The organism is Pseudomonas sp. NBRC 111143, from assembly GCF_001320965.1.
GTDB lineage: Bacteria > Pseudomonadota > Gammaproteobacteria > Pseudomonadales > Pseudomonadaceae > Aquipseudomonas > Aquipseudomonas machongensis.
The window spans coordinates 1-53252 of sequence record NZ_BCBT01000045.1; the positions used below are offsets into that span (position 1 = coordinate 1).

The window sequence follows — 53252 nt, forward strand, 5'->3', positions numbered from 1 at the left end:
GAACCGGGAACCTTCCCTTTTTGGCTAGGCGTGAAACAATGGTCATTTTCCCTATACCCAAAATGACCAGGAGGCCCGCATGAAAGTCGCACGCATCTACCTGCGCGTGATGTCATTTTCAGAAGACGACTGCACGGAATATCAGGAGTCGGCTGCACTGGTGGATTGCAGCGCGGTGTACAGGGCCGTCTTGCTCACCTTGAGCCGTGTAGCGGCCTCTCGGACATTAAGCCCGTTGGCGATGTGCTCCCGCGCTCGCTGCAACTTGTCGGCGGTGACAACCGGCTTTCGCCCGCCCTTCCTCCCACGAGCGGCGGCGGCAGTCAACCCGGCCTTGGTGCGCTCGCGGATCAAGTCGCGCTCGAACTGGCCCAGCGCGCCGAACACGTGGAAGATGAGCCGCCCGCCTGGCGTGGTGGTGTCGATGGCTTCCGTCAGAGAACGGAAGCCGACGCCTCGCGCTTCCAGCGCGCCTATCGTTTCGATTAGGTGCGGCATAGAGCGCCCGAGCCGATCCAGCCGCCAGACGGCCAGCACGTCGCCGTCGCGCAGGTAGGCCAGCGCATCAGCCAAGCCGGGGCGGTCGGCCTTGGCCCCGGAAGCCGTGTCCTCGAAAACGCGCTCGCAGCCTGCCTTGCGTAGCGCATCCGTCTGCAAGGCGGTGTCCTGTTCCGCCGTCGATACCCGCGCATAGCCGATCAGTGCCATTTGCCGCCTCTCTTGTCCGTCATTCCGTCCGCCTATCTTAATGTCCGACAACCCGTTGTGCAATAACTTTGCTGGACAGTGTCCGGCATGGCCGACTAATGATCGTTTGACGGACATTGACGGTAAGGCATTTTTGCATTACTATGTGAAGCATCAACCTTGATTGCGAGGGCAAACCACCATGACCACATTGACCGTTACCGCACGGGGACAAGTGACGTTTCGGAAGGACGTACTGCAACACCTCGGCATCAGGCCAGGCGACAAGATCGAGCTGGACTTGTTGCCAGACGGTCGGGGCGTGCTCAAGGCGGCACGGCCCGCAGGGACGATAGCCAGCTTTGTCGGCCTGCTCGCGGGCAAGACGCAGAAGGTTGCCACCATCGAAGAAATCAACGAGGCGGCGGCGCAAGGCTGGGCAGGTAAGCAATGAAGGTCGCAGTCGATACCAACGTCCTTGTGCGTGCGGTTGTGCGTGACGATCCCGCACAAGCGGACGTTGCCGCCGCAGTCTTGACCGACGCCGAGTTGATCGCGGTCGCGCTGCCGTGCCTATGCGAATTTGTTTGGGTGCTGCTGCGTGTCTACGGCTTCCAGCAAGCCGACGCGGCCAGCGCGATCCGGGCACTACTGGCCGCCGCGAATGTGGAAGTGAACCGGCCTGCCGTGGAGGCTGGCTTGCTGGTGCTCGACGCGGGCGGAGACTTTGCCGATGGCGTCATTGCCTACGAAGGCAACTGGCTTGGCGGGGAAACCTTCGTTTCCTTCGATAAGAAGGCGGTGGCACTTCTCACGGCGCAAGGGCAATCAACGCGCCTTTTGTGACGGACATGAGCATGAACGAATTCCGCCGACTGGCCGCGAAGATCGACCAACACATGCAGCAGCTTGCCGCCCAGGGTGTCAGCGAGGCCCATGCCATCATCAATCGCATGATGGGGTACGGGCCTGACCTGCACAGGATTTGGGTCGGCACATCCGATCAGCAGCTCATGGCGCTGTCCCGCGAGTTCCCAGGGTTCTACCGCTACGCCCGCATCATGGAAGAGGCATCCGAAGCCGAGCGCCGCAAGGCTTCGCGGCCCTATGACGGCATGGCCGAGTTCTCCGAACAGCACAAGCAAATGGGCGCGCAACTGCTGACCACGGCGGCCACGCTTGAGCGTGGCTACCAGGCGTTTCGTGCGAGCGGCAGTCTCCAAGACTTCCGGCCTCAGCTCGACGAGCTGGGCCGCCTGCATCGGCAATGGCTGTCCGACCTGGAAGCCTTCAAAGACTCGCTGCGCACGCAGGGCGCAGAACCCAAGGTGCTGGAATACGTGAACGAGGCTTTCGGCCGCCTGGCCGAGCGCATCAAGCAGCTTGCCGGTTGATCGCCGGAATTTTCGGCGGTTCCGGCTTTGTCGCGCCGTGCACAAGAGTTCTGAGCAATTCCGATCTCTCGCGGCGCTTCGTGCATAGAACTTCTGACCGTTCCCGGTCAGAAGTTCTATGCACACACGGCGGCCAGCCCAGTGAACTGGTGCAGTCGCCTTCTGAAAACGACACTAAATGCGCCTAGCCCAATTTCCCGGCCTCAATGAGCCTGCGGGGCCAGCAGACGCAAGACAATTTCAGCGTGCGCGTGATACTGATAACGTATATACTGCGTTAGTACCTCTACAAAGGAGCGCACCATGTCAAAAGAAGCTGTTTTCACGATGAAGCTGGAACCGGAGCTGCGCGCCGACTTCATGGCCGAAGCTGCCGGCGAAGATCGGCCGGCGTCCCAGGTCATGCGCGAGCTGATGCGCGGCTACATCGAGCAGCGCCGCCAGGCCCGCGAATATGACGACTACCTGCGGCGCAAGGTCGAAGCCGGCCGCGCCTCGATGCGTGCCGGCCTGGGCCGGTCGAATGATGAAGTTGAAGCCGCGTTCGCTGCCAGGCGCAACCAGGTAGCGGCAGGCCAGGCGTGATAGTTGTCTGGACGCCAGAAGCGGAACAAGACCGCGCCGACATTTGGGACTACATCGCGGCAGACAATCCCGGCGCAGCCGTTCGCATGGATGAGCTTTTCAGCGATGCGGCCGCCAGGCTGGCCGCGCATCCGAAGATGGGCCGGACGGGCAAGATTTCAGGCACCCGCGAGCTGATACCGCATGAAAGCTATAGGTTGGTGTATGAGATCGAGGGGGGCACGGTTTGGGTGTTGGCCCTGGTGCATACCGCCCGCCAGTGGCCGCCAGTCAAGAAAGGGGATAGGGCATGACCATCAAAACCATCAGCGCCGCCATTCCTGCGAACGTGAAGGCCGAAGCGGCCGCCGTCGCGGCAGCGCACGGCATGAGCCTGGCCGCGCTGCTGCGCGAGCTGCTGGCCCGCGTAGCCGCCCGTGACGCCGAAACGCTGGCCTGGCTCGATGAGGCCCGCCGATGAGCGACCCGAAGAACCTGGAAACCTGGCTGCATGAGAAGGCCGGCCCGGCCCATGACGCCCTGAAAGCCGACCCGGCCCGCGCCGTCTCGGCCGAACATCTGACCACGGCCGAGGCCGTGGCCGCGCTCCTTGCCGACGCCGAAGCCACCGGCGATGCGGCTTACATCGAGCACGCGCACCAGGTCGCAGCACGTGCGCGAACCATGCACGGCCTGGAATGGTAGGGATGGCCAACATCGCCAGTTCCGACGATGACAGCCGCCGCGGTGGATCTCATCGCCATTCCTGACGATGCAGGCCCGGACGTGAAAAGGGCGGCCAACTGGCCGCCCTTGTCGTTCCTGGTTGTGCCTTACCTGGTGGCGTTGAAGTCGGCCATCTTCAACTGCGCAAGGGCCGATTCCGCCTGTAGCTTGTCCAGCGCGGCCGCCTCGCGGGCGCGGGCTGCTGCAAGCAACACCGCCAGCAGCTCGCGGCGCTCGGCCGTCATGCCGCCGGGTTCGCGTAGCTCGGCCTCGATGCTGTCCATCGTGTTCTGCGTCCGGCTTGCCGTGGCCTGGTAGGCGTCATAGGCGGCCTGCACCGGGGCCATGATCGAAAAGCGGGCTGTCATTTTCAGAAGACGACTGCACCAGTTGATTGGGCGTAATGGCTGTTGTGCAGCCAGCTCCTGACAGTTCAATATCAGAAGTGATCTGCACCAATCTCGACTATGCTCAATACTCGTGTGCACCAAAGCGAGGTGAGCATGGCGACGGACACCCCACGGATTCCAGAACAAGGCGTGGCCACTCTGCCTGATGAGGCTTGGGAGCGTGCGCGCCGTCGTGCGGAGATCATCAGTCCGTTGGCGCAGTCGGAGACGGTCGGGCACGAAGCGGCCGATATGGCGGCTCAGGCGCTGGGCTTGTCTCGGCGCCAGGTATACGTTCTGATCCGGCGTGCCCGGCAAGGCAGCGGCCTCGTGACGGATCTGGTGCCCGGCCAGTCCGGTGGAGGTAAAGGTAAGGGGCGCTTGCCGGAACCGGTCGAGCGCGTCATCCACGAGCTACTGCAAAAGCGGTTCCTGACCAAGCAGAAGCGCAGCCTAGCGGCCTTTCACCGCGAAGTCACTCAGGTGTGCAAGGCTCAAAAACTGCGAGTGCCGGCGCGCAATACCGTGGCCTTACGGATCGCTAGCCTTGACCCGCGCAAGGTCATCCGCCGGCGGGAAGGCCAGGATGCCGCTCGTGACCTACAAGGTGTGGGCGGCGAGCCTCCTGCCGTGACCGCGCCGCTGGAGCAGGTGCAGATAGACCATACGGTCATCGACCTGATCGTGGTCGATGACCGCGACCGGCAACCTATTGGCCGCCCGTACCTGACCCTCGCCATCGACGTGTTCACCCGCTGCGTGCTCGGCATGGTCGTCACGCTGGAAGCGCCGTCTGCCGTTTCGGTTGGCCTGTGCCTCGTGCATGTCGCCTGCGACAAGCGCCCTTGGCTGGAAGGACTGAACGTGGAAATGGATTGGCAGATGAGCGGCAAGCCCTTGCTGCTCTACCTAGACAACGCGGCCGAGTTCAAGAGCGAGGCCCTGCGCCGGGGTTGCGAGCAGCATGGCATCCGGCTGGACTATCGCCCGCTGGGACAGCCGCACTATGGCGGCATCGTGGAACGGATCATCGGCACGGCGATGCAGATGATTCACGACGAACTGCCGGGAACGACCTTCTCCAACCCTGACCAGCGCGGCGACTACGATTCCGAAAACAAGGCCGCCCTGACGCTGCGCGAGCTAGAGCGCTGGCTCACATTGGCGGTCGGCACCTACCACGGTTCGGTGCACAACGGCCTGCTCCAACCGCCGGCCGCGCGCTGGGCCGAGGCCGTGGCGCGTGTCGGCGTACCGGCCGTCGTCACACGCGCTACTTCGTTCCTGGTCGATTTTCTGCCGATCCTCCGGCGCACGCTGACCCGCACCGGCTTTGTCATCGACCACATCCACTACTACGCCGATGCGCTCAAGCCGTGGATTGCGCGGCGTGAACGCTGGCCGTCCTTTCTGATCCGGCGCGATCCGCGCGACATCAGCCGTATCTGGGTCCTGGAACCGGAGGGACAGCATTACCTGGAAATTCCCTACCGTACCTTGTCGCATCCGGCTGTCACCCTCTGGGAACAACGGCAGGCGCTGGCGAAACTGCGGCAGCAAGGGCGCGAACAGGTGGATGAGTCGGCGCTGTTCCGCATGATCGGCCAGATGCGTGAGATTGTGACCAGCGCGCAGAAGGCCACACGCAAGGCGCGGCGTGACGCGGATCGCCGCCAGCACCTCAAGACATCAGCTCGGCCGGACAAGCCCGTTCCGCCGGATACGGATATTGCCGACCCGCAGGCAGACAACTTGCCACCCGCCAAACCGTTCGACCAGATTGAGGAGTGGTAGCCGTGGACGAATATCCCATCATCGACCTGTCCCACCTGCTGCCGGCGGCCCAGGGCTTGGCCCGTCTTCCGGCGGACGAGCGCATCCAGCGCCTTCGCGCCGACCGCTGGATCGGCTATCCGCGCGCAGTCGAGGCGCTGAACCGGCTGGAAGCCCTTTATGCGTGGCCAAACAAGCAACGCATGCCCAACCTGCTGCTGGTTGGCCCGACCAACAATGGCAAGTCGATGATCGTCGAGAAGTTCCGCCGCACCCACCCGGCCAGCTCCGACGCCGACCAGGAGCACATCCCGGTGTTGGTCGTGCAGATGCCGTCCGAGCCGTCCGTGATCCGCTTCTACGTCGCGCTGCTCGCCGCGATGGGCGCGCCGCTGCGCCCACGCCCACGGTTGCCGGAAATGGAGCAACTGGCTCTGGCACTGCTGCGCAAGGTCGGCGTGCGCATGCTGGTGATCGACGAGCTGCACAACGTGCTGGCCGGCAACAGCGTCAACCGCCGGGAATTCCTCAACCTGCTGCGCTTCCTCGGCAACGAACTGCGCATCCCGTTGGTTGGGGTAGGCACGCGCGACGCCTACCTAGCCATCCGCTCCGATGACCAGTTGGAAAATCGCTTCGAGCCGATGATGCTGCCGGTATGGGAGGCCAACGACGATTGCTGCTCACTGCTGGCCAGCTTCGCCGCTTCGCTCCCGCTGCGCCGGCCTTCCCCAATTGCCACGCTGGACATGGCTCGCTACCTGCTCACACGCAGCGAGGGCACCATAGGGGAACTGGCGCACTTGCTGATGGCGGCGGCCATCGTCGCCGTGGAGAGCGGCGAGGAAGCGATCAACCATCGCACACTCAGCATGGCCTGTCGACAACCTCTCGCGCAACCAAGACATCGCGGTCGGACTGCAAGTGATCTTGAAGCCACGGGCCCGTCCCACCCCGACATGGACCTCGATGCCCGAACGGACGTTAGATTTCGAGTTCTAGGCGTTCTGCGATGAAGGTTGGATCCCAGCCGGGATTGAAAGTGTCGACGTGGGTGAATCCGAGCCGCTCGTATAGGCCACGCAGGTTCGGGTGGCAGTCGAGCCGCAGCTTGGCGCACCCCTGCGTTCGCGCGGCATGGCGGCAAGCCTCGATCAGCGCGGAGCTGACACCCCGGCCCGCATGTGTCCGTCGCACCGCGAGCTTGTGCAGATATGCGGCCTCCCCCTTGAGGGCGTCGGGCCAGAACTCGGGATCCTCGGCCGACAAGGTGCAACAGCCGACGATGCCGTCGCTGCAACTCGCGACTAGGAGCTCGGATCTCAGGACGAAGGTCTCCGCGAATGTCCGGTCGATCCGCGCGACGTCCCAGGCGGGCGTTCCCTTGGCGGACATCCACGCCGCAGCGTCGTGCATCAGCCGCACAACCTCGTCGATATCACCCGAGCAGGCGACCCGAACGTTCGGAGGCTCCTCGCTGTCCATTCGCTCCCCTGGCGCGGTATGAACCGCCGCCTCATAGTGCAGTTTGATCCTGACGAGCCCAGCATGTCTGCGCCCACCTTCGCGGAACCTGACCAGGGTCCGCTAGCGGGCGGCCGGAAGGTGAATGCTAGGCATGATCTAACCCTCGGTCTCTGGCGTCGCGACTGCGAAATTTCGCGAGGGTTTCCGAGAAGGTGATTGCGCTTCGCAGATCTCCAGGCGCGTGGGTGCGGACGTAGTCAGCGCCATTGCCGATCGCGTGAAGTTCCGCCGCAAGGCTCGCTGGACCCAGATCCTTTACAGGAAGGCCAACGGTGGCGCCCAAGAAGGATTTCCGCGACACCGAGACCAATAGCGGAAGCCCCAACGCCGACTTCAGCTTTTGAAGGTTCGACAGCACGTGCAGCGATGTTTCCGGTGCGGGGCTCAAGAAAAATCCCATCCCCGGATCGAGGATGAGCCGGTCGGCAGCGACCCCGCTCCGTCGCAAGGCGGAAACCCGCGCCTCGAAGAACCGCACAATCTCGTCGAGCGCGTCTTCGGGTCGAAGGTGACCGGTGCGGGTGGCGATGCCATCCCGCTGCGCTGAGTGCATAACCACCAGCCTGCAGTCCGCCTCAGCAATATCGGGATAGAGCGCAGGGTCAGGAAATCCTTGGATATCGTTCAGGTAGCCCACGCCGCGCTTGAGCGCATAGCGCTGGGTTTCCGGTTGGAAGCTGTCGATTGAAACACGGTGCATCTGATCGGACAGGGCGTCTAAGAGCGGCGCAATACGTCTGATCTCATCGGCCGGCGATACAGGCCTCGCGTCCGGATGGCTGGCGGCCGGTCCGACATCCACGACGTCTGATCCGACTCGCAGCATTTCGATCGCCGCGGTGACAGCGCCGGCGGGGTCTAGCCGCCGGCTCTCATCGAAGAAGGAGTCCTCGGTGAGATTCAGAATGCCGAACACCGTCACCATGGCGTCGGCCTCCGCAGCGACTTCCACGATGGGGATCGGGCGAGCAAAAAGGCAGCAATTATGAGCCCCATACCTACAAAGCCCCACGCATCAAGCTTTTGCCCATGAAGCAACCAGGCAATGGCTGTAATTATGACGACGCCGAGTCCCGACCAGACTGCATAAGCAACACCGACAGGGATGGATTTCAGAACCAGAGAAAGAAAATAAAATGCGATGCCATAACCGATTATGACAACGGCGGAAGGGGCAAGCTTAGTAAAGCCCTCGCTAGATTTTAATGCGGATGTTGCGATTACTTCGCCAACTATTGCGATAACAAGAAAAAGCCAGCCTTTCATGATATATCTCCCAATTTGTGTAGGGCTTATTATGCACGCTTAAAAATAATAAAAGCAGACTTGACCTGATAGTTTGGCTGTGAGCAATTATGTGCTTAGTGCATCTAACGCTAAGTTCAGCGGCAGTTTGTAAGTTGCGCGTTGTGGAATACTTTGCGAAGCAAACCACAAAAGCGCAACTTACAAACTGTCCAGCCACGTAGTGGCGTGCTGCAACGACTTGTTAGAAATTTAGTTGCTTGGTTTTGATGGTTTTTTACTTTCGTTTAACCCTTTAACCGCCTGCTCTAATGTAAGTTTCAAGAGTGATGCGTCTCCAACTTCACTGTGACTTGGAACAACCAGTTTTGCCTTACCATATTTGGACTTTAATAATTTGGCGGACTTTGGCCAAGCTTCTATATTTGCGTCACCCAAATTGCCTAAACCGTACGGTTTAATAAAACAACCACCGAATAATATTTTCCTTTCAGGCAACCAAACCACTACGTTATCTGGAGTGTGTCCCGGGCCTGGATAAAAAACTTCAATTTTATTTTTAACTAGCCAATAGTTAACTCCGCTAAATGAATTTGTGGCTTGAACCTTACCGTCTTTTTTAAGCAGTTCATTTGTTAATTCAGATGCATACGTGGGGATAGATCGAGAATTAAGCCACTCTATTCCGCCCGTGCTGTCGCTATGAAAATGAGAGGAAATGCTGCCTTTTATTTTATAGCCACGCTCCACAAACCAAGTGACTAACTTTTCAGTATCTTTAGCCGTAAATGGAGTGTCAATTAGGTAAGCCTCAGCATTTACAAGAACCACCAAACCATGTTTAGGAAAAACGCCCCACCCGTTAACTTCTTCAAACGAAGTATGAACATAAACGCCTTCATCAAGCTTTTCAATTTTTAAATCTGGCAAAGACTCTGCTGCGGTAGCAATGCTGCAAAACAAAAATATAAAGAATACAGATAACTTGCTCATACTTTTCCTTTTCTAACTTTGTTTTAGGGCGACTGCCCTGCTGCGTAACATCGTTGCTGCTCCATAACATCAAACATCGACCCACGGCGTAACGCGCTTGCTGCTTGGATGCCCGAGGCATAGACTGTACAAAAAAACAGTCATAACAAGCCATGAAAACCGCCACTGCGCCGTTACCACCGCTGCGTTCGGTCAAGGTTCTGGACCAGTTGCGTGAGCGCATACGCTACTTGCATTACAGCTTACGAACCGAACAGGCTTATGTCCACTGGGTTCGTGCCTTCATCCGTTTCCACGGTGTGCGTCACCCGGCAACCTTGGGCAGCAGCGAAGTCGAGGCATTTCTGTCCTGGCTGGCGAACGAGCGCAAGGTTTCGGTCTCCACGCATCGTCAGGCATTGGCGGCCTTGCTGTTCTTCTACGGCAAGGTGCTGTGCACGGATCTGCCCTGGCTTCAGGAGATCGGAAGACCTCGGCCGTCGCGGCGCTTGCCGGTGGTGCTGACCCCGGATGAAGTGGTTCGCATCCTCGGTTTTCTGGAAGGCGAGCATCGTTTGTTCGCCCAGCTTCTGTATGGAACGGGCATGCGGATCAGTGAGGGTTTGCAACTGCGGGTCAAGGATCTGGATTTCGATCACGGCACGATCATCGTGCGGGAGGGCAAGGGCTCCAAGGATCGGGCCTTGATGTTACCCGAGAGCTTGGCACCCAGCCTGCGCGAGCAGCTGTCGCGTGCACGGGCATGGTGGCTGAAGGACCAGGCCGAGGGCCGCAGCGGCGTTGCGCTTCCCGACGCCCTTGAGCGGAAGTATCCGCGCGCCGGGCATTCCTGGCCGTGGTTCTGGGTTTTTGCGCAGCACACGCATTCGACCGATCCACGGAGCGGTGTCGTGCGTCGCCATCACATGTATGACCAGACCTTTCAGCGCGCCTTCAAACGTGCCGTAGAACAAGCAGGCATCACGAAGCCCGCCACACCGCACACCCTCCGCCACTCGTTCGCGACGGCCTTGCTCCGCAGCGGTTACGACATTCGAACCGTGCAGGATCTGCTCGGCCATTCCGACGTCTCTACGACGATGATTTACACGCATGTGCTGAAAGTTGGCGGTGCCGGAGTGCGCTCACCGCTTGATGCGCTGCCGCCCCTCACTAGTGAGAGGTAGGGCAGCGCAAGTCAATCCTGGCGGATTCACTACCCCTGCGCGAAGGCCATCGGTGCCGCATCGAACGGCCGGTTGCGGAAAGTCCTCCCTGCGTCCGCTGATGGCCGGCAGCAGCCCGTCGTTGCCTGATGGATCCAACCCCTCCGCTGCTATAGTGCAGTCGGCTTCTGACGTTCAGTGCAGCCGTCTTCTGAAAACGACATCTGGTGTTCCTCATTCTCTGGTGGCTGCGCGGCCCGGTGCGCTTTCTTCTCGGCTTGGCTTCGTTCGCCAGTCTCATCACCCTACCGATCATGTGGCTTGGGCTGGACTCGGCCAATAAGACCCACATCATGCTATCGGTCGCAGGCGTCGGCCTTGGTGCGTCGGCCCTCATGTGGTTTTATGACGCGCTTCTCATGAGGCTGGCACCAGAACCAATCCTATTCAGCACCTAAACGAAGGCCGGGCCACTCACCCGGCCTTTTTTGTACGCTCATAGGGCAGAACAAACCAACGTTTTATCTATACCGCAACAGGGTATTTAATTCCTATTTAATCTGCGCTAGAATGAGGCATGTTTAACCGAATCTGACGTTTTCCCTGCAAATGCCAAAATACTATGCCTATCTCCGGGTTTCGCGTGACGGCCAAGACCCGGAAAACCAAAAATACGGTTTGCTCGAATACGCGAACGCCAAAGGCTTCGCGCCGCTACAGATCGAGGAAGAAATTGCCAGCAGAGCAAAGGACTGGCGCAAGCGCAAGCTCGGAGCAATCATCGAAAAGGCCGAGCGTGGCGACGTGCTACTGACGCCGGAGATTACGCGCATTGCCGGTTCCGCCCTCGCCGCCTTGGAAATTCTCAAAGCGGCGAGCGAGCGCGGCCTAATCGTCCATGTGACCAAACAGAAGATCATCATGGACGGCAGCCTACAAAGCGACATCATGGCAACCGTGCTTGGCTTGGCTGCACAGATCGAGCGGCATTTCATTCAGGCACGTACCACCGAGGCGCTACAAGTCGCCAGAGAGCGCGGCAAGACGCTCGGGCGACCCAAGGGCAGCAAATCGAGCGCCTTGAAGCTGGACAGCCGTATTGATGAAGTACAGGCATACGTGAACCTTGGCTTGCCGCAAAGTCGCGCAGCCGAGTTGTTAGGCGTCAGCCCTCACACCTTGCGCCTGTTCATCAAACGCCGGAACATCAAACCCACAAACACTAGACCAACCATCACCATGCCGGGGAGGGAACAACATGCCTAAGAAGGAGTCGCCTCAGAAAACGGAAAATAAAGCACGCTAAGGCGTAGTTCCCTCGGGCTACACCGCGTCCGCACTGCGCGGTTCTTTCTTCCCTTGCAGTGACGCAATCAGCGGGCAGGAAACGTTCCCCTTCCGCGCATGGCAGGCGCACACCAAATCAGACAGCACGGCCTCCATGCGCGCCAGGTCAGCCATCCTCTCGCGCACGTCCTTGAGCTTGTGCTCGGCCAGGCTGCTGGCTTCCTCGCAATGGGTGCCATCCTCCAGCCGCAGCAGCTCGGCGATCTCATCCAGGCTGAAGCCCAACCGCTGGGCTGATTTCACGAAGCGCACCCGCGTTACATCCGTCTCGCCATAGCGGCGAATGCTGCCGTAAGGCTTGTCCGGTTCCGGGAGCAAGCCCTTGCGCTGATAGAACCGGATGGTCTCCACATTGACCCCGGCCGTCCTGGCGAAAACGCCAATGGTCAGGTTCTCCAAATTGTTTTCCATATCGCTTGACTCCGTACATAACTACGGAAGTAAGCTTAAGCTATCCAATTCAGATTCGAAAGGACAAACGTATGTCTGAACCTCAAAACGGGCGCGGCGCGCTCTTCACTGGCGGGCTGGCCGCCATCCTCGCCTCGGCTTGCTGCCTCGGGCCGCTGGTTCTGATCGCCTTGGGGTTCAGCGGCGCTTGGATCGGCAACTTGACGGTGTTGGAACCCTATCGCCCCATCTTTATCGGCGTGGCGCTGGTGGCGTTGTTCTTCGCCTGGCGGCGCATCTACCGGCCGTCAGCCGCCTGCAAACCGGGTGAGGTTTGCGCGATTCCCCAAGTGCGAGCTACTTACAAGCTCATTTTCTGGGGCGTGGCCGTGCTGGTTTTGGTCGCGCTCGGATTTCCCTACGTCGTGCCATTTTTCTATTGATCACAGGAGTTCACCATGAAAAAGCTGCTTTCCGCCCTTGCCCTCGCTGCCGTTGTTGCCCCCGTGTGGGCCGCCACCCAGACCGTTACGCTGTCCGTACCGGGCATGACCTGCTCGGCCTGTCCGATCACTGTCAAGAAGGCGATTTCCAAGGTCGATGGCGTCAGTAAAGTTGACGTGACCTTCGAGACGCGCGAAGCGGTGGTCACCTTCGATGATGCCAAGACCAGCGTGCAGAAACTGACCAAGGCTACCGAGGATGCGGGCTACCCATCATCAGTCAAGAACTGATCATGAAAGACCCGAAGACACTGCTGCGGGTCAGCATCATTGGCACAACCCTCGTGGCGCTGTGTTGCTTCACCCCTGTTCTGGTCATTTTGCTCGGTGTGGTCGGCTTGTCCGCGCTGACCGGCTATCTGGACTATGTGCTGCTGCCTGCGCTGGCGATTTTCATCGGCTTGACCATCTACGCCATCCAACGAAAACGCCAAGCCGATGCCTGCTGCACACCGAAATTCAATGGAGTAAAAAAATGACCGAAATCACCGTGAATGGCATGACCTGCACATCCTGCGCCACCCATGTCAAAGATGCTTTGGAAAAGATTCCCGGCGTGAATGCCGCTGTGGTGTCCTATCCAGAAAGCCGCGCGCAAGTCATGGCAGACACCGCCGTGAGCCACAACCAACTGCTGGCCGCCATCGCCGCATTGGGTTATCAAGGCTCGATCCGGGTTGGTGATTTCAAAGATGAACCAAAAATCCGTGATGCACTTGAGGGCGCCGGTTTGCATATCGCCATCATTGGCAGCGGCGGGGCCGCGATGGCGGCGGCGCTGAAGGCCGTCGAGCAAGGCGCGACGGTCACGCTGATCGAACGCGGCACCATCGGCGGCACCTGCGTCAATATCGGCTGTGTGCCGTCCAAGATCATGATCCGCGCTGCCCATATTGCCCATCTGCGCCGGGAAAGTCCGTTCGACGGCGGTATTGCGGCAACTGTGCCTGCGATTGACCGCAGCAAACTGCTGGCCCAGCAGCAGGCCCGTGTCGATGAACTGCGGCACGCCAAATACGAAGGCATCCTGGACGGCAATCCAGCCATCACCGTTTTGCACGGTGAAGCGCGTTTCAAGGACGACCAGAGCCTGGTCGTCCGTTTGAACGAGGGTGGCGAGCGCGAGGTAACGTTCGACCGCTGCCTGGTCGCCACCGGTGCCAGTCCGGCCGTGCCGCCGATTCCGGGCCTGAAAGAGTCACCCTACTGGACTTCCACCGAAGCGCTTGTCAGCGACACCATTCCCGCACGCCTGGCCGTGATCGGTTCGTCGGTGGTGGCGTTGGAACTGGCGCAAGCCTTTGCCCGGCTCGGCAGCCAGGTCACGATCCTGGCACGCAGCACCTTGTTCTTCCGGGAAGACCCGGCCATCGGCGAGGCCGTGACAGCCGCTTTCCGCGCCGAGGGCATCGAGGTGCTGGAGCACACGCAAGCCAGCCAGGTCGCCCATGTGAACGGCGAATTCGTGCTGACCACCGGACACGGTGAATTGCGCGCTGACAAGTTGCTGGTTGCCACCGGTCGGGCACCGAATACGCGCAGCCTCGCGCTGGACGCGGCGGGGGTCACTGTCAATGCGCAAGGGGCCATCGTTATCGACCAAGGCATGCGCACGAGCAACCCGAACATCTACGCGGCCGGCGACTGCACCGACCAGCCGCAGTTCGTCTACGTGGCAGCGGCCGCCGGCACCCGTGCCGCGATCAACATGACCGGCGGCGACGCAGCCCTCAATCTGACCGCGATGCCGGCAGTGGTGTTCACCGACCCGCAAGTCGCCACCGTGGGCTACAGCGAGGCGGAAGCGCACCACGATGGCATCGAGACCGACAGTCGCACGCTGACACTCGACAACGTTCCGCGAGCGCTTGCCAACTTCGACACACGCGGCTTCATCAAGCTGGTCATCGAGGAAGGTAGCGGACGGCTCATCGGCGTGCAGGCGGTGGCCCCGGAAGCGGGCGAACTGATCCAGACGGCGGTGCTCGCCATCCGCAACCGCATGACGGTGCAGGAACTGGCCGACCAGTTGTTCCCCTACCTGACAATGGTCGAGGGGTTGAAGCTTGCGGCGCAGACCTTCAACAAGGACGTGAAGCAGCTTTCCTGCTGCGCTGGATAAAAAAAGGAGGTTTTCAATGAGCGCCTACACCGTGTCCCGGCTGGCCCTTGATGCCGGGGTGAGCGTGCATATCGTGCGCGACTACCTGCTGCGCGGATTGCTGCGTCCGGTGGCGTGCACCCCGGGCGGCTATGGCCTGTTCGATGATGCCGCCTTGCAACGGCTGTGCTTCGTGCGGGCGGCCTTCGAGGCGGGCATCGGCCTGGACGCGCTGGCGCGGCTGTGCCGGGCGCTGGATGCTGCGGACGGCGATGAAGCGGCCGCGCAGCTTGCCGTTCTGCGCCAGTTCGTCGAGCGTCGGCGCGAAGCGTTGGCCGATCTGGAGGTGCAGTTGGCCACCATACCGACCGAGCCGGCACAGCACGCGGAGAGTCTGCCATGAACAGCCCCGAGCGCTTGCCGTCCGAGACGCACAAACCGATCACCGGCTACCTGTGGGGCGCGCTGGCCGTGCTCACCTGTCCCTGCCATTTGCCGATTCTCGCCATTGTGCTGGCCGGCACGACGGCCGGCGCGTTCATCGGAGAGTACTGGGGTATCGCAGCCCTCACGCTGACCGGTTTGTTCGTCCTGTCTGTGACACGACTGCTGCGGGCCTTCAAAGATCGATCATGAGCGCTTCCCATTGAGACAAACCACGCTGTCGCTACGTTGCCTCATGCCGGCATCAAATTCGGCTGAGTAGCTTCTCGCCATCTGGACGTAGCTCACCCTTGGGTGAAACATGCCGATACAGGGTCTGCCGCGTGACGCCAAGTTCCTGGCACAGGTCGCCGACCTTGGTCTCTGGCTGACCCATTGCCGCCATCGCCAGCCGCAGCTTGGCGGCGGTCATCTTGAACGGCCGGCCGCCTTTCCGCCCGCGCGCGCGGGCCGAGGCTAGGCCGGCAATCGTGCGCTCCGCGATCAACTCGCGCTCGAACTCGGCCAGGGCGGCGAAGATGCCAAAGACCAGCTTGCCGGCGGCGGTCGTGGTGTCGATGGCCGCGCCGTGCCCGGTTAATACCTTCAAGCCGATGCCGCGCCCAGTCAGGTCGTGCACGGTGTTGATGAGATGTCGCAGGTCGCGTCCGAGCCGATCCAGTTTCCACACGACCAGTGTGTCGCCAGTTCGCAACGCCTTCAGGCAGCTCGTCAAGCCGGGCCGATCCTCGCGCATGCCGGATGCCTGGTCCTCGTAAAGATGTACTGGATCGACCCCGGCGGCAATCAGCGCGTCGCGCTGCAAATCGGTAGCCTGGGAGCCGTCCGCCTTCGATACCCGCATGTAGCCTATCAGCATGTCGTACCTGTCACATATACGTTCGATTATGTGACAGTGTGAGCCAGAAAGTTCTCGCCGTCAAAAACTGTCACTTAACCCGTCATTTAGTCTAAGACCTGCAAACGGCCATTCAGGCTCGTAATGTGACAAAAACTCCGGCGGGATGCCCTCCTTGGTGAACGTGGTGCGCAAACGTTCCAGGGATTCGGGGTCGCGTCGCCCGTAGGACGCCAGTGTGAACAGCAAGCGGGCCGTCTCCGGGTTGTGTCGCGCTTCAATGATGGCCTCATCGATGGCCTGGGCTGCTCGTTGCCAGTGGTTGATGGGTTCCGGCTTCGGCACCTTCGCCGGCAGGCCGTTGGTGAAACCAGTGTGCGGCTCCGTCTGAAACAGCGCGGCCTGTTCCCCGCGCGGGATCAGCGCCTTTGACTCGATCAGCGTGATGGCGGTGGCCGCCGCCTCCAGCATCTGCCACTGCACCGCCGGGGCCAGAATCTCGTAGGGACGCCACAGACTCTGCCCGGCGCGCAGCGGATGGCCGCAGCGCTCCCAGACATGGCGGATGCTCGCCGAGCAACTGCCGCAGTGCGAGAGCGGCGTGTTCAGCTCATCAAGCAGGGTGCGCAGCAGCCGGAACCACAAGCCGGCGTGGACACGCCGACGCGGCAGCTCCACAAAACCCGTCGTCAGCGCCTGCCAGGTGCGCCGGTCCATGCAGGCGATTGCGTCATCGGCAGGGCGCGGCGCAGCATCGGCGATTTCCCACTGAAGATACCGGCCGGGCATGCCCCAGTAGGACTCCAGCCAGCAGCCATGCTGCGGGCAGCTCAGCATCAAGGGGAGCTGCCAGACGAGTAGCACAGCTTGATTCGTTGGATCGTTCAGACACTGCGGACACGCCCGGCGAATCGTCTGGCTCGGTAGCCAGGCACGCCAGCGAGTGATGGACCGCACCTTGCGGGTGCGCTTGGGCAGGAGCACCGCGCATTGGAATGTATAGGTTTCCAAGGCTGCTGGTACCGAATCGTCGAGACTGTCGAGCAGCCACGGCACCCAGCCTGCAAGACTCATGCTGCGCAACCGCTCCAGCTCGACGCCACTGCGCTGGCAGAGCGCCGTCAGCAACGACAAGGATGGTGCGGTATCCAGGTCATCAAGTTGGCTGTGACCAAGATCGTGGGCCAGCAGCTCGTGCACGTCCATCTGGTAGCAGGCGGCGACCCGGTTGAGCCATGAGGACAGGGCTTCGCCTTCCTTGGGTGCCGGATGCAGCGGCCAGCGCGGCGCGGACTTCACATCAGTTCCCGCTCGAACTGTCGCCGCCGCTCACTGGGGCCGATGTAGTCGGCCATGCTGAGCGTGCGGTGGTTGATCGCTTCCTCGCCACTCTCCACGGCGGCGACGGCCGCCGCCACCAGCAGATGTGCAAGCTCGCCGATGGTGCCTTCGCTCCGGGTGAGCAGGTAGCGGGCCATGTCCAGCGTGGCAATCGGGGATGGCCGCCGTAGCGGGAGTGACGCCGCGAAGCTGGCCAGCAGCGAGCAGCAGTCCTCATTGGCCTCCCACGGCGGCAGCAGCATCGGCTCGAAGCGGTTTTCCAACTGATCGTCCGAACGGATGGCCAGGTACGCCTCGCGCGTGCCGACCCCGACCAGGGGGATACGCAGCTCGTTGCCGAGGAAGCGCAGCAGGTTGAGGAACTCGCGCCGGTTAACGCTGTTGCCAGCCAGTACATTGTGCAGTTCGTCGATCACCAGCATGCGCACGCCGACCTTGCGCAGCAGGGCCAGCGCCAGTTGCTCCATTTCCGGCAGCCGTGGGCGCGGGCGCAGCGGCGCGCCCATCGCAGCCAGCAGCGCGACATAGAAGCGGATCACCGATGGCTCTGACGGCATCTGCACGACCAGCACCGGGATATGTTCTTGGTCAGCGTCGGTGCCGACCGGGTGCGCCCGCCGGAATTTCTCGACGATCATCGACTTGCCGTTGTTGGTGGGGCCGACCAGCAGCAGGTTTGGCATGCGTTGCTTGTTCGGCCACGCATACAGAGTTTCCAGCCGGTTCAGCGCCTCGACCGCGCGCGGGTAGCCGATCCAGCGGTCGGCGCGAATGCGCTGGATGCGCTCGTCTGCCGGCAGCCTGGCCAAACCCTGTGCCGCTGGCAGCAGGTGGGACAGGTCAATGACGGGATATTCGTCCACGGCTACCACTCCTCGATCTGATCGAACGGTTTGGCCGGCGGCAGGTTGTCTGCCTGCGGGTCAGCCATGTCCACATCCGGCGGTATGGGCTTGGCCGGTGGCTCCGACGTCTTGAGGTGCTGGCGGCGATCAGCGTCGCGCCGCGCCTTGCGCGTGGCCTTCTGGGCGGTGGTCACGATCTCGCGCATCTGCCCGATCATGCGGAACAGCGCCGACTCGTCCACCTGCTCGCGCCCGAGCTGACGCAATTTGGCCAGCGCCTGGCGTTGTTCCCAGAGGGTGACGGCCGGATGGGACAAGGTGCGGTAGTGGATCTCCAGATAGTGCTGACCTTCCGGTTCCAGTACCCAGATGCGGCTGATGTCGCGCGGATCGCGCCGGATCAGGAAGGCGGGCAAGCGCTCGCGCCGGGCAATCCACGGCTTGAGGGCGTCGGCGTAGTAGTGGATGTGGTCGATGACAAAGCCGGTGCGGGTCAGGGTGCGGCGGATCACCGGCAGGAAATCGACCAAAAACGCGGTGGGGCGGGTAACGACGGCCGGGACGCCAACGCGCTCCACGGCCTCGGCCCAGCGCGCGGCCGGCGGCTGGAGCAGGCCGTTGTGCACGGAGCCGTGATAGGTGCCTACCGCCAACGCGAGCCAGCGCTCCAGCTCGCGCAGCGTCAGGGTGGCCATCTTCTCGGAATCGTACTCGCCGCGCTGGCCGGGATTGGAGAAGGTCGTCCCCGGTAATTCGTCGTGGATCATCTGCATCGCCGTGCCGATGATCCGTTCCACGATGCCGCCGTAGTGCGGCTGGCCTGGTGGGCGATAGTCCAGCCGGATGCCATGCTGTTCGCAGCCACGGCGCAGCGCTTCGCTTTTGAACTCGGCCGCGTTGTCCAGATAGAGCAGCCTGGGCTTGCCGCTCATCGGCCAGTCCATTTCCACATTCAGCCCTTCCAGCCAGGGCCGCTTGTCGCAGGCGGCATGCGCGAGGCATAGGCCGACCGAGACGGCGGACGGCGCTTCCAGCGTGACCACCATGCCGAGTACGCAGCGCGTGAACACGTCGATGGCGAGGGTCAAATATGGGCGGCCAATCGGTTGCCGGTCGCGCTCGTCGACCACGATCAGGTCGATGACGGTGTGGTCGATCTGCACCTGTTCCAGCGGCATGGTGACTTCGGGCGGAATGCCACCCGCGCCTTGCAAGGGACGGGCAGCGTCCTGCCCGCCCCGGCTGCGGGCTATTTTCGCCGGGTGTAGTCCGGCAATCCGCTGGGCCACGGTGTTGCGCGCCGGCACCGGCAGCTTCTGGGTTTTGCACGCCTGCGCGACTTCGCGGTGGAACGCCGCCAGGCTGCGTTTCTGCTTGGTCAGGAAGCGCTTTTGCAGCAGCTCGCGGATGATGCGCTCGACCGGTTCCGGCAAGCGCCCCTTGCCTTTGCCGCCGCCGGATCGGCCGGGCGTCAGGTCTGTTACCAGGCCAGTACCCTGCCGGGCGCGACGGATCAGGACATATACCTGTCGCCGGGACAGGCCCAGCGCTTGGGCTGCCTCATCGGCGGCTTCATGCCCGACCACCTCAAGCGCTGCCAGTGGCCCGATGATTTCCGTCCGGTGCCGGGCTTGCGCCCATGCCTCGTCGGGCAGGGTGGCCACGCCTTGCGCGGCAATCGGTGGAGTGTCTGATGTCATGCCCAAACCTCGCTTTGGTGCACACGAGTATTGAGCATAGTCGAGATTGGTGCAGACGACTCCTGATATTGGGCTGTCAGGAGCCGTATGCACACCAAGCGTTACATCCAGTCAGATGGTGCGGTCGTCTTCTGAAAACGACACTTTCGTCCAGGGTCTTGTCTTTGGTGTTGAAAAAGCTGGCCAGGGTATGAGCGTCCATCCCCTCGTTTTTGAGTGCGGCAACTTGGTTCCCATACGGCGCCAATGCGAGGATTCGATAGCCGAGTTGATCCTCTGTCTTGCCGTAACTCATTGCCTCGTTGACGGATGTGAGCAGTTGCACGGCCCGCTCAACGGAGTAGGTTTTGCCCGTACCAGCATCACCCTGAATGCCGACAAACCGATTCTCCGTGCTGACGATGGTCTCGACGGCTTGCCGTTGGCCAGCGGTGAGGGTTGATCCTTCAAGTGCTTTAGCGACCTGCTCCTGGGACATGAGCGGCGTCACCTGGCCCCGGCCAGTGCGCTCAATGGCAAGGATGGCTTTCTCGCGCTTCAAGCCTTTCTGTGTGGTGTAGCGCTTCTCGGTTGGCACCAATGAACCGCGCTCGATGGCGGTGGCCACGTACTGTTTTGCCTGCTTGTCCGTCCAGCCTTTCAACTCCTGCAGGTGAGCTTGCCAACCTGCAGGCGACAACACGGGCGCGTTTTCCGTGGGCTGTGCCATTGAGTAGGCCGGTGCTGACTCTATGAGCGTACCTTGTTGTACCAGCCGGGCTATTTCGGCCCGTACCTGGTCAGGCCCGGCCAACCCTACCGAACGCTGGAGCGCCACGGTCAACAGGTCCAACTGGGTAACAACCTGTTCACGCTCGGTCAGGTGATTGATTGCGTATTGCACAACGGCTTGGGCCGGTGTCAGCCCTGCGGGTAGATTGGGATCAGATGGAACGCGGCCAGCGCCTGACGCTGGGCCTGATTCACCATACTCGCGGCCATCCAATCGGCTTTGTGGGCCGTAGTCGATCCCTAACTCGCGGCTTTTCGTCACCCAATACTGTTTCACCAGATCGTGGTCGCGCTCGTCTTTGTGCGGCCTGGTGGCCATTGAGATAACTTGTTTTTCCAGAGTGGTCGCGTCGGCCCGGGTTTTCCCGTCCTTGGCCAACGCTTCTTCAATGACTTTGCTGCGGCTGGAGAATGCTTCGATCTGTTCCCGTGAAATGTGATTCAGCTCGAAGTTGCCTTTGCCATCGAGTACGCGGATCTCGTAGCCCAGCTCGCGCAGCTCCAAGGCCAGTTGGCCCTTGTACATGGCGTCAACTTCATGCTGAACCTTGAAAATATCGTCGTTGAACAAGGCACGCCATTTACCATCGGCGCGCTGCGTCATGTTCATGATCACCGCATGGGTGTGCAGTTGGGGATCCTTGCCGCGACTCATTTCGTGGCGAAACTTGCCAATGACCATGTTCCCCGTGCGTTCGCGCAGGAACTTGCCCTGTACCTTGCGCCGTGCCTGGGCGAGCTTTTCGACGTGGTGCATGGCCTTGGCCACCGCCCGGTCGTGAGCCAGGGTGACATTTTTGTCGCCGGCGACGAGTGCTTGCATCGACACCGATTTCGGCGCCGAGAATGTCATGTCCAAGCCCATGCGCCGCTTGTTGGTTTCGGCATTGAACGTGGTGTGGATCCGCTCGCCGTTCGGCAACTTGCCATCAAGCAGTTTGGCCAGTTGCAGCTGATCGACGGGGCCGACCAGGCCGAGCCGTTCGGCACCTTCGCCTTGCCACTCGCCGGGTGTTTCCTTGGCGTAGTAGGGGTGCATAGAGAAAACGGAAAAAATCGTACGATAGGCCCTGTGACCCGCAAAGTTCGGGCATGTCTCTGTCAGAGTGTTTGCACTTGCTCGGTTTGCCTTTCATTTCTTGACTACAATCGTGGGAGCTGAAGGATCAGATCCCCTCAACAAAAGCCCCGTCAAGATGCCGGGGCTTTTGTTTTCAGTCCACACCGTTGAGCAGAGAACGACTAGATCATGGTGAGCTGATGCCGGTAGGTGTTGTCATAGAGGTTTGATAGTGCTCCATGTTCAGTCTTTCGCATTCAGCATCTGCTTCTATCTGTGTCGGGTAGGTGAACTGCAATCGCTGCTTATCTTGATTGTCATAAATATCAAACCCGCCAGGAACTGTAGTGGAGTGAAAGCGAGTTCCATTACGAATCGATCCTGTTTCGATGGGGATCGCAGGAACAACAACAAATCTCTGAATCATCGTCGCGTCCTTGTGTTGAGTGAATCTTAACTAATAGCGGCAGCCCGCCACTTCTTCAAGTTTTGATAAACCCAATGACAACCAAGCAGCCTGAAGCCGTGGCCTGTCAGGTTGAAGTCATAGAGGTTTGTAGGGAAACGTCAGGAAAAGCCGAAATAGCCCCTATCTTGACGTACTTCGGTCGTCCGGTCTGACGCCAGGTTGAGGCATACCCCATTCGGACACCGACTACACAACCTAAGGGCTTGCAGGCTGTCAGCAGGGCTTATCGTACGATTTTTTCCGTTTTCTCTATGCCCCCCAAATCGGCGTACGCCGACCGGCTCGATGGTTACCGCCGATACCTGGAAAATCGGGAAGGCAGCTTGCGCCAGATGGCCAGCCACTGCGGCGCGGAACTCGGTGCAGCGCACAAGCGCTGCAAGCGCGACCTGGTGTTTTCATTCCTGCAGGTGGAACGGCTGAACGGGCTGGACATAACTCCGACCCTGGCAGAAAACCTCTGCACCAAGCTGCTCGGGAGAGGGGTGGACGTACGGATTGCGCTGGAGAAATTCGCAACGGAAGGGCGCACAGCCGCCAACAAATCAAAGGTCGGTCCTGAGATCCTGGATCAGCTGGAGGCGACTCTGGAGCCGATGGTGCAAGCCCTGGTCATGGCCATGACAGAGATCCGGGTCCGCTACCGGGATGACTTCGATGACTGCGTAGCACATCGCCGGTTCAAGCCCTAACGCATATATGCGTTAGGGCATCCATTCGGAGGCCGGCGCGTTGGGCTTGCGGATCCAAGGGCGCAGCCCTTGGTCGCCGAAGGCCGCTCTTGCGCAGTCGCCCAGCCCACACACAAAAATCGTCCAGTGAGCGGGGCCCCAACAAGGGCCAGAGCGAACGGTGCAGTTGTCCACGGACCAGGTGCGCATCATCGCCTGGGCGGTGGGCAACTGCAGGGCGATTTCCCGAGCCATGCACTTGCTCCCCACGCGAGCTGCTGCAGCGCCCGGCCTGCTGGCCGGCTCGCCCTCGATCTTGATTACCAGGTGGGATGGGCCATCCCGGCCGTGAGGCCGGGTAAGGAGTTGCCCCCTCGGCCGTACGATACAAACGGCAAGCGGAGCGCGCAGGCCGAAGGCCGGAGGCGTGAGGATGGAAGCCCGAAGGGCCAAGACCCGGCGTGCTTTTGGCCGGGGCTTGGTTCACGACAGCCGCCCCCCGAAGGGGGCACGCACAAGAGGGAGAATCAAACGTCTTTCGGAGCCTGGCCAACTCGGGCGTCATGCCAACCTGGCCACTTTAGGAGGTTGTTCGGGCCGTTGCTGGCCAGCCATTTCTCAAGGTACGCCAGCTGCGAGGGATTCAACTCGGTGAGTTTGGGCAGGGTTTGAGTCGCTTCAACCTCGGCCTGCAGATCCAGCACAAAATCAGGCCCCAACTCGTCCAGCTTGGTCAGCACACCGTCAACGGCTTCCAGCAACTGGCGAGGATCACCGCCTCGATCAGCGTATTCGCCCAGCAGCTCCGACCATTCGTCCTGCTGTGCATCCCATTCCTCTGCTTCCTCGGCCTGCTGATTCATCTGGTCCGGGTCTATAGCTTTCATACCATGCGCCCGCTCCAGCCAGTGATCAGCCAGCATGCGTTCGTCGCTGCCGTTGCTGCCGAAGCGGTCAGCCCGGGGCCTGTTGCCAAAGTTCTGGATGCCGGCCAGGTCGCCAATAAAGCTTTCGAGCAGTTCCGCAGGTTTCATCTGATGCCGGCGTGCTTCCCATTCGAATTCAGGCGGAATGCGTACGGAAACAACTTCTGTTTCATCCGGCACGAACTCGCCTTTGGCACCAGGCACAAGCCCTGCCGGTGCGAGAAAGCCGGTAGGTCGACTGTCGCACCGCCAACCGCATGTCAAATGAGCGCGGTGGTGCGGCCACTTCCCATGGTTAAGCGGCACCATCTGAAATTCATCGTTCGTGGTGTCCAGCTCGTACACGCGGCGCAGGCTTTGATCCTGGTAGGCCCGGAAAATCATGGTGCCATTCCCTGCTGCCGACGACGCAAAATGCGCTGGCAGTACATAGCCCACTTTGCCTACGTCACTCTCATTCACGTAATGAGCGGCGCGCAACGTGTGCTGCTTTCCCTGGTACTCGATAACCAGGTCAGCCGTTTTCCCGTCCTCATTGATCTGGTTAGCAACCAGGGTGACGTTATGAATGGAAACTGAGTGAATCCGGTCAGCCTGGAAAATGAGTTCATCAGACGACATTTCGTCTCTCCTTGTGATTCTTCACTTCGATTTTTGGGCGGCAGGCTGGGGGAATGGCTTGGCCATTTCCCGCACCTGTTCGGCCAACTCGGGGGGCAGCCACACCAGGACGGGGACCAGCTCGCCGGCGCCCTGCTCTTCCAGGATTTTCCGCACACGCTTTACCGCTGCGTGCGCGGTCTGCTTGGTCATCCCCCTGGCCTCGGCTACGTCGGTGATGCGCTGGCCATCGACCAGAACGGCCTTGGCCACCTCGACGGTCGAGATGGCCAGGCGCTTGGAAGCAAACAGGGGCGCAACCTTCTTCCATTCTTCTTTGGTGTACATCGGCTGCATTCATCAGCTCCTAGTGTCGGTAGTCAATCAGCCGCGGCCCCCTGCTGGTGAATCCGCTGCCAGATCTCGCAATGCGTGATGGTCGGCAGCGCTAGGAACGTCCAGTAACGACCGCTTGAACGGGCGTACACGCGCACCAGGTCGCCAACCTCGGGGGCTTGCAGTATGAACGAATCGCCGGCCTCGCCGGCGTTGTAGTCGAGCACCTGAGCGCGGCTAAGCGCGAAGTCATACCGGGTTTCGGTGATGCGCGCCGGCTGGGTGCCGTGGGCGGCTTCCTGCGCTTGCAGAAAGCCTACTTCATCGCCCAGCACAGCGCCGGGGTGCCTTACCTGGATCTCTGGCAGCATCAGCCAGGTTGCGCGAGCGGCCCAAGCATTGGGGCCGATCTGGCGGGCATAGTCGATGATTGCGGTTTGGCCGGGTACATAGAAAACTTTTTGCATGGCTGCGATCTCCCTGCATGGTGCAGACCGGGCGCGCTGGGCGCCCGGCCTGGGGCTGTTAGGCGGCTTGGCGCAGGTGCTGGGCCAGTACCCACAGGGCGCGATTCAATTTCACGTCCTGGTCAATGCCGGAAACGGCACGGGTGCTGGTGCGGCGCCCTTGTTTGTTGCGGCCTCGCAGCCCTCCCTTGATGGTGTTTTCCTGTACGCGGTTGAAGGTCGACCAGAGGTCATTGGTGGCGTCTTCGCGGCGGCGTGGTGCCAGAAGCTGGCTAGCGGTCACCGGAGCCGGGCCGTCTGCCGGGTCGTAACGGTAGGCAAGTGCAGCCTCGGCAAAGGCGTGCTGCAGGTCGCCGCCCACTTGGATGCTTTTCATGGTTTCGCGCTGTTCTTCGATCAGCTGGAAGTGATTCAGGACTTCATAGGCGCCCTCGATCACCTCCCCGATGACATCCTGACGCCCACTGTGACGCACTTTTTGATCAAGCGCGGCATCGCCCAGCACCAGGCCATTGGCGCACACGAAACGGAAGCAACCGCCCATCATCTGGTAGCTGCTGGTGCCGTCGTGGCTGTTCAGCAGGATGATTTCGTTGGCTTCCTTGGCCACGATGGTATCGGCGTGGCGCAGGCGGATCATGTGCTTGGTGTGGTCGCGTTTGTCGGTGTTGCGCACGCGGGTTTGGCAGGCCATGAACGGCATGAACCCTTCGCTGCGCAGTGCTTCCAGTACGTCGACGGTGGGAATGTAGCGGTAACGATCGGAGCGGCTTTCGTGAGCTTCCTCGGCAAAGATCGAGGGCGCTACGCGGGCGATATCGTCATTGGTCAGTGGGCTGTCGCTGCGGACCATGCAAGGGTTACGGAAATTGCTGGATAGACGCATTTTTGAATCTCCTTCGCGATTTGCCTGGAGCGGTTGCCGCCGCTGGTTCCAGGCTGTCGAGGCGGAATTGCTTCGACAGGGTTAGTATCGCAAAGGCTCGAACCTAAGTCAACTATTGGTCAAATCTAATTTGACCGTTTGTCGCGCAGAAAAAAGCCCGACATTGCGCCGGGCCTGGTCTTGCGGGTGTTTACTGAAGCTGCCAGCTGAAACGGTACGGGTCCATGAACGGAATGTCGTCGTCAAAGCTGTCAAAGTCGGCTGCTGGCTGTGGTGCAGGTTGCGGCGCTTGCTGCTGAGCTGGCGGGCGCTGCTGTGGGCGCTGCTGCCGTGGCGCCTGCTGGCGGGGTGCTTGGTCGCCGCCGCCCTGGTTGTACGGATCGCCGCCCTGCTGCTGGTTCTGCGGGCGACCGCCTAGTAACTGCATGGTGCCGTTAATGTCGACAATGATTTCGGTGGTGTAACGCTTGATGCCGTCCTTCTCCCACTCGCGGGTTTGCAACTTGCCTTCGATGTAGCATTGGGAACCTTTGCGCAGGTACTCGCCGGCGATCTCGGCCACCTTGCCGAACAGCGAGACGCGGTGCCACTCGGTACGCTCGACCTTCTGCCCGGTTTGCTTGTCGGTCCACTGCTCGCTGGTGGCCAAGCTGAGGTTAGTTACCGCGTTGCCGTTTGGCAGGTAACGGACTTCGGGGTCCTGTCCGCAAGTCCCAACCAGGATCACTTTATTTACGCCACGGGCCATGATGAATCTCCTTTTCCGTCTGGATTAGTCGTTTTCGAAGCAACCGCAAGGGCAGGTCATGCTGTCCAGGCCGTGCCAGCAAAGGCCGTTGTCGGCGTCTTCCTGGCGTTGTGCTTCGTTTTCACTGGCAGACATATAGCCGTAAGCCTCGCGGGCATACGCAAAGATTTCTGCCACTCCCTCGGCCTGGTCATCGGCGCCGAACTCTGCGTCCATGCTCGCACAGAAGGCGTTATGCACCATCGTGTCATAGGTAGGGAAGCGTTCGCATGCTGCGCCGTACAGGTCATCAACCTTGCGCTCCATCGCCTCGCTATTCGACGCGACCGGCGCCCAAATCTTTTTGGCGAAGTTCAGAAAGTCGCCGGTAGTGAGCCAATTGTGGGCGCTGACTGCGGGGGCCTGAGCGGTGATATTCATGTGTGAAACTCCTTCGCGACTACCCTGGAGCGGTTGCCGCCGCTGGATTCCAGGCTATCGAAGCGGGATTGCTTCGACAGGTTTAGTATCGCAAAGGGCCTAACCAAAGTCAACTATTGGTCAAATCTAAATTGACCGCTTGTCGCACATTCTCGCGTGCGAGAAATCATGCTTTTTTCTGCGCCGTACGCTTGACGGCTCTACCGAGCTGCTTTAATGCCGAGCGTTTGGGCGCGGGAAACAAACGCTTTTCAAAGCAGCAGCCGCGAAGCGGATGCCGCCCTGCTCTTTGGGAATGGAAGCGCGCCACCGCTGGGTGGATCTGCTCGGCAGCCTTCGGTAGGACGCGGTAAGCCAGGACTATCCAGAGCCAGGCCGCGTGCAAGGGGACCGTGGAATACCGCAGGGAGCGCAGCGAGTGAGGATATGCCGCGAAAGCCCCTTGCAGGCAAGGCCTGGTGGCGGATAGGCCATTGGGGCGTCCGCTTCCTACCGATGGTTGCTGAGCTAGCCGCAGTGGTTGCCATGGAACGACCGGCAAGCGGAGCGCGCAGGCCGAAGGCCGGAGGCGTGAGGATGGAAGCCCGAAGGGCCAAGACCCGGCGTGCTTCTGGCCGGGGCTTGGTTCACGACAGCCGCCCCCCGGAGGGGGCACGCACAGGACTGCACCTTACTGGGTCCGTCCAGCCGGATGCAGCGCTTCATCAATGCGTTTCGGCGTCATGGAGGATGCAGCATCCGGCACCAATATTTCGATGCGAGTGGTGGTCGGTGGATGCTCCTGCAGATAACGCACTTTTTCCTGGTACTTCTGATCAAGCCGGCGTTGAAGCATATGCCGCGAAGCGAGCATTTCAACCGTCAAAAGACCTACACCGGCAATCGCACAGAGAACCACGGGTAGCCAGTTGCGCCGTTTGGTCTTGCGTTTCATGGCGAGCCTCGTCAGTTGTCCAGGCGCAGCCCGCCGCCTTTGAGGCTGGCCAGCTCGCTGAGCAGCAGCTCGCGCTGCGACGGTGTGATTTTGTTGAGGTACTGCAGCTTGGCCAATGTACCGAGTACAGCGCCGTAACCCATGAGGGGATAGGTCGGATCGGTTCGCCGCCGACGCAACGAATCCTCCAACTGATCCATGGACTGGGCCATCGCTGAGAACTTTTGGCGGATCTCATTGAGGGAGGTGGGCCGGTTTACCAGGTTCGGGAAGTAGTTGGCCAGGCCGGGCCGATCCGAGTCCATCAGGCACTGAATACCCAGCTCCAGATCCTCGCGGGCGGGAGCGGTGGCCACCGACAAAGCCCCCTCGATCTCGGCAACCGAAGCCGTCTCCAGCCACAGCAGCACATCGAGGTACGCGGTCAATTCCTGTTCCGTTCGTTCGTCCATGGCTCAATCCTCAAAATCCATTTCATCGCTGGCATCGACAACCAGGGAGCGGCACTGTTCGGCACGACGCATCAAACTGATGCCCTTACCTGGCCAGAGTGACGCGGCGGCTTCGTACAGCTCGGCGGCTGAATACCACTTCTTCCGATGCTCTGCCAAGCGCGCAGCGGTATGCAGGGCCTGGCTGGAACGTTGGGCTTTGCTCATGGTGAGATCGCGGAACATGGTGTATCTCCTTCGCGTGGTTTCCCGGGGACGGTTGCCGCCGTCTTGACCGGGAAGGTGAGGCGCCCCGGGCGGGGCGCCAGTCGTTATGCTGCCTTGTCGAGGTTGCTGGCCAGCGATAGGCCGACCGCAACAGGTCGTACCCACACCGGCATGTGGCTGAGCAAGAAGGTTTCGCCCTGCTTTGCCAGCAGGAGGGTTTGGGCCATGACGCCTGCAATAGCCTCGGCGGCTTTTGGCGGCACGGCATTACCGATCCGCTCGCGCCACGCCTGATCGCTCAAGCCGTCCAGCTCAAGCATTTCCTCCGGGTCGACCAGGCTTTGCAGCGCGGCCATTTCCAGGGTGGTGAATGGCCGGTGCCAGGTTCCGTCGAGGCTCTGAATCACGCAGGTCAACCGATCATTCGCGGCTGGCATACGCGGATCTGCCACGCTCCACCGGCCATTGTCCAAGCGCGCACTGGCGGAAACAGCGCCGGCCAGGCCCTCCCACGGCACCACGCCATAATGCCCCCCGGTGAGGTAGGCATCGCCTTTCACTCGCCGTAATCCTGGGCGTGGGTCTTGTACTGCAAAGGCGCCCTGCCCTGTCGTGCTGCCTGCAATGACCGTACGTGCGGCACCATCCCAGCGGGTCACGTTGTATTTGCCATGGCCACCAGCTGCACCACGCGGATCTGCCACGCTAAACGTGCCCTGCCCTGGCGACTTGATGCCGATGATTGCGCCGCTCGGGTCCTCCCAGCGCCGTACGCCATATTGTTGGTACTGCGCGGCACTGGCTGGGCTGCGCGGATCTGCGACGGAAAATGCGCCATTGGTGGGGCCAGTTTGACCGGCGACCGTGCCCACTGAATCACCCCAGCCGCGCACGCCGAGATAACCGGAGAATGCTTCCGGCACAATCACAAAGTCGCGCAGGTAGCCATCTTCGATGGCCAACTGATCGAGGCTGCGCCAGTCCTTACCGGCCTCGACCAGGGCAAGGCGTACCCACGTTTTCCATTGCAGTGCAGGAACGCGGTGCATCGGGCCGGCGCGCTCGATATCGCCCGGCAGCGGCATGCGGCCAAGAACAGCACCGACCGATTGCAGGGACTTTTTCTCCGGCTCATAGAGGAACGGCGGCACCTTCTCGACGTGCCGGGCCACCAACAGGAAGCGCTTGCGGCTTTGGGCCAACCCGCCCAGCTCCCCGCAGTCGTGGGTTGTCTCATTCACGGCATAGCCGAAGAAGTTCAGCACCTGGACGATCTGATCGAGCAGGTGGCGACCACGGGTGGCCAGGCGTGGCACATTCTCGAACACGATCAGGCTCACCGGGTTGTGCTGCCAGGCTTCGCACATGAGCCACACGCAGCGCAACGTCAGTTCATTGAGGGCCTGATATTTGGGGGTGAGGCTCAAAGCCTCGGACAACAAGCCAGAAGCCCCCTTGCAGGGGCTGCTGATGAACACCACATCGGGATCCTGGAAGCCCGCAGCGCGGCGTATGTCTGCCGGCGTAGCCTCTCGCCATTCGGCGGGCGGCTCCTTGCCATGAAAGGCGGTGTACTGCTCGCGGGTGAACAGGTCCATTTGTGTACCTGGTACGCCGGCCAAGCGGTCGAAGTCGCGCAGCGCGCCGGCGTCCACATCGACGCCGCCAATGCAGCGCCATTCTGCCTGCAGGTGGCCAACTACCTCTTTGTTCTGGTTGAAACCCTTGGCGCCGCCGCCAAGCCCGCAGCAGAAATGAAAGTGCTTGAGCACATACCTTGTAAGCATGTTCGTCATCCGTCACGAATGCCCGGACACCAGGTCCGGGCGGGGCTGTGGTCAGAGGGCGCGGGCAGTTGCCTCGGCCATATCGCGGAAGATCTCGGCGTGCAGTTCCAGCGGGAACTCCGCGATGACTTCGCGCTGGCCGATGCCGGAACGCTGAGCGACGACGGTGTACATGGTGACGGTGGCGGGGTCTTGCCCTGGGCGGGCCTGGTGGGATGGCTCGACGGTGAAGCCGGCGAACTCGCGCAGCTGCGCGGCTGAGCTGAAATAGAACAGGTGGGTTTCGATAGCCATTGGTGAATCTCCTTCGCTGTGTGCCCGGAGCGGTTGCCGCCGCTGGTTCCAGGCTGTCGAAGCAGGATTGCTTCGACGTACCCAGTATCGCAAAAGCAAAACCTACTGTCAACTATTGGTCAAATCTAATGTGACCGTAAGTTGATTACTGCCATAGCTCCATCTGCTCGGCGGTGATGTCGACCACGGGTATTCCTGGTGTGCGTGAGTCCAAGGCGTTGTCAGGATCTCGCAGGGTGTCGGATAGCTTGGCGAACCGTGCTCGATCAGTAGCGGTGCGCTTGACGTTGAAACCCTCGTCCACAACGTCGTTGACCCGTGCCCACTGATTCCAGGCGAAGCTACGGCCCAGCCCTACCGTGGTCGTCGTGCTGGGGAATCCATCGGCATTGCGCACCAGGTCTTCCCATGAGGCACCGAACTGCACCGCGTCGAAACGACTGTGCTTGCCGGTGAGCGCGTTGCGTTCCAGCAACAGGGCACGCTCCAGCAGATCCGGGTGATTCGCGGCAAGCCAATACAGCTCCCAGTGCTTGGAAGCTGGGCAGAAAAAGCAGGCCGATTTGATCGGCACCAGGTCCGCACCGAGGGCCTGGGTGATCGACCGTACGCAATCGCGCCGGGTCCAGCGGACCAGTTGCAAGGGATAGACATAATCGAAGTCGGCGTCGGCTGGTTTGATCGCCTTAGACCGGCGCAGGTCGGCTTTGCCGCAGTCATACCCGATCAGCTTGACGATGCGCTGCCCGGTTGCCTGGGCATGCTTCCAAAGTGGGTGGGGGGACCTGGCGTTGGGGCCGGAGCGAGCGCCCTTGAGAAACTGATCCTGGGGCACCTGCTTCCACTTCACCGAACAGGACTTCATGCCAAAGGCCAGGCTAGGCAACGTTTCGTTGGCCATGCAGTTGCCGTACAGATCCTGGTATTCAGTGGTCGGCTTGGGCTTTTTCCGGCACACGCTGACAGTCGGCCAGCCCCACGCCCGCAGTACGGAATCCATCGCCTCGATGTGGGCCAGCGTCTCGGGCTTCTCTGCGCCAGTGTCGGCAAAGGTGATGATATCCGGGCGCAACCCTGCCGCGTGCAGAGCTACCAGCATGGCCGTGGAGTCCACGCCAGATCCGAAACAGACGGCCAGCAGCCGCCCTGCCAACGCAGTGCGCAGGGCCTCGACCTGGGCCAGGGATAAAATGGGCTGAGCGCTGTCCAGTGGACAGCCGCGGCTGATCGCGTTCATGCGTGCTCCTTCGCAAGTGCCCGGAGCGGTTGCCGCCGCTGGATCCGGGCACTGTGGGGGTGATTACTCGGTGTCGTCGCCTATCAGGTCGCACAAGCTGGGGGCCAGATCGACTATGGCCGCCCTGTTGTTCGGTCCTGTCACCTCAAACACGCAGGCGCTGTCGGGATCACCATCTGCAATACGCGATTGGAAGTAGTGGCGGGCACACGCCTGTGCTGCCGCCCGGTGGTCGCCTTCAACGTCAACATCAACAGTCCATACAACTCGATAGCTAGGCATTGGGGTTTCTCCTTCGCAGTGCCGGAGCGGTTGCCGCCGCGTGTACCGGCTAGGGTTACTTGCCTTCGAAATAGGTGGGTCGCTGGGCCAGCTCGCGGGCAATCAATTCATCCGCGAACAATGGCGCTTGTTTCTCTATCCGCCGCTCAAGGTTCTTGCGCCGTACCTTGCCCTTGGCCTCGTCGCTCCAGCGCCTCACCGCTTGCGAGGCTGGGAAGTCCAGGCAGACGCCATAGCCTGCTGGGCGGGCCTCCCACGCCTTGCGCATTTCCTCGGGGAGCTTCTGCCCTGCCGGCGCCTCGATCACCAGCAACTCAAAGGCGCCAGGGCAAGGCAGGTGAGGCATACACCAGCGTAGGGAGTAGCGCCACATGGGCGGCGCTACCTGCTGGGTGGCCATCACGCAAAGTCCCACTGTGCCTGATCCCAACCCGGCAGCTTGCGCTGGGCCGCTTGGCGGATGCTGTGCAGGGTGCGGAATGCCTCGGTCGCGTAGTAGTCGCGATTTTGGTTCGACTGGTACTCCAGGCATTGAATGAGCTTGAGGGCTTCAAGGGGGGTGGGTTTGCGCACGGTTTCATCCAGCCCGAACAGTTCGGCCCTGAAGGTTTCGCCCGGATAGCGCGCACGAACCGAGCGCAGGTTTTCGTCCAGCAGTTGCTGGCCCTGGTCGGCCAGGATTTGGTAGGTCGTCGCATCGGGCTTGCCGGTGCAGCCGAACATGAGGATGGCGGAAATATGGAAACGGTCGACGATATAGGCGCTCATGGAAATCTCCTTCGCAACGTGCCCGGAGCGGTTGCCGCCGCTGGTTCCGGGCTGTTGAAGCGGTATTGCTTCGACCTGGTTAGTATCGCAAAGGGGCTTGCATAAGTCAACTATCAGTCAAATCTAATTTGACTGATAGTATATTCCACTTGCTACGCAGCCCGAGCGTCTGGAAGGACGTTGCCGGCATAGTATTCAGCTATCTGCTCGTTCACCTTATCCAGCAGATCCAGGCGCAGGAACTCCAGATGGAGCGTGCCTTTCTTGAAGGCTTTAGCCCGGTAGATCTCGTTCTCGAACACTTCCCCAGCCTGAAAGGCAGCATCCATAGCTGAGGTCAATGCGTGAGGCTGGAAGGGCTTGCCATCGAGCGTTTGAAATACCCTATCAAGGTCATTCAGCTTGTCTTTTGCCCACGAACCGTACCGGATGCAAAGACCACTTGTGAACGAAGATTCGACCATGCCTTCCATGATGACTTTCGGGCCGATGCGGAACGGCTCTTTAGCGTTTGTGCGGTAGTCGTCAGATAGATACCGGAACACATTGAAAACCCCACGCTGGAACATCGATTCGGCGTTTATGCGCAGGTCAATGAACGTCGCGCTAATTGTCGATGCGGTGAATTCAGGCGGGGATGGGCAAAGGCTTTTCTCAAACTCCGCGACGGCCTCCGCGTCCATGAGCTGTTTAAAGCCGGTCATATCGAACGCCCGGCGCCATAGGGAGGTGTCCAGTTCGCGGCGCACCCTGTCCTGGTCTTCCCTGATTTTCCCGGCGTGAGGCATCAGATAGCGACCATGAGGCGCTAGGACTTCCTCGGCCATCTCAAGTGTGCGGCGTGCATCTGCCATCAGGCGCAGCGCTTCCTCGCGGGCAGTTAGCAGATCGTCCAGCGTAGTAGGTAGCGCCAACTCTTTGAAAATAGACATTGTTCTGACTCCTTCGCAACGTGCCCGGAGCGGTTGCCGCCGCTGGTTCCAGGCTTGTCTAAGCGGGATTGCTTCGACGGATTCAGTATCCCAAAAGAAACTGCTTGCGTCAACTCTAGGTCAAATCTATATTTACCATAAATTGACTTTCTCGCATGCGAGAACCTTGTTCAATCGTGATTTATAAGCTACAATCAATCCCATGAAGACAATTAAACAAACCGCCACGTACAGGAACTGGGAACGCAAGCTGCGAGACAAGCAGGCCAAAGCCATCATCGCTGCGCGAGTCTTCCGCGTTGCGCATGGTCTGCTTGGAGACGTTCAACCAGTGGGCCAAGGGATCAGCGAACTGCGTATCCACCACGGCCCCGGCTACCGCGTGTATTTCCAGCAGCGCGGTAACCAGCTGGTCCTGTTGCTGTGTGGTGGGGACAAGAGCAGCCAAGCGCGGGATATCGAAACCGCCAAGTCCTTGGCCAGCCAGTGGAGTGACGATGAATGAAAGAACAATTTTACGACTACGATCCCGCTGATGCGCTGACCGATGCTGAGTCCATCGCAGTATTCATGGAGGACGCATTCGAAACAGGCGATGCGGCCTATATCGCAAAATGCCTGGGTGTCGTGGCCCGCGCCAAAGGGATGACCGCCCTTGCCAATGAATCTGGCCTTTCCCGCGAACACCTTTACCGGTCGTTCTCGGACAAGGGCAATCCGACCTTGAAAACCCTGCTGGCCGTGATGCGTGCCGTTGGCCTGGACCTGACAACACGCAAGCACGTTGAACCGGCACACTAACAACCCAAAAGGAGTCGCTATGAACACGGATCTGATCGTCAAAAGGATTTTGCTCACACCCGTGGCAGCTGGCTTTGGGTGGCTCGTTGCCACCATGATTGTGATCGGCCTTAACCTGGCCTTACCTACCGTTTCAGTCCCATGGATAGAGCGCGCTGGGCCTATCGGCGCCATTGTGGGCATCGCCATTTTTTACTGGATGACCTGGAAAGATGGTCGCTCGGCCACGCGGAAAGGTTAGGCCCATGCCGAGAATTAGCCTTAGCAACAGACTGCGTGACTGGTCGCGTCTATGGGTACTTTCTGGCGATGACATTTCCTGCCAGGAATGCGGAATGGCAACCCGAGCCAGTGAGCCGGACAGAATATTTGTGCATGGATACGGGTGCAGCCTTCAAACCCCAAACCATCAGTTTCCTTGGCGAGATCTGGCTGAGGCAATGGCCAAGCTACCTGGTAAAACCAAAGCTGCCCGTGCCCAAGACCCCTGCTATTACGTGAAATAGGCACCATCCACACAAGGAGTAATACGCACATGGAAAACATCGCTTGCATGACCAAAAGGCCGCGTTACGCCCTCGCTTGGGCGGTATGGGTGGGCGTCGCCGCGTGGGCATCGCTACATTCCCCCTACCCTGGATTCACTGGCTGGGACTATGTGTTATTCGCGTTCCTGGTCATGGTGCCCAAGGGCATAAATGGCGAGTTCCCCGCGTTGACGGATAGCCCTGATGATCTGACGCCGGAGAGAAAACGCCGCTACGTCTATACGCTGATCACGCTGGGGCTTTTTGCCTGCTTGCTGTCACGGCACGTCTCCATTCTCGACAGCCCCCTGGTGCGTGTATTCATCGGCTGAATCAACTGTCCAGAGCGCTTGACCGCAGGCGCTCTTGCAGATCTGCTTTAATGCCGAGCGTTTGGGCGCGGGAAACAAACGCTTTTCAAAGCAGCAGCCGCGAAGCGGATGCCGCCCTGCTCTTTGGGAATGGAAGCGCGCCACCGCTGGGTGGATCTGCTCGGCAGCCTTCGGTAGGACGCGGTAAGCCCGGACTATCCAGAGCCAGGCCGCGTGCAAGGGGACCGTGGAATACCGCAGGGAGCGCAGCGAGCGAGGATATGCCGCGAAAGCCCCTTGCAGGCAAGGCCTGGTGGCGGATAGGCCATTGGGGCGTCCGCTTCCTACCGATGGTTGCTGAGCTAGCCGCAGTGGTTGCCATGGAACGACCGGCAAGCGGAGCGCGCAGGCCGAAGGCCGGAGGCGTGAGGATGGAAGCCCGAAGGGCCAAGACCCGGCGTGCTTCTGGCCGGGGCTTGGTTCACGACAGCCGCCCCCCGGATGGGGGCACGCCCGTGGCGCGCTGGCTCGTTTCCCCCAGCGTTTACTGGTGGATTGCTCAAAAAATAGTTGCCATACCTGTCAACTCTTGCGACTATTAACCCAGTCAGATGATCTTTGCGAGACCTGGCAAAGCGGCTCCTAACCGCGATGCCGAAGAAAACCGCCCTCCTACGGCGGTTTTTTTTCGCCCAAAAAAAGCCTGGTCAGCCCCCTTTTGTGATGGCACAGCGACAGCGGAGCCGGTAATATCGCGGGCAGTCGTTTGTGGCATGTTTGTACCGGGTGGGGTGCCCCCGTTCTAAAGATTCAAAACACTGCTGGGGACGCGGGCCTAGGAATCCGCGCGGATTTGATCCCTGGTTAACATCAGCCCCGCCCGCGTCTCGCAGAGATCATCTGACTTGCTATCTCGTCGTCGGCCTGTGTTCCGGAAAAGCTGCGATAGAGACAGAGGCCCGCACCGTGAGGGTCCTTGGAATGCATAAATTCCTTAAAGATCTCACCATCCAGGTTGTTGCAAAGCTCCTGGTTGAGTGGATCCGCGATAGTTGGAACGGCTAACACCTGACTGACGGAGGAACCCGCTGCGGCCTGGCCAACGCGGGTTTTCTTTTGCCTGTGATCCGGCTCGCTCGCCGGCATCGGCCCCCCAGCGGGCAAAAAAAAGCCCCGCCATCGAGTAGCGGGGCCTACAGCTGTGTTACTAATCAATCAAGGTGGTCACGAATCCAGAGCCAGGCCCTGTACACGTTTGTCAGCTTGGCCAGGAAATCAGCCACGTTGACCACCTCTATGAGACGCTTTAGCGTTTTCATAGAACCCCCAAAAAGGTAGGTCCCTGGCCCGCCGCACTTACCGGACAGTGCAACGGTTTCACTGATCAGCCCCGTAAGGGTGTTGACGCTATCAGCGAACCAGAGTGTTCATCGGCCCTCTCCATTCCCGGCGCGTTGTCCAGACGCGGTGGAAAGGCCCCCCAAGGCAGCAAGCCGCCCGGTGCTCTACTTCATACCGCAAAAACCATGACCGAAAAAAGCCTTTTTACGCGTTTGTGAAGTTTATTTTTCCGAATGACGACGGGGGCTTGACGATGCCCAGCAATGCCGCTAGGTGGCGGCAACAGGCTGATAAACTGGGCATATTCGCTCAAACTCCCAAAAAAATTGCGTTAGCCAAAATGATGATCGCTTTACTCGGCGCTTCGGTGAATCTTCCGATGATCAATTTTGATCATTGCGCCGGTCGCTGTTCGGCTATTGCGCAACCAGTACCACTGTATTTACTATCGGCCTTGTTGACGCTATCAGCGAACCGCGAAACGAACGTCCATTCGATTCGCACAAACGAACCGCCCGTCCAGGCGGTTTTTTTGTGCCCGAAATTCGCCGCCGACTTCGCCGGTGAATTCGGCGTTCGGTGCGTAGCAGCGCCTATCATAGGCAGTTCGTTACCAGGTTTGCACGAACACCATGACCGAGAACGACTATACCTTCGCTGGTGCGGGCTGAGCCTTTTATACCAGCGGCTCTAGCCGCATCGCTCGACCTGAATTACTGTATATGGATACAGTAATTCACGGTGCCTTATGAACGCGCTTACTCCCCTCCCCCTCGCGGCTTCCGATCAGCTGCTGCAGGTGCTTGCCGGCTGTGCTGCAGGCGGCTTTCCGAGTCCAGCAGCTGACTATTACGAGCCACCACTTTCCCTGGATGAACTGATGAACATCCGCGCCCCGCATGTCTGGATCGTCCAGGTAGAAGGCGACAGCATGCGCGATGCCGGCATCTTCGACGGGAGCCGCCTGGTGGTCGACCGCTCGATCACGCCCAGCGCTGGGCATATCGTGCTGGCCTACGTCGACAACCAGCCGCTGGTGAAGCGGCTGGCCAGGTCGCCGGCAGGCTGGATTCTTGAATCGGCTAACCCCGCGTACAAGAGCATCGCGCCCAGCGAGTACGGCACCATCGAGGTGTTCGGGGTCGTGACTTGGGATCTCACGCAGCATGCACAGTGAACCTCGGCCCGTCTTCGGCCTGGTGGATGTGAACTCGTTCTACTGCAGCTGTGAGCGCATTTTCAGACCGGAGCTGCGGCAACGCCCAGTCGTTGTTTTGAGCAACTCGGACGGTTGCATCGTGGCTCGTACGAACGAGGCGAAAGCCCTTGGGTTGAAGATGGGGGACCCCTACTTCAAGGTGCGCGTCTTCTTGGAGCAGAACGGCGTCGCCGTTTTCAGCAGCAATTACACCTTGTATGGCGAGCTGAGTCATCGCGTGGGTGTGGCCATCGAATCCCTGGTACCGGACTGGGAACGGTATTCGATTGACGAACTGTTCGTGCGACTCGACGGGCTACCTGAGCCGATCATTGATGTAGGCCGGGCGATTCAAGCCCGAGTGCTGCAGTGGACTGCCCTACCGGTAGGAGTAGGCATCGGCCACACGAAGACCCTGGCAAAGGCGGCGCAGCACGCCTCGAAAGTGTGGCGAGAGAAAACAGGCGGCGTGGTCGACCTGCGCAAGCCCGAGGCGGTCGAATGGCTGCTCCGGCGAATGCCGGTTGATGAAGTGTGGGGGATCGGTCGCCGTATGCGTGACAACCTGGCCCGCGACGGAATAAGCACGGCCTGGGAGCTGTCGCAGGCCGAAGCGCGAGCGATGGGCCGCAAGTACAGCGTTGTGCTTGAACGGACCATCAGGGAGCTGCAGGGCGAATCCTGCATGGACCTTGAACAGTCCACGCCTGCCAAGCAATCGATCTGCTCAAGCAGGATGTTTGGCCAGCGTGTGCATACGCTCCAGGGCCTGCAGGAGGCGCTGGCGACCTACATTCACCGCGCCGCGGAGAAGCTGCGCCGGCAGCGCTCGCTGTGCGGTGCCCTGCGCATCGGCATCCAGACTTCATTCCATGGCGACGGGCCGAAGTACGCCAACGCGGCCTCCTGCATACCCGCATACCCAACGGATGACGTTCGGCAGCTGACCAAATACGCGCTGCAGGCGGTAGGGGAGATCTATCGGCCCGGCTTTGCTTACAGCAAGGCCGAGGTGCTGCTGATGGATCTGCGCAAGCGGGGGGAGTACACGCAGGACCTGTTCAGCCCGAGCCAACCCGAGCGCTCGGACGCTCTGATGGCTACCATGGACAAGATCAACCGCCGATGGGGCCACGACTGTTTGCGGACTGCCGCTGTCCCGCTGACGCCGGATTGGGGCATGCGGCGAGCATTGCTAAGCCCCAGTTACATGACCAGCTGGGACCAGCTGTGGAAGGTACAATGCCGGTAATTCTCGCGTGCGAGAATCAGCTTTTGCGGCTGGCCAGCCGCTTGCGGCGTACGCCAATGCTCGCACGGGATACTCCGGCAAGCTTGGCCACCAACGCATCTGGCACCTTCCCTAACAGGTGGTCGTAGCGGGACGCTACAGACACACGCTTATAGGGTTGAATACCCAAGAAAGCGCAGCGCTGCACAATCACTGGGTACGGCACGCCAACCTGCCGGCAAATTTCAGTCGGGGTCATGGTCGCCAACAGTGACTCATAACCCAACCAGGGGCCGTGGTAGTCGGGAATGGGAGTAGGGGGGCTGTCACCAGGTATTGGTTGCACAGGTTCAAAGCCCAGTCCTTCGCGGACTTCCTGAACCATGGCCAGATCGACGCTGGCCAACCGGGCAATCTCCTGGTCACTGACATAGCCAAAGAGCGATTTGTAGGGCCGCAGGTCATGACTGAGCGGCAACACCTGTTTGCGGGGTGCGGGCCGGAACACCGGCAGAATGCCCAGCGACTCGCGGTAGGCTTTGACACTTTTGTTGGTGACGCCACAACGCGCAGCGATTGCACTGTCGGGGGCAAATCCCAGCAGATTCTTGTAGGGTTCTATCATCTGGCCGACCGACCAGGGCGCAATCCCAAGTTGCTCACGGCGGCGCCGGATCCTGTGCGGGGTGGACCCGATCAAACGGGCAAGCTCAACATCCTTGAGCTTGCCCAGTTTGCAGTCGTACCACCGGGCTTGCCCCACAAGCTCCCAGTCGACGGTCGCCATGCTACGGATGCCGAGCTGGTGGGAAGGCTGGAATGTTCAGGCCACGCGGGTCTGAACTGGCATCCCAAGACCACCACCCGGTCGGCCCGTAGTGCTGGGCGTAGTAGGCGCACTTGACCTGCTTGCGGGCCAGGTACTTCGGATCCTGACGGCCATACACTTCCATCGGCACCTCTCTGCCGGCGCCGACGTCCATCAGCCAGAAATCGGGAAAGACCTGCTCCTGCCCAGCATCGAAACGCATGGGCTTGATGAACCGGCGCCCTTGCTCGCGCAACAGCGCCTCGATCACACCCTCGTAGCCAGATTCAATGGGGATCCATTCATCACTGACGACCATCAGGGCGACGTTGAGCGCTTGGGCTTTGCTGGCTGAGGTGGGCTGATCGGTCTGAACAATAGCGATGACGCGCCGCCCTTCACGCCAACCGCGCAACGCAGCCTCGTAGCTCCGGGCGGTTCTCTGCCAAAGATCGCCGTCAGTGAACAGACGCGGAATGCCGTTGAAGCCGGTGATGGTGATGTACCGGTCCATGGTCTGCTCGCGTTCCTCGGAGTAGCCGGCCAGCGGGGCAATGACGACCAAGCGGCGGCTGTTCCTCATTGCGCTGGCCACCTTGAGGCTGTTGGCGTCGGCCTGCTGGCCAGCTGAGTTCGTCGCAATGACCAGGGCATCGCCAATCCTCATGCGCGAAGCCAGCATGCGGTCGGCAGCTTGCTGCAGCCGACTGTGAATCAGCCCGAGGCCGCGCTTGCCGGCCATGCCTGGCACCCACTGATTGAGGCCCGCTTCGCTCCATAGCAGATGCAGCAGGCCACCCAAGGTCATCGCCGGCTTCGTGGGCTTTCCGCTTGATGGGGCAGGGGCGGTGCCCTCCATCGGCTGAACTTCTGCCGGATCCTTCTTGCGCAGCGATAGGGTGAGTTTGACCTTGAGGTCACCGTCCTTGGTTTCCTCGACCACGCCTTTGCTGTAGGCGCCTAAGCCCGACTTGTCGGGGTCGGGCGAGTAGTACAGGCAATCAAGCGCATGCTCGGCGCCGGTGTGGGGATAGCGGGATAGGTGGAAAGAATCCTTATCTGACCTGTGCCGTACGGCCAACCTCCGCGTGCCTTTGCCTGGGCACAGGCAGCGGACCAGGGCATGGCCGTGTGCCTTCTGCAGCACGCCTTTCCACTGCACCGCATAGCTTGGCTGGGTCTGGTAAGCCTCCGAATACTGCTCGGCCTTTTCGCCAAGCCCGATGCTTACCGCATACCGTTGATCTGCCATAGCTGCTTCCTCCGTGTCGCTGTGAAATCTCCCGTGCTCGATGTACAATGAGCAGGTGGATTTTTGCTCCTTCGCAAAAACCTAGAAACCCGCAAGCATTGCCGTGCTGCGGGTTTCGTCTTTTTGGGGCCTGGCTAAATCAGGCCTTGAAGTCGCCAAGCTCGATGACTGGCGTAGCCTGTGCAATGTCGATCTGCGTGGTGCGACCATCAGCCGTACGAAACGCCATGTTCATTGGCGGTGCAGGATCGTCCTGCAGCTGGGCCACGCAGCGCTTGTTCAACAACTCGAAAAGCCACTCGGCATCATTGACCGCATCCACCGGATCACGCGGTAACGCTTGCTGCAAGCTGTGCCTAAACCAGTGCGAGCTGGTGGGATCAGCCAACGCAGCTGCAATTTCACTGTCTGCCTCGCTGGCCACCAGTGCCTTGTCTACCGGCTGAGTTGTCGCCTGGATGGCTAACTGATCGATGGCACGCAGTTCATGCTTGGTCGCCTCGTCCAGTCCGCTGTCGAAGTTGGTCAGCTGGGTGAGGGCGGTCAGTTGCCACCAGGCCGAAGAAACACCCTCATTGCGGTCCACGCCGTTGGGCAGCGCCAAGGCACCGGTCAGCTCGACCAGGTGCTGCTTGGCGGATTCGATCAGCGTCCGCTGCAGCTGTGCATAGCGCTCGTCAGACATGATCGACTTCCCCAGCTGCCGGTTCTTGCTTGGCCTCCAGGGCCGCAACGACGGTGCAGTGGTCGAGCGATACCGCACCGGACAAACCGGCAACAAAAATCACGGCTTGGCCACACATCACCCACGCTTTGCCTCGCGTTTCGTCGCGGTGCGTTTCACCCTGGCCATACAGTTCTTCGTAGCTGACCAAGGCGCCATGTGGGTAATCGCTGTTCCAGTCGAAGCATTGGGCCTTGGCGTGCAGCTCCTGTTCTTCGAAAGTCCTGTTGCTTGGCTGTGGCATCGTGAATCTCCCTGAATGATGATCGCGGTTAGCTGTTGCTGTGTGGAATCGACGGCATATCAGGCAACATGCCGTCCAGCGATTCCTGGGCGGGTGGGTCCATGCCAGGGCCTGCAGGCAATTGAATGTCGCCGTCTTCCATCGTTGGCAGCTGCTTGAGCTTGGCATCGCCCAAATCGGCCTGGTCCTCTGTCGAAACCAGCACCCGTGCGTTGAATAGGGCGTACTGCAGATTGTCCCGCTTGTCGGCCCAAGCGATGCGGCTGTTCACCACATAAGCGAGCGTGCCACCCCGTTGGCCACCTACGCTGATGGTCTGGATCCAGTTGTGCTTGGTCAGAATGGCGATAGCGCGTTTTGTGGTGGCCACCGATGTTTCCATCAGTTTGGCCAGCGTGGCCTGGCTGATAATGAGCGCGCCTTGCTTGTCCATGTGCTGCACCAGGATGTGCATCAACTGGGCGGCGCGGGGCGCCTGCGCTGTCAACGCGGCCCATGCTTCGTGGCCAGCGCGTTCAGTCTGCACCCAAGTGCCGCGCTGGGCAGGCTGCGCATAGGCGCGGATCTCGTTATTGTCACTGGCCATTGGGCCTCCTACAGTGCTGTTGCTTGATCGATATCGAGCAAATTTGTCAGATATCGTTCATGAGTCACGCATACCCTAGCTCATATGGTGAGCGATGGGTAGCTCATACTTGCACGTTATCTCTCAAATCTTGTGCGATATCTCTCACCAATGAGCTAGGGGTAGCTCATGGAGGGGGGGTAGCTCATACGGTGAGCTAACCTAGCTCACGGATAATGAGCTAGGGGTAGGTCATAGATAGTGAGCGATGGTCGCTCACGGATCATGATCGGAGGTTCGTGCATACTATGAGCGAGGTGCTGCCCTGCAGGCCGCGTATTACAAGGGCTTGTAGTCGTGGTTCTTATGATCTCCTAACGCTTGCTCCATTTGCATTGGCTGTTAGGGCCTCAAAGTCGCCTGGCCGGCGGCGGCCAGTCGTGAATGGCTGACAGACTCCGGCTTCGCCTGCGCTAGTCAACCATTCCCGACCGGCTCGACTGAAAGCTCGTCACGAATACGCATGACAGTTGTGGTTGAACAGTTGGCATGGCGGGCCGTGGCGCGGATCCCGAGGTTGGCACCCAGCAGCTCGCGCACACGCTTACGCAGATCCTCGTCCACGGGCCGGCCCTTGTACACACCTGCCGCCTTTGCTTTGACGATGCCCTGGTGCTGTCGCTCCCGGCGCTGCTGATAGTCCTTACGGGCAATTGCCGCCATCATGTCGATCATCATGTAGTTGATGGCCGACAGCATGCGATCTGTGAATTCATCGTTGGTGGGCAATGTCATGCCCTGATGGCTGGTCGGCAGATCGATGGCGACGATACGCAAACCTCGCTGGTCTATCGCGCCCTTGAGTTCCCGCCAATCCTGATCACCCATGCGCGATAGTCGATCGATACTCTCCACCAGCAACACATCGCCCCGCCTTGAATCTTTCAATAGCCGGATCAGCTCGGGTCGGTTGGCATGCGAGCCGCTGGCGTTCTCCATGTAACTGGCTGCAATGGCGAGGCCGAAGCCGGCGACGAATGCTTCCAGCTGATCACGGGCGCGGCTAGCGTCTTGATCATCGGTCGAAGCTCGTAGGTAAGCGCGGATGAACATTGGGGATACCGTATCAGTATGGGTGTACTCAAATCAGTGTATCAGAATGGGTGTTTTTTTTGTTTCTGCGCCGAAGGGGTAGGGCAGGGCATATCTGTGCCATATGGGGTATACCCATTTGTGACGATATAGTTTCCCGGTCCCCGAAGTGACGAATGCGAGGGTTGGGCGCCTGGCCAGCCGCCTAGCCCGTGGGCGCAATGTCAGTCAATTCGTCACTTTAGGGACCGGTCCATTCGTCACTCCAGGGACCTGGATCAGCCTTGCAGTTTGCTGAATTCGCGATACAACCGCGCCAAGAGAGGTTGAGCGGCTTCCAACTCGGCCAGTTCTGCCGAGGTAACTTTTCGATGTTCCAAAGCGCTTACCACGGGTGCTGCCAGCTTCTTGGCTTCTTCCTCGCCGAAGTCTTTGACCCATTGGTCATATCCGCCTGGGTATCGGCCCTGTTCTCCGGCCTGACGCAGATCAAACAGCGCCTGGTCATCCTCTTGGTGCGCGTGCTTCAACTGCTCAGTCCATTTCTTTCGGTCTGACAGCTCAGGGCCGAAGATTTCGAGCAGCCGGGTATCGGCCAACGTACGCAGTGAACGGTTGATACCCGCCAAGCTTTCCTGCAATGGCTGCAGCAGCTGGGCGAGATCCTTATCGGTTGGGGTGGTCATGGTTCAACGTCCTTGGTGGTCATGGAATGTGTCTGCCAGTACCGAAGCCGTTCGGCGTCGGCCTCCAGCACGAAGCGATCAATCATTTCGGCAGGTGCGCAGATCTGCGCGCACCGCCAGCCCTCCGGGGTCTGTGTCAGGTAACTGGAATAGATCTTGTCGCGGATGGCCAAGGCGCGCTGCTTGGTAAGTCCGTGCGCATTGGCGACCGCGACAAGGCCCTTGCCTTCGACCAGGATCTCGAAGGCTACGTCGAGGCTGCGTGAGTGCATTTTCGACTTGGTGCGGATCCGCTCGAATTCCTCTCGGGGGATCCGCAGGTCCTGGTCAGGATGCCGGGCGGTCATTCAGAGCCTTTCCATCGCTCGGCCAGCTGCGCACGGGCTTTCTCCAACTCGGCCTTGAGGTAGGTGTTTTCCGAGGTGAGCGTTTCCACCTGTGCTGAAAGCACAGCGTTTGCCTCGCGCAGTTTGCCCAACTGGTCATCGAGCAGGGTTTGCTGGGTCGAGTTCCCCGGTGCGCCTTTTTCGGATCCTTTCTTGGATCCGCCGTTATGTACGCGGAGGGCTTTGGTGTTGCGCAATGTGGTGCGGACCTCCTGGCGGAGATTCAGGTCTTCATTGCCCTCTGCGCGCTCCAATAGATCCGCAGCAGCTTGCGGGTCCAGTTTATCGAGGCGGCTGATATCGTTGACCGTCGAGATATCCGCAGTGATGCCACGAGCGACCGCCTCGCGGCCTGCGCCTTCCTTGGTGACGTTCACCAGATAGGAAAGGCGTTCAGCCACCCAGTTGATCCCTTTGGACCATTCAGCAGCGACCTTCTCCAGGGTGCCGAGCCTGTCCTTGTCTTCCTGCAGGGCAAGTGCCAGTTCCAGCTGAGTGAGGTTTTCGCTGTGAACGTTTTCGGACCGCTGAATGCGCTTCGCTTGAGCATCGGTAAGGTCTTTCACCGTCACTTCGACCAGCACACCCGCAATGATGCACGCCCTATAACGGCGTTCACCGGCAACCATCAGGTACTTGAAGCCTGACTCAGGGTTTGGGTGCGGTCGTATTACGCAGGGTTCGATCTGGCCGTTTACCAGAATGTCGTCCGCCAGTTCCCGTAGCGATTCGTCAGAGAATCCTGGGTTGTCTTGGCTACGGATCTGCTTCACACACTCGATTTCGCCAGGGTTGACCTTTTCAATCAGCGCACCTTCATTGGCCGGGCGCTTTTGAAAGTCAGAAAGCTTTTTGGCCGTCGCCGCAACTGCACGACCAAAGGAGTTTTTCTTCTCCGTCATGATTCAATCCTCACTCCGCAAAGACCTTGCTAAGCACCGCTGCGCAGGCCCGTTTCATTTCTTTACCCGCATCCCGCTGACTCCCGCTGCGAGCTTTACGCCACACAGGGTTGCCGGCTGCCAGAGATTTGTTGATGCAGGGGCGGTGGGTGATTTGTTCGTTGAACATGGCCTCGCCGTGTTCCTCGCGAAGGCTCGGCAAGATCTCCAGTTCTTCGCTTGAGCGGCTATTGATGAGGTTCGGCAAGAAACCTAGGAAACGCAGGCCCGGGTTGTATTGATCCTGCACAGTTTCAATTGTGGCCATCAGCTTCGGCATGCGAGCCAGGGTGAATGCGCTGATGTTGAACGGAGTGACAACTGAATCAGAAGCCGCTAGGGCGGCAATCATGCGGCGCTGCAGGTTCGGCGGAGTATCGATCAAGCAAAGGTCGAACTCGTCATTGAAGCGGTCCAGAGCCTTGGCGAGATTGGTTACAACGTCCAGCTCCATATCATCCACATCCAGCAGCGCTACGTCGGCCTCGATAAGCCAGATGTTGGGCGCAACCTGGCGGGGGACGAAGCCGGCGTGCTCGTCAGTGAAAAGCTGACTGGCCATGAGGTAGGGCGTATCGTCGCCATCCTCGATAGGGGGGAAGAACTGCGACAGGTCGCTTTCGTCCAGGTCGAGTACAAGCACACGTTTACCTTGTTCTGCTGCATAGCAGGCCAGGTGGGCTTCAAGGGTGGTTTTGCCAACGCCACCCTTTTGGTTCGCAACGGCAGTGCGTTTCATGGTGACCTTCCTATGATCTCCGGTGGAGCAGTGGATTGAACGTGGGATCATGCTTGCATCAGTAAACCCCATAGTCAACCCCTAAAAAGGGTTTACTAGATTTTCTCGCATGCGGGAAATTGATAAGGGTCACGGATCAGCGCTGTGGCTTTCTCGCATGCGAGAAAGGTAGGGAAGGGAGTTGCTACACTGCGCGCACGTCAACATGTGTCGTACGGGATGGTTTCCTTGCGTACAGATCCTGTTGGCCAGGGTGGCAGTTCGGGGCGGCTCCCAGCTGCCACCTGACCACCCTCCAAAGCTCGTCCTAGACCGTTCGTCGGGCAATCTGAGCAAAACCTATTTCTCGTTGTCTTCTGCGCGAGGTGTCTCATCCCCGAAACACCTTGTTACCCGGCACGAAGCCGGCGTCCGTGCATTGCAGATGCCAGAAATATGGATATTTCCTTTTCAAATCAAAGACCTATTCAAATCACACCCTTACCAGGCGTTAGCCAGGGGCTTGGCCGTTCGTCGCCGAATGTGATGGATCCGATATTTCTCACAGTGAAACCTTGATTTCGTGAAATGAAAGGCATATCTTAAACCACGAAACACGGATTTCATGGATCAAAACTCGAAAGAGGGAAGAAATGCGAGGTGGGATCTAGAACAAAATCGAAGAGGACTCCAGTATCGCCCCTGTATTTGGCCAAGAGCTGCCCAGGGGAAGAGATGCAGAGCCTAGAGAAGAAAGATCTGGCGGTTTTCGCCGTCGCCCAGCCGGATTACCGAGTGATCCTTAATGAAAGGCAGGATAGCGACGGTCGGAAATGGGAATTAATCATTGAGAGCCCTTCAACGGGACAACGCTTCAACGTAGTAACCTCGTTAGGGAAAACACGGTTATTTAAGAATGCCGATACTGCTATCGACTTCATAAAGGATACCTGCCCTAACAATCCTAATAAGGCAATAACCGTAACGTACGGGGGTTCCCCGTCATGATCAAAGAGGCAATGGTATGCAACTCTCTGCTCGCAAAACTCAACGCAACGTAGGTATCAACGACAAACAAACCTGGCGGACCTGGCTCAAGGACAAAGCCACTGCAACTCTGAAACAAGTTCTCTCGCAAAAGACTCCATCGCACAAGGCATTGATGCGCGATGACTGGATGGCCAAGGCCACCAAGATCGCAGTGTTGGGGTCGCTGTTCTCCTTCGCAATCCTCCCTGAAATCGCCAACGCGGCAATGGATTTCAGCGGCCTGAAAAACCTGGCCAAGGACGTAGTGTCCTTCCTCATCTTTGATATCGGCTACTACCTGGGCATCGCAGCCATTGCGTTCTGCGGCTTCCAGGCCAAGTCGGGGCGCATGTCGTGGGGCCAGTTCGGCTGGGCTGTTGCCGGCGTGTTCCTGGTGTTCTTCTCGCCAAACCTGGTCGATACCATCAAAACCGGTGCGCAAACCGCACTGAAGTGAGGTAAGCGATGGCCGAGTACGACGACCTTGAAGAAGGTGAAGTGCTCGTATTGGCAATGGCCCGGCCTTCAATGGTCGGACCATTCACATTGTCGAGCATTCTTATAAGTCTGATAGCACCCGTGCTGTTAGCACTGTTGATTCGATCACTGTACCCGTTGGGTCTTATCCCAGTCTTGTTTGTCATTTCGTATTGGATATGCAGTAAAGACGTATATCTATTCGGAGTTCTACAGGCAGCAAGTAACTTGAAGGCATCGCGGTTACGCAAACTTTGGGGGTATCGCAGTTATGCGCCTCGTTGATAAAGCATTCAAAAAGCTGACGCGAAATATGGATCTTTCGCTTGGCGTTCAGCATCCAGAAGCTGCGGCATTGGATGATGATGAAATGCTGGTGAGCGCAATGGTGCCGTATGACGTTCACTACGATGACGAAACCGTTATCACCAGCGAGGAAGCGCTGGTTCAAGTCATCAAAGTGGACGGCCTCTTGTTCGACTCGCTTTCCGCCGAGCAGATCAAGCGCTTCGAGCAGCAGCGCAACACTGTGTTCCGCACCATCGCAAGCAGTGACCTGACTGTCTACGTCACGTTCGTGCGCCGCAAGGTGACCGACTTTCCTGATGGCGTAGGCGGTACCTGGTTCTCCCAGCAGTTCAACAAGCGTCTTCGCCAGCGCTACGAGAGCCGTGGTTTCTACATCAACGACATCTACATTTCGTTGGTAAGAAGGCGTTTTCGTGCGGGTATGCCAGGTCTGATGGATCGGGCTATCGCGCTGATGACCGGTACCGAGGCCACTAAGAATGAAGCGGAATCGCTGGATGCGATGGCCGACTCGCTCTACAAGGCCTCCAACCTGGTGCTGCGTAGCCTGGCTGACTACGGTACTCGCCGGCTACGGGTGCAGCGTCATCCTGAGCCGCGTATGGGCCGTATTGATCGTGAAACTGCGTTCAACGCCGTGCAGCGTTTCCAGCTGCAGTGGCATGACTTCAAGGCAACGGTTGGTGATCACGAAGTCTACGAAGCGGAAGCCGTGCATGACTTCCTGGGTGAGGAATTCTGCGAGCTGAGCAGTTTCTTCAACTACCTGATCAACCTCGACAACCGCAAGGTGCCCGTATCGGACCTGCTGATCAGAGAGTCGCTGCCATACGCCCGGCTGAATTTCCGGGTCCTGGCCAACATGTGCGAGATCCGTGGCAGCACCGAGTCGAAAATCGGCGCGATGCTAAGCATGGGCGAATGGCCGCGCCGTACACCGTCGCGCATGCTCGACAAGTTCCTGCAGCAGCCGGTGGAGTTCATCATCACCCAGTCGTTCACCTTCCAGAACCGGATTGAGGCTGAGCAGGGGATGCTGGATGAAACCCGTCGCATGACCGTGGACGACAAGCACAACATTTCTGAGGACGACCAGAAGGAACTGAAACAAGGTATCAGCGACCTCCGCCGTGGCAATGCGGTCAATGGTGCGCATCACCTGACCATTTTCGTGCATGTGCCATCGCTGCCGATGACTACCGAGGCAAACCGGGAGATCAACCGCAAGCGCCTGGATCATGCGGTTGGCCTGGTGGAAGGTTGCTTCGTTGAAATGCTGGTCAAGCCAGTGCGTGAATGGTTCGCTCTGGAAACCTTCTTCTGGTCGCAACTACCGGGCCAGAAAGAAGCGCTGATCGGTCGACGCGGCAAGATCAAGTCCAGCAACTTCGCCGGGTTTGCATCCTTGCACAACTACGCCCGGGGCCGTCGCGATGGCAACCTGTGGGGGCCTGCGATCACCGCCTTTGAGACGGAGAGCTACACGCAATACAACTTCAATTTCCACCGTGAAATGGAAGGCATGGTAGCGGGCCACTTAGGCATGGCGGCTGATACCGGCATGGGTAAAACCACGCTGCTGACCCTGCTGGTTTCCGAGGCAGACAAGGCTGAGCCGCTGGTGTTCTGGTTCGACAACCGCTTTGGGGCAAAGGTGTTCATGAAGGCTATGGGCGGCGTTCACACCACACTTTCCCCGCACAGCAACATGCGCTGGAACCCGCTCAAGCTGCCCGATACGCCGGAGAACCGTGCGTACCTGGTTGATTGGCAAGTACAGATGCGCGAGTGCTACGCCTCGACGCCGACCAGTGCCGAAGACATTACCCGGTTCAAGGCAGCAGTGGAGGAGAACTACGGTCTGCCGCTTGCTGATCGCCGCCTGCGTAATGTGGTCTGGACCTACGGCCAGGGCGAGCTGGCCGACATTATGGCCATCTGGCATGGCGCCAAAGGTGTTACCGGCGCTAATGCGGGTGTGTTCGACAATGCCGAGGACTCCATCGACTTCTCGCAAGCGCGGCACTACTGCTTTGAAATGATGGAGCTGCTCAAGGGGGGGGAAGCCCGTCCCGAGCTGCCTGTCGTGATGAGCTACCCGCTGCATCGGATCGAGCAGGCCATGAATGGCCGCCCGTTCATCCTGGTGCTGGAAGAAGGCCAGAACCTGGTCAAGAACGAGTTTTGGCGCAAGAAAATCGACAACTTCATCATGCAGATCCGCCGTAAGAACGGGCTGATTATCTTCGTGACGCCGGATGCCAAGTATTTCCGCAGCGAAACGGACTCCATCGATAAGCAGACCGTCACCAAGATCTACCTGGCCAGCGACCAGGTGAAAGATGAAGACCATGAAAACCTGACGGTGGCCGAGCGGGAATGGCTACGCAAGCTCAACCCGAAGGAACACAAATTCTTGATCCGTCGTGGTCGGGAATCGGTGCGGGCTTGTTTCGATCTCTCGTCGGATAACCCTGATGAGGACCTGTCCGACTTTATCCCGGTCCTGTCCTCGAATGACGTTGGTGTCGCCCTGATGGATCAGATCATCGAGCGCCTTGGCACCGACGATCCAGCGGTCTGGGTACCTGTGTTCATGCAGGAAGCCAAGGCCAAAAACACCCACAACTTGAAGGCGGTTCGATGATGACAACTATCAAGAAACTCGGCTTGGCAGTCGCCGTATCCATGGCCATTAGTGGCCAAGCGCACGCAGTCGGTGTGCCGACTGGTGACGCCGGCACCTGGGCGGCTCTGGCGCAGAACCTGGCTGTGCTGCAGCAGCAGTACCAGACGCTGAAAGACCAGTACGAGACGCAGGGCAACATCCTGAACAACCTGCAGGGTGCTTACGGTCGTGGCGCGATTGGCCTGAACGAGTCGATTAACTCGGCCTCGGTCGTACCTGGCTCTTGGCAAGAGGTGGTGTCTCGGCAGAACAGCGGCGCTTACGGAAGCAAGCAGAGCTACTACGAGCAGTTGATCAACACGTTGCCGCAGGAGCTGTTCACCGCACCGGAAAGCAATCGTGCCAAGGACTACCAGCTCAGTTCTAACTCGGTTGTGGCTGCGCTGTCCGCAGGTGATGCGCTTTACAGCGAAGTGCAGGTCCATCTGAACAACTTGGCCACCCTGTCCCAGCAAGTGGACCTGACGACCAACGCCAAGGATGCTGCCGACCTGCAGAACCGCATCGCCACTGAAAACGGCATGTTGACCTCGGCCCAATCGAAGCTGCAGGCCCTGAACATGAACCTGCAAGCGAACCTGGCCAACCAGGAAAACCAGGCTACGGCACAGAACGAACAGTTCTTCCGCTGGAAAGACGAAAACTGATTCTCGCATGCGAGAAAGGAGAACCCTATGAATGCGCTCTGGCTGATCCTCAAGGTAATCACCTTCCCGGCTTGGGGGCCGCTCTGGCTGACCTGGAAGCTTGGCAAGTTCCTGCTGGTCCTGGTGCTGGTGTCTGCCGCCTCGGGTTGCGTTACCAACAGCGGCACCATCGACAAGTCGCCATGCGCCTGTGAATTCACCCCATTTGTCATCCAGCACAAGGAGTCCCGCAATGCGTAAGTTCTTCACCCTGACCAACATCATCTGCGTGGGCGTGGTCGGCTTTGCGGCGGCGTCGATCATCTACGTCAATGTCACCAACATCAATTTCAGCTCTACGCCGGAGGACGAAGCGGCGCCGGTAGTCGAGGTGCAAACCGGCAATCCTTTGCTGAAAGCAACCAAAGACGATGTAGCAGGCTGGTTCCCTGGCACCTGCTTTGCCGAGATCTACATGCAAAACCCGTCGTACAACGGCGGTCTGGTGAAAGGCTGCATCGACAAAACCGCGCAGGAGATCAAGGCCCAAACCGGAGCTGCCTTGAGTGCTGAGGACTTCCGGTCGCCCGAAGTGATCTCCCACTTCAAGACCGTATACGGGGCCGGGAATCCATGGCGCAGCTGACGTTACAAGGCCTGGTTGGGGCCACTGATGAAGTAACCACTTCCTTTGTCAGTGAGGTCTTCCCCAACCTGGCCAGCATGGTAGAGCCGCTGGTATGGACTCTGGCGGTGGGCTACTGGGTCGCTTTGGGTCTGCAGATGTACAACGGCCATGTTTCAGTCAAAGGCTGGGATATCGTCAAGCGGGCCATGTTGACCGCCCTGGTGTTTACCTGCCTGAACTGGTCCGCAGGCGGGACGGTTCTTTATCAGGCCTGGGGCGCTTGGACCGAAAGTATCGCGTCAAAGATCATGAGCGGCGGCGTAAGCACGAACTCCATGCTCGATGCGCTTTACGTCGATATTGGCAAGGTCGCCAGTACGCTGATGAATGTCAGCTGGCGGCAGGCAGCGATGATCTTGATGGGGACCGGCCTGTTTGTGCTGAACTGCATCCTGTTTATCGCGGCTGTG

The 53252-nt window shown here is 59.7% G+C and carries 70 protein-coding genes (1 of these 70 running past the window's edge); 32 read left to right on the forward strand and 38 right to left on the reverse strand.

Translation table 11 applies throughout. The features are described from left to right. Nucleotides 1-141 precede the first annotated feature (141 nt). Nucleotides 142-708, reverse strand: coding sequence for a recombinase family protein (locus APH44_RS21050; RefSeq protein ID WP_003159185.1), 567 nt, complete (start codon nt 706-708; stop codon nt 142-144). A gap of 181 nt (nt 709-889) precedes the next feature. Between APH44_RS21050 and APH44_RS21055 the strand changes: the two genes are divergently transcribed. The 7 genes from APH44_RS21055 (at nt 890) to APH44_RS21080 (ending at nt 3350) form a co-directional block, all read left to right on the forward strand. Further along, the gene (locus APH44_RS21055) at nt 890-1141 is read left to right on the forward strand and encodes an AbrB/MazE/SpoVT family DNA-binding domain-containing protein (RefSeq protein ID WP_003108276.1); all 252 of its coding nucleotides are present in this window, start codon (nt 890-892) and stop codon (nt 1139-1141) included. Continuing rightward, the gene (locus tag APH44_RS21060) at nt 1138-1533 is read left to right on the forward strand and encodes a type II toxin-antitoxin system VapC family toxin (RefSeq protein ID WP_003159186.1); all 396 of its coding nucleotides are present in this window, start codon (nt 1138-1140) and stop codon (nt 1531-1533) included. The genes APH44_RS21055 and APH44_RS21060 overlap by 4 nt, the downstream gene beginning before the upstream one ends. Nucleotides 1534-1544: 11 nt before the next feature. Next, complete coding sequence (locus tag APH44_RS30235; protein WP_003159187.1) at nt 1545-2081, forward strand: hypothetical protein; 537 nt, start codon at nt 1545-1547, stop codon at nt 2079-2081. 303 nt (nt 2082-2384) lie between these two features. After that, nucleotides 2385-2666, forward strand: a complete 282-nt coding sequence (locus APH44_RS21070) for a hypothetical protein (protein ID WP_054894414.1) — start codon at nt 2385-2387, stop codon at nt 2664-2666. Next, the gene (locus APH44_RS21075; RefSeq protein ID WP_054894415.1) at nt 2663-2959 is read left to right on the forward strand and encodes a type II toxin-antitoxin system mRNA interferase toxin, RelE/StbE family; all 297 of its coding nucleotides are present in this window, start codon (nt 2663-2665) and stop codon (nt 2957-2959) included. The genes APH44_RS21070 and APH44_RS21075 overlap by 4 nt, the downstream gene beginning before the upstream one ends. Next, nucleotides 2956-3126 carry a hypothetical protein gene (locus APH44_RS30130; RefSeq protein ID WP_166479518.1) on the forward strand — a complete coding sequence of 57 codons (171 nt, stop codon included), beginning with the start codon at nt 2956-2958 and terminating at the stop codon, nt 3124-3126. Before APH44_RS21075 ends, APH44_RS30130 begins: the two co-directional genes overlap by 4 nt. Continuing rightward, a complete protein-coding gene (locus tag APH44_RS21080; RefSeq protein ID WP_054894416.1) occupies nt 3123-3350 on the forward strand; it encodes a hypothetical protein in 228 nt (75 codons plus the stop codon). The genes APH44_RS30130 and APH44_RS21080 overlap by 4 nt, the downstream gene beginning before the upstream one ends. A gap of 128 nt (nt 3351-3478) precedes the next feature. On the opposite strand, the gene APH44_RS21085 is transcribed toward APH44_RS21080, so the two are convergent. After that, on the reverse strand, nt 3479-3739 hold the full coding sequence (locus APH44_RS21085) for a hypothetical protein (RefSeq protein WP_054894417.1): 261 nt from the start codon (nt 3737-3739) through the stop codon (nt 3479-3481). Nucleotides 3740-3874: 135 nt separating this feature from the next. Between APH44_RS21085 and APH44_RS21090 the strand changes: the two genes are divergently transcribed. Both APH44_RS21090 and APH44_RS21095 read left to right on the forward strand, forming a co-directional pair. Beyond that, complete coding sequence (locus APH44_RS21090) at nt 3875-5554, forward strand: Mu transposase C-terminal domain-containing protein (RefSeq protein WP_000179844.1); 1680 nt, start codon at nt 3875-3877, stop codon at nt 5552-5554. 2 nt (nt 5555-5556) lie between these two features. After that, complete coding sequence (locus APH44_RS21095) at nt 5557-6549, forward strand: TniB family NTP-binding protein (protein WP_001381192.1); 993 nt, start codon at nt 5557-5559, stop codon at nt 6547-6549. Here APH44_RS21095 and APH44_RS21100 read toward each other — a convergent pair. From APH44_RS21100 to APH44_RS29345, 4 genes are all read right to left on the reverse strand, one after another. Next, nucleotides 6518-7018: a GNAT family N-acetyltransferase gene (locus APH44_RS21100; RefSeq protein WP_000376623.1), complete on the reverse strand. Its 501-nt coding sequence runs from the start codon at nt 7016-7018 to the stop codon at nt 6518-6520. The genes APH44_RS21095 and APH44_RS21100 overlap by 32 nt on opposite strands. Before the next feature lie 127 nt (nt 7019-7145). Beyond that, the gene (gene sul1 / locus APH44_RS21105) at nt 7146-7985 is read right to left on the reverse strand and encodes a sulfonamide-resistant dihydropteroate synthase Sul1 (RefSeq protein ID WP_000259031.1); all 840 of its coding nucleotides are present in this window, start codon (nt 7983-7985) and stop codon (nt 7146-7148) included. Continuing rightward, nucleotides 7979-8326, reverse strand: a complete 348-nt coding sequence (locus APH44_RS29340; RefSeq protein WP_000679427.1) for a quaternary ammonium compound efflux SMR transporter QacE delta 1 — start codon at nt 8324-8326, stop codon at nt 7979-7981. The genes sul1 and APH44_RS29340 overlap by 7 nt, the downstream gene beginning before the upstream one ends. A 231-nt stretch (nt 8327-8557) precedes the next feature. After that, nucleotides 8558-9298 (reverse strand): xeruborbactam-resistant subclass B1 metallo-beta-lactamase IMP-10, encoded by a 741-nt coding sequence (locus APH44_RS29345; RefSeq protein ID WP_032490175.1) that lies wholly within the window; start codon nt 9296-9298, stop codon nt 8558-8560. A 152-nt stretch (nt 9299-9450) separates the two neighbouring features. Here APH44_RS29345 and intI1 point away from each other — a divergent pair, with 152 nt between their 5' ends. The 3 genes from intI1 (at nt 9451) to APH44_RS21120 (ending at nt 11709) form a co-directional block, all read left to right on the forward strand. Next, nucleotides 9451-10464, forward strand: a complete 1014-nt coding sequence (intI1, locus tag APH44_RS21110) for a class 1 integron integrase IntI1 (protein WP_000845048.1) — start codon at nt 9451-9453, stop codon at nt 10462-10464. Between the two features lie 206 nt (nt 10465-10670). After that, nucleotides 10671-10901 carry a hypothetical protein gene (locus tag APH44_RS21115; protein WP_012196455.1) on the forward strand — a complete coding sequence of 77 codons (231 nt, stop codon included), beginning with the start codon at nt 10671-10673 and terminating at the stop codon, nt 10899-10901. A 151-nt stretch (nt 10902-11052) separates the two neighbouring features. Further along, entirely contained in the window at nt 11053-11709 is a 657-nt protein-coding gene (locus APH44_RS21120; RefSeq protein ID WP_012196454.1) for a recombinase family protein, read from the forward strand. Between the two features lie 57 nt (nt 11710-11766). On the opposite strand, the gene merR is transcribed toward APH44_RS21120, so the two are convergent. Continuing rightward, nucleotides 11767-12201, reverse strand: coding sequence for an Hg(II)-responsive transcriptional regulator (merR, locus tag APH44_RS21125; protein WP_000429838.1), 435 nt, complete (start codon nt 12199-12201; stop codon nt 11767-11769). A 71-nt stretch (nt 12202-12272) separates the two neighbouring features. On the opposite strand from merR, the gene merT reads away from it, so the two are divergent. Genes merT through merE form a run of 6 tightly spaced genes read left to right on the forward strand, consistent with a single transcriptional unit; the run spans nt 12273 to nt 15420 of the window. Further along, nucleotides 12273-12623, forward strand: coding sequence for a mercuric ion transporter MerT (gene merT / locus APH44_RS21130; protein WP_001294667.1), 351 nt, complete (start codon nt 12273-12275; stop codon nt 12621-12623). Between the two features lie 15 nt (nt 12624-12638). Continuing rightward, nucleotides 12639-12914: a mercury resistance system periplasmic binding protein MerP gene (gene merP, locus APH44_RS21135; protein WP_000735441.1), complete on the forward strand. Its 276-nt coding sequence runs from the start codon at nt 12639-12641 to the stop codon at nt 12912-12914. Nucleotides 12915-12916: 2 nt separating this feature from the next. After that, complete coding sequence (gene merF, locus APH44_RS21140; protein WP_000654684.1) at nt 12917-13162, forward strand: mercury resistance system transport protein MerF; 246 nt, start codon at nt 12917-12919, stop codon at nt 13160-13162. Further along, on the forward strand, nt 13159-14805 hold the full coding sequence (gene merA, locus APH44_RS21145; protein WP_000136268.1) for a mercury(II) reductase: 1647 nt from the start codon (nt 13159-13161) through the stop codon (nt 14803-14805). Before merF ends, merA begins: the two co-directional genes overlap by 4 nt. A gap of 16 nt (nt 14806-14821) precedes the next feature. Next, the gene (gene merD, locus APH44_RS21150) at nt 14822-15187 is read left to right on the forward strand and encodes a mercury resistance co-regulator MerD (RefSeq protein ID WP_054890425.1); all 366 of its coding nucleotides are present in this window, start codon (nt 14822-14824) and stop codon (nt 15185-15187) included. Continuing rightward, entirely contained in the window at nt 15184-15420 is a 237-nt protein-coding gene (merE, locus tag APH44_RS21155) for a broad-spectrum mercury transporter MerE (RefSeq protein ID WP_001087809.1), read from the forward strand. The genes merD and merE overlap by 4 nt, the downstream gene beginning before the upstream one ends. 52 nt (nt 15421-15472) lie before the next feature. On the opposite strand, the gene APH44_RS21160 is transcribed toward merE, so the two are convergent. The 6 genes from APH44_RS21160 to APH44_RS29360 form a co-directional block, all read right to left on the reverse strand. After that, complete coding sequence (locus APH44_RS21160) at nt 15473-16087, reverse strand: recombinase family protein (protein WP_000904941.1); 615 nt, start codon at nt 16085-16087, stop codon at nt 15473-15475. A gap of 60 nt (nt 16088-16147) precedes the next feature. Continuing rightward, on the reverse strand, nt 16148-17365 hold the full coding sequence (locus tag APH44_RS21165) for a TniQ family protein (protein WP_014754502.1): 1218 nt from the start codon (nt 17363-17365) through the stop codon (nt 16148-16150). After that, nucleotides 17362-18270, reverse strand: a complete 909-nt coding sequence (locus APH44_RS21170) for a TniB family NTP-binding protein (protein WP_003465065.1) — start codon at nt 18268-18270, stop codon at nt 17362-17364. The genes APH44_RS21165 and APH44_RS21170 overlap by 4 nt, the downstream gene beginning before the upstream one ends. 2 nt (nt 18271-18272) lie before the next feature. After that, nucleotides 18273-19952, reverse strand: coding sequence for a Mu transposase C-terminal domain-containing protein (locus APH44_RS21175; protein ID WP_003465068.1), 1680 nt, complete (start codon nt 19950-19952; stop codon nt 18273-18275). 76 nt (nt 19953-20028) lie between these two features. Beyond that, nucleotides 20029-21762: a MobF family relaxase gene (gene mobF, locus APH44_RS21180; RefSeq protein ID WP_232879742.1), complete on the reverse strand. Its 1734-nt coding sequence runs from the start codon at nt 21760-21762 to the stop codon at nt 20029-20031. Between the two features lie 208 nt (nt 21763-21970). Further along, on the reverse strand, nt 21971-22210 hold the full coding sequence (locus APH44_RS29360) for a hypothetical protein (protein WP_081791613.1): 240 nt from the start codon (nt 22208-22210) through the stop codon (nt 21971-21973). A 365-nt stretch (nt 22211-22575) separates the two neighbouring features. On the opposite strand from APH44_RS29360, the gene APH44_RS21185 reads away from it, so the two are divergent. Continuing rightward, nucleotides 22576-22944, forward strand: a complete 369-nt coding sequence (locus APH44_RS21185; RefSeq protein ID WP_137188492.1) for a hypothetical protein — start codon at nt 22576-22578, stop codon at nt 22942-22944. A 506-nt stretch (nt 22945-23450) separates the two neighbouring features. Here the strand turns inward: APH44_RS21185 and APH44_RS21195 are convergent. From APH44_RS21195 to APH44_RS21270, 15 genes are all read right to left on the reverse strand, one after another. Continuing rightward, nucleotides 23451-24470: a hypothetical protein gene (locus APH44_RS21195; protein WP_051555728.1), complete on the reverse strand. Its 1020-nt coding sequence runs from the start codon at nt 24468-24470 to the stop codon at nt 23451-23453. A 21-nt stretch (nt 24471-24491) separates the two neighbouring features. Further along, nucleotides 24492-24806, reverse strand: a complete 315-nt coding sequence (locus APH44_RS21200; protein ID WP_028691955.1) for a TrfB-related DNA-binding protein — start codon at nt 24804-24806, stop codon at nt 24492-24494. A gap of 23 nt (nt 24807-24829) precedes the next feature. Next, a complete protein-coding gene (locus APH44_RS21205; RefSeq protein ID WP_028691956.1) occupies nt 24830-25252 on the reverse strand; it encodes a hypothetical protein in 423 nt (140 codons plus the stop codon). A 58-nt stretch (nt 25253-25310) separates the two neighbouring features. After that, nucleotides 25311-26138, reverse strand: a complete 828-nt coding sequence (locus tag APH44_RS21210) for a DUF932 domain-containing protein (protein ID WP_028691957.1) — start codon at nt 26136-26138, stop codon at nt 25311-25313. Nucleotides 26139-26328: 190 nt separating this feature from the next. Then, a complete protein-coding gene (locus APH44_RS21215) occupies nt 26329-26886 on the reverse strand; it encodes a single-stranded DNA-binding protein (RefSeq protein ID WP_028691958.1) in 558 nt (185 codons plus the stop codon). Between the two features lie 24 nt (nt 26887-26910). After that, nucleotides 26911-27306, reverse strand: a complete 396-nt coding sequence (locus tag APH44_RS21220; protein WP_051555729.1) for a hypothetical protein — start codon at nt 27304-27306, stop codon at nt 26911-26913. A gap of 670 nt (nt 27307-27976) precedes the next feature. Continuing rightward, entirely contained in the window at nt 27977-28240 is a 264-nt protein-coding gene (locus APH44_RS29825; protein WP_134998160.1) for a hypothetical protein, read from the reverse strand. An 11-nt stretch (nt 28241-28251) separates the two neighbouring features. Then, nucleotides 28252-28692, reverse strand: coding sequence for a hypothetical protein (locus APH44_RS21230; RefSeq protein WP_028692286.1), 441 nt, complete (start codon nt 28690-28692; stop codon nt 28252-28254). Nucleotides 28693-28695: 3 nt separating this feature from the next. Beyond that, on the reverse strand, nt 28696-28917 hold the full coding sequence (locus APH44_RS21235) for a hypothetical protein (RefSeq protein ID WP_028692287.1): 222 nt from the start codon (nt 28915-28917) through the stop codon (nt 28696-28698). Nucleotides 28918-29003: 86 nt separating this feature from the next. After that, nucleotides 29004-30686, reverse strand: a complete 1683-nt coding sequence (locus APH44_RS21240) for a DNA cytosine methyltransferase (protein ID WP_028692288.1) — start codon at nt 30684-30686, stop codon at nt 29004-29006. Between the two features lie 51 nt (nt 30687-30737). Further along, nucleotides 30738-30980 carry a hypothetical protein gene (locus APH44_RS21245; protein ID WP_028692289.1) on the reverse strand — a complete coding sequence of 81 codons (243 nt, stop codon included), beginning with the start codon at nt 30978-30980 and terminating at the stop codon, nt 30738-30740. Nucleotides 30981-31125: 145 nt separating this feature from the next. Beyond that, complete coding sequence (locus tag APH44_RS21250; RefSeq protein WP_051555741.1) at nt 31126-32217, reverse strand: hypothetical protein; 1092 nt, start codon at nt 32215-32217, stop codon at nt 31126-31128. Between the two features lie 337 nt (nt 32218-32554). After that, nucleotides 32555-32899, reverse strand: a complete 345-nt coding sequence (locus APH44_RS21260; RefSeq protein WP_226342977.1) for a theronine dehydrogenase — start codon at nt 32897-32899, stop codon at nt 32555-32557. After that, a complete protein-coding gene (locus tag APH44_RS21265) occupies nt 32899-33267 on the reverse strand; it encodes a hypothetical protein (protein ID WP_028692292.1) in 369 nt (122 codons plus the stop codon). The genes APH44_RS21260 and APH44_RS21265 overlap by 1 nt, the downstream gene beginning before the upstream one ends. 152 nt (nt 33268-33419) lie before the next feature. Then, a complete protein-coding gene (locus APH44_RS21270; protein WP_028692293.1) occupies nt 33420-34199 on the reverse strand; it encodes a DUF4942 domain-containing protein in 780 nt (259 codons plus the stop codon). Nucleotides 34200-34401: 202 nt separating this feature from the next. On the opposite strand from APH44_RS21270, the gene APH44_RS21275 reads away from it, so the two are divergent. The 6 genes from APH44_RS21275 to APH44_RS21305 all read left to right on the forward strand — a co-directional run bounded on the left by APH44_RS21275 (nt 34402) and on the right by APH44_RS21305 (nt 39629). Beyond that, entirely contained in the window at nt 34402-34704 is a 303-nt protein-coding gene (locus APH44_RS21275; RefSeq protein WP_028692294.1) for a type II toxin-antitoxin system RelE/ParE family toxin, read from the forward strand. Next, nucleotides 34701-35000, forward strand: coding sequence for an addiction module antidote protein (locus APH44_RS21280; RefSeq protein WP_028692295.1), 300 nt, complete (start codon nt 34701-34703; stop codon nt 34998-35000). The genes APH44_RS21275 and APH44_RS21280 overlap by 4 nt, the downstream gene beginning before the upstream one ends. A gap of 19 nt (nt 35001-35019) precedes the next feature. After that, the gene (locus APH44_RS21285; RefSeq protein ID WP_028692296.1) at nt 35020-35241 is read left to right on the forward strand and encodes a hypothetical protein; all 222 of its coding nucleotides are present in this window, start codon (nt 35020-35022) and stop codon (nt 35239-35241) included. Nucleotides 35242-35535: 294 nt separating this feature from the next. After that, nucleotides 35536-35859 (forward strand): hypothetical protein, encoded by a 324-nt coding sequence (locus APH44_RS21290; protein ID WP_028692297.1) that lies wholly within the window; start codon nt 35536-35538, stop codon nt 35857-35859. A 2068-nt stretch (nt 35860-37927) separates the two neighbouring features. Then, a complete protein-coding gene (locus tag APH44_RS21300; protein ID WP_028691923.1) occupies nt 37928-38356 on the forward strand; it encodes a LexA family transcriptional regulator in 429 nt (142 codons plus the stop codon). Next, complete coding sequence (locus APH44_RS21305; protein ID WP_054894418.1) at nt 38346-39629, forward strand: Y-family DNA polymerase; 1284 nt, start codon at nt 38346-38348, stop codon at nt 39627-39629. The genes APH44_RS21300 and APH44_RS21305 overlap by 11 nt, the downstream gene beginning before the upstream one ends. A gap of 16 nt (nt 39630-39645) precedes the next feature. Here the strand turns inward: APH44_RS21305 and APH44_RS21310 are convergent, their stop codons facing one another. The 10 genes from APH44_RS21310 to APH44_RS21355 form a co-directional block, all read right to left on the reverse strand. Then, complete coding sequence (locus APH44_RS21310) at nt 39646-40395, reverse strand: hypothetical protein (protein ID WP_226342966.1); 750 nt, start codon at nt 40393-40395, stop codon at nt 39646-39648. A 1-nt stretch (nt 40396) separates the two neighbouring features. After that, nucleotides 40397-41668 (reverse strand): DUF1173 family protein, encoded by a 1272-nt coding sequence (locus tag APH44_RS21315; RefSeq protein WP_028691925.1) that lies wholly within the window; start codon nt 41666-41668, stop codon nt 40397-40399. Nucleotides 41669-41807: 139 nt separating this feature from the next. After that, a complete protein-coding gene (locus APH44_RS21320; RefSeq protein ID WP_036986388.1) occupies nt 41808-42353 on the reverse strand; it encodes a hypothetical protein in 546 nt (181 codons plus the stop codon). Further along, nucleotides 42346-42636 carry a hypothetical protein gene (locus APH44_RS21325; RefSeq protein ID WP_051555725.1) on the reverse strand — a complete coding sequence of 97 codons (291 nt, stop codon included), beginning with the start codon at nt 42634-42636 and terminating at the stop codon, nt 42346-42348. Before APH44_RS21325 ends, APH44_RS21320 begins: the two co-directional genes overlap by 8 nt. 28 nt (nt 42637-42664) lie before the next feature. Next, nucleotides 42665-43222, reverse strand: coding sequence for a helix-turn-helix domain-containing protein (locus APH44_RS21330; RefSeq protein ID WP_051555726.1), 558 nt, complete (start codon nt 43220-43222; stop codon nt 42665-42667). Between the two features lie 456 nt (nt 43223-43678). Further along, nucleotides 43679-44314: a recombinase family protein gene (locus APH44_RS21335; RefSeq protein WP_028691927.1), complete on the reverse strand. Its 636-nt coding sequence runs from the start codon at nt 44312-44314 to the stop codon at nt 43679-43681. Between the two features lie 257 nt (nt 44315-44571). Then, nucleotides 44572-44979: a hypothetical protein gene (locus tag APH44_RS21340; RefSeq protein ID WP_028691928.1), complete on the reverse strand. Its 408-nt coding sequence runs from the start codon at nt 44977-44979 to the stop codon at nt 44572-44574. Continuing rightward, nucleotides 44976-45326, reverse strand: coding sequence for a TrfB-related DNA-binding protein (locus tag APH44_RS21345; protein WP_028691929.1), 351 nt, complete (start codon nt 45324-45326; stop codon nt 44976-44978). The genes APH44_RS21340 and APH44_RS21345 overlap by 4 nt, the downstream gene beginning before the upstream one ends. Further along, nucleotides 45323-46267 carry a ParB/RepB/Spo0J family partition protein gene (locus APH44_RS21350; protein WP_028691930.1) on the reverse strand — a complete coding sequence of 315 codons (945 nt, stop codon included), beginning with the start codon at nt 46265-46267 and terminating at the stop codon, nt 45323-45325. The genes APH44_RS21345 and APH44_RS21350 overlap by 4 nt, the downstream gene beginning before the upstream one ends. Before the next feature lie 10 nt (nt 46268-46277). Then, nucleotides 46278-47045, reverse strand: coding sequence for a ParA family protein (locus APH44_RS21355; protein WP_028691931.1), 768 nt, complete (start codon nt 47043-47045; stop codon nt 46278-46280). 1003 nt (nt 47046-48048) lie between these two features. Here APH44_RS21355 and APH44_RS21360 point away from each other — a divergent pair. The 7 genes in view from APH44_RS21360 to APH44_RS21385 are tightly spaced (at most 27 nt apart) and all read left to right on the forward strand, a layout consistent with a single transcriptional unit that may run on beyond the window. Then, nucleotides 48049-48510 (forward strand): TrbC/VirB2 family protein, encoded by a 462-nt coding sequence (locus APH44_RS21360; protein ID WP_047710201.1) that lies wholly within the window; start codon nt 48049-48051, stop codon nt 48508-48510. A gap of 8 nt (nt 48511-48518) precedes the next feature. Continuing rightward, entirely contained in the window at nt 48519-48815 is a 297-nt protein-coding gene (locus APH44_RS30750; RefSeq protein ID WP_011005967.1) for a VirB3 family type IV secretion system protein, read from the forward strand. Beyond that, nucleotides 48802-51486, forward strand: a complete 2685-nt coding sequence (locus APH44_RS21365) for a type VI secretion protein (RefSeq protein WP_054890149.1) — start codon at nt 48802-48804, stop codon at nt 51484-51486. The genes APH44_RS30750 and APH44_RS21365 overlap by 14 nt, the downstream gene beginning before the upstream one ends. Continuing rightward, the gene (locus tag APH44_RS21370; RefSeq protein ID WP_036986392.1) at nt 51483-52175 is read left to right on the forward strand and encodes a type IV secretion system protein; all 693 of its coding nucleotides are present in this window, start codon (nt 51483-51485) and stop codon (nt 52173-52175) included. The genes APH44_RS21365 and APH44_RS21370 overlap by 4 nt, the downstream gene beginning before the upstream one ends. Before the next feature lie 27 nt (nt 52176-52202). Continuing rightward, entirely contained in the window at nt 52203-52415 is a 213-nt protein-coding gene (locus tag APH44_RS21375) for a hypothetical protein (RefSeq protein WP_028691934.1), read from the forward strand. Beyond that, nucleotides 52408-52800 carry a hypothetical protein gene (locus APH44_RS21380; protein WP_028691935.1) on the forward strand — a complete coding sequence of 131 codons (393 nt, stop codon included), beginning with the start codon at nt 52408-52410 and terminating at the stop codon, nt 52798-52800. The genes APH44_RS21375 and APH44_RS21380 overlap by 8 nt, the downstream gene beginning before the upstream one ends. Next, nucleotides 52788-53252, forward strand: partial view of a type IV secretion system protein gene (locus tag APH44_RS21385; RefSeq protein WP_028691936.1) — the 5' portion only. It continues 399 nt past the right edge of the window; only the first 465 of its 864 coding nucleotides appear in the window; the start codon lies at nt 52788-52790; its stop codon lies off the right edge, out of view. Before APH44_RS21380 ends, APH44_RS21385 begins: the two co-directional genes overlap by 13 nt.

Bases quoted from the DNA above. Each gene is read 5' to 3' on its own strand.
- APH44_RS21050 (WP_003159185.1), bottom strand. From the start codon at position 708: ATGGCACTGATCGGCTATGCGCGGGTATCGACGGCGGAACAGGACACC.
- APH44_RS21055 (WP_003108276.1), top strand. From the start codon at position 890: ATGACCACATTGACCGTTACCGCACGGGGACAAGTGACGTTTCGGAAG.
- APH44_RS21060 (WP_003159186.1), top strand. From the start codon at position 1,138: ATGAAGGTCGCAGTCGATACCAACGTCCTTGTGCGTGCGGTTGTGCGT.
- APH44_RS30235 (WP_003159187.1), top strand. From the start codon at position 1,545: ATGAACGAATTCCGCCGACTGGCCGCGAAGATCGACCAACACATGCAG.
- APH44_RS21070 (WP_054894414.1), top strand. From the start codon at position 2,385: ATGTCAAAAGAAGCTGTTTTCACGATGAAGCTGGAACCGGAGCTGCGC.
- APH44_RS30130 (WP_166479518.1), top strand. From the start codon at position 2,956: ATGACCATCAAAACCATCAGCGCCGCCATTCCTGCGAACGTGAAGGCC.
- APH44_RS21080 (WP_054894416.1), top strand. From the start codon at position 3,123: ATGAGCGACCCGAAGAACCTGGAAACCTGGCTGCATGAGAAGGCCGGC.
- APH44_RS21085 (WP_054894417.1), bottom strand. From the start codon at position 3,739: ATGACAGCCCGCTTTTCGATCATGGCCCCGGTGCAGGCCGCCTATGAC.
- APH44_RS21090 (WP_000179844.1), top strand. From the start codon at position 3,875: ATGGCGACGGACACCCCACGGATTCCAGAACAAGGCGTGGCCACTCTG.
- APH44_RS21100 (WP_000376623.1), bottom strand. From the start codon at position 7,018: ATGGACAGCGAGGAGCCTCCGAACGTTCGGGTCGCCTGCTCGGGTGAT.
- sul1 (WP_000259031.1), bottom strand. From the start codon at position 7,985: ATGGTGACGGTGTTCGGCATTCTGAATCTCACCGAGGACTCCTTCTTC.
- APH44_RS29340 (WP_000679427.1), bottom strand. From the start codon at position 8,326: ATGAAAGGCTGGCTTTTTCTTGTTATCGCAATAGTTGGCGAAGTAATC.
- APH44_RS29345 (WP_032490175.1), bottom strand. From the start codon at position 9,298: ATGAGCAAGTTATCTGTATTCTTTATATTTTTGTTTTGCAGCATTGCT.
- intI1 (WP_000845048.1), top strand. From the start codon at position 9,451: ATGAAAACCGCCACTGCGCCGTTACCACCGCTGCGTTCGGTCAAGGTT.
- APH44_RS21120 (WP_012196454.1), top strand. From the start codon at position 11,053: ATGCCAAAATACTATGCCTATCTCCGGGTTTCGCGTGACGGCCAAGAC.
- merR (WP_000429838.1), bottom strand. From the start codon at position 12,201: ATGGAAAACAATTTGGAGAACCTGACCATTGGCGTTTTCGCCAGGACG.
- merT (WP_001294667.1), top strand. From the start codon at position 12,273: ATGTCTGAACCTCAAAACGGGCGCGGCGCGCTCTTCACTGGCGGGCTG.
- merP (WP_000735441.1), top strand. From the start codon at position 12,639: ATGAAAAAGCTGCTTTCCGCCCTTGCCCTCGCTGCCGTTGTTGCCCCC.
- merF (WP_000654684.1), top strand. From the start codon at position 12,917: ATGAAAGACCCGAAGACACTGCTGCGGGTCAGCATCATTGGCACAACC.
- merA (WP_000136268.1), top strand. From the start codon at position 13,159: ATGACCGAAATCACCGTGAATGGCATGACCTGCACATCCTGCGCCACC.
- merD (WP_054890425.1), top strand. From the start codon at position 14,822: ATGAGCGCCTACACCGTGTCCCGGCTGGCCCTTGATGCCGGGGTGAGC.
- merE (WP_001087809.1), top strand. From the start codon at position 15,184: ATGAACAGCCCCGAGCGCTTGCCGTCCGAGACGCACAAACCGATCACC.
- APH44_RS21160 (WP_000904941.1), bottom strand. From the start codon at position 16,087: ATGCTGATAGGCTACATGCGGGTATCGAAGGCGGACGGCTCCCAGGCT.
- APH44_RS21175 (WP_003465068.1), bottom strand. From the start codon at position 19,952: ATGACATCAGACACTCCACCGATTGCCGCGCAAGGCGTGGCCACCCTG.
- mobF (WP_232879742.1), bottom strand. From the start codon at position 21,762: ATGCACCCCTACTACGCCAAGGAAACACCCGGCGAGTGGCAAGGCGAA.
- APH44_RS29360 (WP_081791613.1), bottom strand. From the start codon at position 22,210: ATGATTCAGAGATTTGTTGTTGTTCCTGCGATCCCCATCGAAACAGGA.
- APH44_RS21195 (WP_051555728.1), bottom strand. From the start codon at position 24,470: ATGTCGTCTGATGAACTCATTTTCCAGGCTGACCGGATTCACTCAGTT.
- APH44_RS21200 (WP_028691955.1), bottom strand. From the start codon at position 24,806: ATGCAGCCGATGTACACCAAAGAAGAATGGAAGAAGGTTGCGCCCCTG.
- APH44_RS21205 (WP_028691956.1), bottom strand. From the start codon at position 25,252: ATGCAAAAAGTTTTCTATGTACCCGGCCAAACCGCAATCATCGACTAT.
- APH44_RS21210 (WP_028691957.1), bottom strand. From the start codon at position 26,138: ATGCGTCTATCCAGCAATTTCCGTAACCCTTGCATGGTCCGCAGCGAC.
- APH44_RS21215 (WP_028691958.1), bottom strand. From the start codon at position 26,886: ATGGCCCGTGGCGTAAATAAAGTGATCCTGGTTGGGACTTGCGGACAG.
- APH44_RS21220 (WP_051555729.1), bottom strand. From the start codon at position 27,306: ATGAATATCACCGCTCAGGCCCCCGCAGTCAGCGCCCACAATTGGCTC.
- APH44_RS29825 (WP_134998160.1), bottom strand. From the start codon at position 28,240: ATGAAACGCAAGACCAAACGGCGCAACTGGCTACCCGTGGTTCTCTGT.
- APH44_RS21230 (WP_028692286.1), bottom strand. From the start codon at position 28,692: ATGGACGAACGAACGGAACAGGAATTGACCGCGTACCTCGATGTGCTG.
- APH44_RS21235 (WP_028692287.1), bottom strand. From the start codon at position 28,917: ATGTTCCGCGATCTCACCATGAGCAAAGCCCAACGTTCCAGCCAGGCC.
- APH44_RS21240 (WP_028692288.1), bottom strand. From the start codon at position 30,686: ATGCTTACAAGGTATGTGCTCAAGCACTTTCATTTCTGCTGCGGGCTT.
- APH44_RS21245 (WP_028692289.1), bottom strand. From the start codon at position 30,980: ATGGCTATCGAAACCCACCTGTTCTATTTCAGCTCAGCCGCGCAGCTG.
- APH44_RS21250 (WP_051555741.1), bottom strand. From the start codon at position 32,217: ATGAACGCGATCAGCCGCGGCTGTCCACTGGACAGCGCTCAGCCCATT.
- APH44_RS21260 (WP_226342977.1), bottom strand. From the start codon at position 32,899: ATGGCCACCCAGCAGGTAGCGCCGCCCATGTGGCGCTACTCCCTACGC.
- APH44_RS21265 (WP_028692292.1), bottom strand. From the start codon at position 33,267: ATGAGCGCCTATATCGTCGACCGTTTCCATATTTCCGCCATCCTCATG.
- APH44_RS21270 (WP_028692293.1), bottom strand. From the start codon at position 34,199: ATGTCTATTTTCAAAGAGTTGGCGCTACCTACTACGCTGGACGATCTG.
- APH44_RS21275 (WP_028692294.1), top strand. From the start codon at position 34,402: ATGAAGACAATTAAACAAACCGCCACGTACAGGAACTGGGAACGCAAG.
- APH44_RS21280 (WP_028692295.1), top strand. From the start codon at position 34,701: ATGAAAGAACAATTTTACGACTACGATCCCGCTGATGCGCTGACCGAT.
- APH44_RS21285 (WP_028692296.1), top strand. From the start codon at position 35,020: ATGAACACGGATCTGATCGTCAAAAGGATTTTGCTCACACCCGTGGCA.
- APH44_RS21290 (WP_028692297.1), top strand. From the start codon at position 35,536: ATGGAAAACATCGCTTGCATGACCAAAAGGCCGCGTTACGCCCTCGCT.
- APH44_RS21300 (WP_028691923.1), top strand. From the start codon at position 37,928: ATGAACGCGCTTACTCCCCTCCCCCTCGCGGCTTCCGATCAGCTGCTG.
- APH44_RS21305 (WP_054894418.1), top strand. From the start codon at position 38,346: ATGCACAGTGAACCTCGGCCCGTCTTCGGCCTGGTGGATGTGAACTCG.
- APH44_RS21310 (WP_226342966.1), bottom strand. From the start codon at position 40,395: ATGGCGACCGTCGACTGGGAGCTTGTGGGGCAAGCCCGGTGGTACGAC.
- APH44_RS21315 (WP_028691925.1), bottom strand. From the start codon at position 41,668: ATGGCAGATCAACGGTATGCGGTAAGCATCGGGCTTGGCGAAAAGGCC.
- APH44_RS21320 (WP_036986388.1), bottom strand. From the start codon at position 42,353: ATGTCTGACGAGCGCTATGCACAGCTGCAGCGGACGCTGATCGAATCC.
- APH44_RS21325 (WP_051555725.1), bottom strand. From the start codon at position 42,636: ATGCCACAGCCAAGCAACAGGACTTTCGAAGAACAGGAGCTGCACGCC.
- APH44_RS21330 (WP_051555726.1), bottom strand. From the start codon at position 43,222: ATGGCCAGTGACAATAACGAGATCCGCGCCTATGCGCAGCCTGCCCAG.
- APH44_RS21335 (WP_028691927.1), bottom strand. From the start codon at position 44,314: ATGTTCATCCGCGCTTACCTACGAGCTTCGACCGATGATCAAGACGCT.
- APH44_RS21340 (WP_028691928.1), bottom strand. From the start codon at position 44,979: ATGACCACCCCAACCGATAAGGATCTCGCCCAGCTGCTGCAGCCATTG.
- APH44_RS21345 (WP_028691929.1), bottom strand. From the start codon at position 45,326: ATGACCGCCCGGCATCCTGACCAGGACCTGCGGATCCCCCGAGAGGAA.
- APH44_RS21350 (WP_028691930.1), bottom strand. From the start codon at position 46,267: ATGACGGAGAAGAAAAACTCCTTTGGTCGTGCAGTTGCGGCGACGGCC.
- APH44_RS21355 (WP_028691931.1), bottom strand. From the start codon at position 47,045: ATGAAACGCACTGCCGTTGCGAACCAAAAGGGTGGCGTTGGCAAAACC.
- APH44_RS21360 (WP_047710201.1), top strand. From the start codon at position 48,049: ATGCAACTCTCTGCTCGCAAAACTCAACGCAACGTAGGTATCAACGAC.
- APH44_RS30750 (WP_011005967.1), top strand. From the start codon at position 48,519: ATGGCCGAGTACGACGACCTTGAAGAAGGTGAAGTGCTCGTATTGGCA.
- APH44_RS21365 (WP_054890149.1), top strand. From the start codon at position 48,802: ATGCGCCTCGTTGATAAAGCATTCAAAAAGCTGACGCGAAATATGGAT.
- APH44_RS21370 (WP_036986392.1), top strand. From the start codon at position 51,483: ATGATGACAACTATCAAGAAACTCGGCTTGGCAGTCGCCGTATCCATG.
- APH44_RS21375 (WP_028691934.1), top strand. From the start codon at position 52,203: ATGAATGCGCTCTGGCTGATCCTCAAGGTAATCACCTTCCCGGCTTGG.
- APH44_RS21380 (WP_028691935.1), top strand. From the start codon at position 52,408: ATGCGTAAGTTCTTCACCCTGACCAACATCATCTGCGTGGGCGTGGTC.